54 protein-coding genes and 1 pseudogene (3 of these 55 running past the window's edge) are annotated in these 55,814 nt (G+C 71.2%); 24 read left to right on the forward strand and 31 right to left on the reverse strand.

Translation table 11 applies throughout. From position 1 onward, the window contains the following. Positions 1-5, forward strand: the 3' end of a protein-coding gene (locus AC5YDV_RS07550; RefSeq protein WP_496182601.1) for a non-ribosomal peptide synthetase. 3,196 nt of this gene lie to the left of the window's left edge; only the last 5 of its 3,201 coding nucleotides appear in the window; the start codon falls outside the window, past its left edge; it ends in the stop codon at positions 3-5. Beyond that, positions 1-5,922 carry the 3' portion of a beta-ketoacyl synthase N-terminal-like domain-containing protein gene (locus AC5YDV_RS07555; protein WP_496182602.1) on the forward strand. Its footprint begins 3 nt before the window's first position, so the window shows 5,922 of its 5,925 coding nt (coding positions 4-5,925); its start codon lies off the left edge, out of view; its stop codon occupies positions 5,920-5,922. The genes AC5YDV_RS07550 and AC5YDV_RS07555 overlap by 8 nt, the downstream gene beginning before the upstream one ends. Before the next feature lie 24 nt (positions 5,923-5,946). Next, on the forward strand, positions 5,947-6,885 hold the full coding sequence (locus AC5YDV_RS07560; RefSeq protein WP_496182603.1) for an ABC transporter ATP-binding protein: 939 nt from the start codon (positions 5,947-5,949) through the stop codon (positions 6,883-6,885). Continuing rightward, positions 6,882-7,685, forward strand: a complete 804-nt coding sequence (locus tag AC5YDV_RS07565) for an ABC transporter permease (RefSeq protein ID WP_496182604.1) — start codon at positions 6,882-6,884, stop codon at positions 7,683-7,685. Before AC5YDV_RS07560 ends, AC5YDV_RS07565 begins: the two co-directional genes overlap by 4 nt. A gap of 56 nt (positions 7,686-7,741) precedes the next feature. Then, entirely contained in the window at positions 7,742-7,972 is a 231-nt protein-coding gene (locus AC5YDV_RS07570; protein ID WP_496182605.1) for an acyl carrier protein, read from the forward strand. A gap of 40 nt (positions 7,973-8,012) precedes the next feature. Further along, on the forward strand, positions 8,013-9,260 hold the full coding sequence (fabF, locus tag AC5YDV_RS07575) for a beta-ketoacyl-ACP synthase II (protein WP_496182606.1): 1,248 nt from the start codon (positions 8,013-8,015) through the stop codon (positions 9,258-9,260). Next, positions 9,257-9,742: a hypothetical protein gene (locus AC5YDV_RS07580; protein ID WP_496182607.1), complete on the forward strand. Its 486-nt coding sequence runs from the start codon at positions 9,257-9,259 to the stop codon at positions 9,740-9,742. The genes fabF and AC5YDV_RS07580 overlap by 4 nt, the downstream gene beginning before the upstream one ends. Before the next feature lie 26 nt (positions 9,743-9,768). Then, on the forward strand, positions 9,769-10,047 hold the full coding sequence (locus AC5YDV_RS07585) for a biotin/lipoyl-containing protein (protein ID WP_496182608.1): 279 nt from the start codon (positions 9,769-9,771) through the stop codon (positions 10,045-10,047). Positions 10,048-10,050: 3 nt separating this feature from the next. After that, complete coding sequence (locus tag AC5YDV_RS07590; RefSeq protein ID WP_496182609.1) at positions 10,051-10,917, forward strand: CPBP family glutamic-type intramembrane protease; 867 nt, start codon at positions 10,051-10,053, stop codon at positions 10,915-10,917. Positions 10,918-11,055: 138 nt separating this feature from the next. Beyond that, complete coding sequence (locus AC5YDV_RS07595; protein WP_496182610.1) at positions 11,056-11,457, forward strand: four-helix bundle copper-binding protein; 402 nt, start codon at positions 11,056-11,058, stop codon at positions 11,455-11,457. Between the two features lie 66 nt (positions 11,458-11,523). Here AC5YDV_RS07595 and AC5YDV_RS07600 read toward each other — a convergent pair whose 3' ends face one another. Further along, complete coding sequence (locus tag AC5YDV_RS07600; RefSeq protein ID WP_496192457.1) at positions 11,524-11,772, reverse strand: hypothetical protein; 249 nt, start codon at positions 11,770-11,772, stop codon at positions 11,524-11,526. A 130-nt stretch (positions 11,773-11,902) separates the two neighbouring features. On the opposite strand from AC5YDV_RS07600, the gene AC5YDV_RS07605 reads away from it, so the two are divergent. Beyond that, positions 11,903-12,529 carry a TM7S3/TM198-like domain-containing protein gene (locus tag AC5YDV_RS07605; RefSeq protein WP_496182612.1) on the forward strand — a complete coding sequence of 209 codons (627 nt, stop codon included), beginning with the start codon at positions 11,903-11,905 and terminating at the stop codon, positions 12,527-12,529. A gap of 55 nt (positions 12,530-12,584) precedes the next feature. Here the strand turns inward: AC5YDV_RS07605 and AC5YDV_RS07610 are convergent, their stop codons facing one another. Further along, positions 12,585-14,264: an ABC1 kinase family protein gene (locus tag AC5YDV_RS07610; RefSeq protein WP_496192458.1), complete on the reverse strand. Its 1,680-nt coding sequence runs from the start codon at positions 14,262-14,264 to the stop codon at positions 12,585-12,587. 84 nt (positions 14,265-14,348) lie between these two features. On the opposite strand from AC5YDV_RS07610, the gene AC5YDV_RS07615 reads away from it, so the two are divergent. Then, entirely contained in the window at positions 14,349-15,680 is a 1,332-nt protein-coding gene (locus AC5YDV_RS07615; RefSeq protein ID WP_496192459.1) for an MFS transporter, read from the forward strand. A gap of 47 nt (positions 15,681-15,727) precedes the next feature. Then, a complete protein-coding gene (locus AC5YDV_RS07620; protein WP_496182615.1) occupies positions 15,728-16,924 on the forward strand; it encodes a winged helix DNA-binding domain-containing protein in 1,197 nt (398 codons plus the stop codon). Between the two features lie 21 nt (positions 16,925-16,945). Here AC5YDV_RS07620 and AC5YDV_RS07625 read toward each other — a convergent pair whose 3' ends face one another. Genes AC5YDV_RS07625 through AC5YDV_RS07640 form a run of 4 tightly spaced genes read right to left on the reverse strand, consistent with a single transcriptional unit; the run spans position 16,946 to position 21,982 of the window. Beyond that, positions 16,946-19,264, reverse strand: coding sequence for a 3-hydroxyacyl-CoA dehydrogenase/enoyl-CoA hydratase family protein (locus tag AC5YDV_RS07625; RefSeq protein WP_496182616.1), 2,319 nt, complete (start codon positions 19,262-19,264; stop codon positions 16,946-16,948). Between the two features lie 38 nt (positions 19,265-19,302). Beyond that, the gene (locus AC5YDV_RS07630; protein WP_496182617.1) at positions 19,303-20,055 is read right to left on the reverse strand and encodes an alpha/beta fold hydrolase; all 753 of its coding nucleotides are present in this window, start codon (positions 20,053-20,055) and stop codon (positions 19,303-19,305) included. 23 nt (positions 20,056-20,078) lie between these two features. Continuing rightward, complete coding sequence (locus tag AC5YDV_RS07635) at positions 20,079-20,702, reverse strand: putative ABC transporter permease (protein ID WP_496182618.1); 624 nt, start codon at positions 20,700-20,702, stop codon at positions 20,079-20,081. After that, complete coding sequence (locus tag AC5YDV_RS07640; RefSeq protein ID WP_496182619.1) at positions 20,699-21,982, reverse strand: guanine deaminase; 1,284 nt, start codon at positions 21,980-21,982, stop codon at positions 20,699-20,701. The genes AC5YDV_RS07635 and AC5YDV_RS07640 overlap by 4 nt, the downstream gene beginning before the upstream one ends. Positions 21,983-22,053: 71 nt before the next feature. On the opposite strand from AC5YDV_RS07640, the gene AC5YDV_RS07645 reads away from it, so the two are divergent. Then, positions 22,054-22,845: a nucleotidyltransferase family protein gene (locus AC5YDV_RS07645; RefSeq protein WP_496182620.1), complete on the forward strand. Its 792-nt coding sequence runs from the start codon at positions 22,054-22,056 to the stop codon at positions 22,843-22,845. Here the strand turns inward: AC5YDV_RS07645 and AC5YDV_RS07650 are convergent. The 3 genes from AC5YDV_RS07650 to AC5YDV_RS07660 form a co-directional block, all read right to left on the reverse strand. After that, complete coding sequence (locus AC5YDV_RS07650; RefSeq protein ID WP_496182621.1) at positions 22,821-24,791, reverse strand: alpha-amylase family glycosyl hydrolase; 1,971 nt, start codon at positions 24,789-24,791, stop codon at positions 22,821-22,823. The two genes, AC5YDV_RS07645 and AC5YDV_RS07650, sit on opposite strands and share 25 nt — an antisense overlap. A gap of 151 nt (positions 24,792-24,942) precedes the next feature. Continuing rightward, on the reverse strand, positions 24,943-25,614 hold the full coding sequence (locus AC5YDV_RS07655; protein ID WP_496182622.1) for a class I SAM-dependent methyltransferase: 672 nt from the start codon (positions 25,612-25,614) through the stop codon (positions 24,943-24,945). Positions 25,615-25,939: 325 nt separating this feature from the next. Next, positions 25,940-26,320 carry a hypothetical protein gene (locus AC5YDV_RS07660; protein WP_496182623.1) on the reverse strand — a complete coding sequence of 127 codons (381 nt, stop codon included), beginning with the start codon at positions 26,318-26,320 and terminating at the stop codon, positions 25,940-25,942. A gap of 91 nt (positions 26,321-26,411) precedes the next feature. Between AC5YDV_RS07660 and AC5YDV_RS07665 the strand changes: the two genes are divergently transcribed. The 3 genes and pseudogenes from AC5YDV_RS07665 to AC5YDV_RS07675 all read left to right on the forward strand — a co-directional run bounded on the left by AC5YDV_RS07665 (position 26,412) and on the right by AC5YDV_RS07675 (position 27,481). After that, positions 26,412-26,795: a hypothetical protein gene (locus AC5YDV_RS07665; RefSeq protein WP_496182624.1), complete on the forward strand. Its 384-nt coding sequence runs from the start codon at positions 26,412-26,414 to the stop codon at positions 26,793-26,795. A 94-nt stretch (positions 26,796-26,889) separates the two neighbouring features. Then, positions 26,890-27,165: pseudogene (locus AC5YDV_RS07670) on the forward strand (NAD(P)-binding domain-containing protein); the annotation flags it as partial. A gap of 85 nt (positions 27,166-27,250) precedes the next feature. Beyond that, positions 27,251-27,481 (forward strand): NAD(P)-binding domain-containing protein, encoded by a 231-nt coding sequence (locus tag AC5YDV_RS07675; protein ID WP_496182625.1) that lies wholly within the window; start codon positions 27,251-27,253, stop codon positions 27,479-27,481. A gap of 29 nt (positions 27,482-27,510) precedes the next feature. Here AC5YDV_RS07675 and AC5YDV_RS07680 read toward each other — a convergent pair whose 3' ends face one another. Both AC5YDV_RS07680 and AC5YDV_RS07685 read right to left on the reverse strand, forming a co-directional pair. Next, entirely contained in the window at positions 27,511-28,194 is a 684-nt protein-coding gene (locus tag AC5YDV_RS07680; RefSeq protein WP_496182626.1) for a response regulator, read from the reverse strand. Then, on the reverse strand, positions 28,187-29,809 hold the full coding sequence (locus AC5YDV_RS07685) for a sensor histidine kinase (RefSeq protein ID WP_496192460.1): 1,623 nt from the start codon (positions 29,807-29,809) through the stop codon (positions 28,187-28,189). The genes AC5YDV_RS07680 and AC5YDV_RS07685 overlap by 8 nt, the downstream gene beginning before the upstream one ends. Positions 29,810-29,886: 77 nt before the next feature. Between AC5YDV_RS07685 and AC5YDV_RS07690 the strand changes: the two genes are divergently transcribed. Next, a complete protein-coding gene (locus AC5YDV_RS07690) occupies positions 29,887-31,230 on the forward strand; it encodes a GntP family permease (protein ID WP_496182628.1) in 1,344 nt (447 codons plus the stop codon). Positions 31,231-31,345: 115 nt separating this feature from the next. Here AC5YDV_RS07690 and AC5YDV_RS07695 read toward each other — a convergent pair whose 3' ends face one another. The 8 genes from AC5YDV_RS07695 to AC5YDV_RS07730 form a co-directional block, all read right to left on the reverse strand. Next, positions 31,346-31,534 (reverse strand): hypothetical protein, encoded by a 189-nt coding sequence (locus AC5YDV_RS07695; RefSeq protein ID WP_496182629.1) that lies wholly within the window; start codon positions 31,532-31,534, stop codon positions 31,346-31,348. A gap of 33 nt (positions 31,535-31,567) precedes the next feature. Next, complete coding sequence (locus tag AC5YDV_RS07700) at positions 31,568-31,717, reverse strand: VOC family protein (RefSeq protein ID WP_496182630.1); 150 nt, start codon at positions 31,715-31,717, stop codon at positions 31,568-31,570. A gap of 47 nt (positions 31,718-31,764) precedes the next feature. Next, positions 31,765-32,289, reverse strand: a complete 525-nt coding sequence (locus AC5YDV_RS07705; RefSeq protein ID WP_496182631.1) for a 2'-5' RNA ligase family protein — start codon at positions 32,287-32,289, stop codon at positions 31,765-31,767. 45 nt (positions 32,290-32,334) lie between these two features. After that, positions 32,335-32,964: a hypothetical protein gene (locus AC5YDV_RS07710; protein WP_496182632.1), complete on the reverse strand. Its 630-nt coding sequence runs from the start codon at positions 32,962-32,964 to the stop codon at positions 32,335-32,337. Further along, complete coding sequence (locus AC5YDV_RS07715) at positions 32,957-33,568, reverse strand: TetR/AcrR family transcriptional regulator (RefSeq protein WP_496182633.1); 612 nt, start codon at positions 33,566-33,568, stop codon at positions 32,957-32,959. Before AC5YDV_RS07715 ends, AC5YDV_RS07710 begins: the two co-directional genes overlap by 8 nt. Positions 33,569-33,636: 68 nt before the next feature. After that, positions 33,637-34,035, reverse strand: a complete 399-nt coding sequence (locus tag AC5YDV_RS07720; RefSeq protein WP_496182634.1) for a VOC family protein — start codon at positions 34,033-34,035, stop codon at positions 33,637-33,639. Positions 34,036-34,073: 38 nt separating this feature from the next. Continuing rightward, positions 34,074-34,478, reverse strand: coding sequence for a helix-turn-helix transcriptional regulator (locus AC5YDV_RS07725; protein WP_496182635.1), 405 nt, complete (start codon positions 34,476-34,478; stop codon positions 34,074-34,076). A gap of 6 nt (positions 34,479-34,484) precedes the next feature. Beyond that, positions 34,485-34,958 (reverse strand): CoA-binding protein, encoded by a 474-nt coding sequence (locus AC5YDV_RS07730; protein ID WP_496182636.1) that lies wholly within the window; start codon positions 34,956-34,958, stop codon positions 34,485-34,487. Positions 34,959-35,031: 73 nt separating this feature from the next. Between AC5YDV_RS07730 and AC5YDV_RS07735 the strand changes: the two genes are divergently transcribed. Next, the gene (locus tag AC5YDV_RS07735; RefSeq protein ID WP_496182637.1) at positions 35,032-36,732 is read left to right on the forward strand and encodes a thiamine pyrophosphate-binding protein; all 1,701 of its coding nucleotides are present in this window, start codon (positions 35,032-35,034) and stop codon (positions 36,730-36,732) included. Between the two features lie 33 nt (positions 36,733-36,765). Here the strand turns inward: AC5YDV_RS07735 and AC5YDV_RS07740 are convergent, their stop codons facing one another. From AC5YDV_RS07740 to AC5YDV_RS07750, 3 genes are all read right to left on the reverse strand, one after another. Continuing rightward, positions 36,766-37,602, reverse strand: a complete 837-nt coding sequence (locus AC5YDV_RS07740) for a LacI family DNA-binding transcriptional regulator (protein WP_496182672.1) — start codon at positions 37,600-37,602, stop codon at positions 36,766-36,768. A gap of 427 nt (positions 37,603-38,029) precedes the next feature. Next, the gene (locus tag AC5YDV_RS07745) at positions 38,030-38,473 is read right to left on the reverse strand and encodes a DUF2231 domain-containing protein (RefSeq protein ID WP_496182638.1); all 444 of its coding nucleotides are present in this window, start codon (positions 38,471-38,473) and stop codon (positions 38,030-38,032) included. A gap of 2 nt (positions 38,474-38,475) precedes the next feature. Beyond that, positions 38,476-39,042, reverse strand: coding sequence for a COG4315 family predicted lipoprotein (locus AC5YDV_RS07750; protein ID WP_496182639.1), 567 nt, complete (start codon positions 39,040-39,042; stop codon positions 38,476-38,478). A 144-nt stretch (positions 39,043-39,186) separates the two neighbouring features. On the opposite strand from AC5YDV_RS07750, the gene AC5YDV_RS07755 reads away from it, so the two are divergent. After that, positions 39,187-39,747 carry an RNA polymerase sigma factor gene (locus AC5YDV_RS07755; protein ID WP_496192461.1) on the forward strand — a complete coding sequence of 187 codons (561 nt, stop codon included), beginning with the start codon at positions 39,187-39,189 and terminating at the stop codon, positions 39,745-39,747. After that, positions 39,744-40,496: an anti-sigma factor family protein gene (locus tag AC5YDV_RS07760; RefSeq protein WP_496182641.1), complete on the forward strand. Its 753-nt coding sequence runs from the start codon at positions 39,744-39,746 to the stop codon at positions 40,494-40,496. The genes AC5YDV_RS07755 and AC5YDV_RS07760 overlap by 4 nt, the downstream gene beginning before the upstream one ends. Before the next feature lie 4 nt (positions 40,497-40,500). On the opposite strand, the gene AC5YDV_RS07765 is transcribed toward AC5YDV_RS07760, so the two are convergent. The 7 genes from AC5YDV_RS07765 to AC5YDV_RS07795 all read right to left on the reverse strand — a co-directional run bounded on the left by AC5YDV_RS07765 (position 40,501) and on the right by AC5YDV_RS07795 (position 50,316). Then, complete coding sequence (locus AC5YDV_RS07765) at positions 40,501-41,985, reverse strand: NAD-dependent succinate-semialdehyde dehydrogenase (protein ID WP_496182642.1); 1,485 nt, start codon at positions 41,983-41,985, stop codon at positions 40,501-40,503. Positions 41,986-42,054: 69 nt separating this feature from the next. Then, entirely contained in the window at positions 42,055-43,560 is a 1,506-nt protein-coding gene (locus AC5YDV_RS07770; protein WP_496182643.1) for a molybdopterin-dependent oxidoreductase, read from the reverse strand. A 37-nt stretch (positions 43,561-43,597) separates the two neighbouring features. After that, positions 43,598-44,965, reverse strand: coding sequence for an FAD-binding oxidoreductase (locus tag AC5YDV_RS07775; protein WP_496182644.1), 1,368 nt, complete (start codon positions 44,963-44,965; stop codon positions 43,598-43,600). Between the two features lie 149 nt (positions 44,966-45,114). After that, complete coding sequence (locus tag AC5YDV_RS07780) at positions 45,115-45,609, reverse strand: YciE/YciF ferroxidase family protein (RefSeq protein WP_496182645.1); 495 nt, start codon at positions 45,607-45,609, stop codon at positions 45,115-45,117. Positions 45,610-45,879: 270 nt separating this feature from the next. Further along, positions 45,880-48,669, reverse strand: a complete 2,790-nt coding sequence (locus AC5YDV_RS07785; protein ID WP_496182646.1) for a response regulator — start codon at positions 48,667-48,669, stop codon at positions 45,880-45,882. Positions 48,670-48,836: 167 nt separating this feature from the next. After that, the gene (locus tag AC5YDV_RS07790) at positions 48,837-49,523 is read right to left on the reverse strand and encodes a YceI family protein (protein WP_496182647.1); all 687 of its coding nucleotides are present in this window, start codon (positions 49,521-49,523) and stop codon (positions 48,837-48,839) included. Between the two features lie 184 nt (positions 49,524-49,707). Beyond that, the gene (locus AC5YDV_RS07795; protein WP_496182648.1) at positions 49,708-50,316 is read right to left on the reverse strand and encodes a cytidylate kinase-like family protein; all 609 of its coding nucleotides are present in this window, start codon (positions 50,314-50,316) and stop codon (positions 49,708-49,710) included. A 116-nt stretch (positions 50,317-50,432) separates the two neighbouring features. On the opposite strand from AC5YDV_RS07795, the gene AC5YDV_RS07800 reads away from it, so the two are divergent. From AC5YDV_RS07800 to AC5YDV_RS07810, 3 genes are read left to right on the forward strand one after another with little or no spacing between them, the layout of a single operon-like run. Continuing rightward, positions 50,433-51,725: an MFS transporter gene (locus AC5YDV_RS07800; protein ID WP_496182649.1), complete on the forward strand. Its 1,293-nt coding sequence runs from the start codon at positions 50,433-50,435 to the stop codon at positions 51,723-51,725. Continuing rightward, complete coding sequence (locus tag AC5YDV_RS07805; RefSeq protein ID WP_496182650.1) at positions 51,722-52,750, forward strand: lactonase family protein; 1,029 nt, start codon at positions 51,722-51,724, stop codon at positions 52,748-52,750. The genes AC5YDV_RS07800 and AC5YDV_RS07805 overlap by 4 nt, the downstream gene beginning before the upstream one ends. 21 nt (positions 52,751-52,771) lie before the next feature. Next, on the forward strand, positions 52,772-54,691 hold the full coding sequence (locus tag AC5YDV_RS07810) for a DEAD/DEAH box helicase (RefSeq protein WP_496182651.1): 1,920 nt from the start codon (positions 52,772-52,774) through the stop codon (positions 54,689-54,691). 183 nt (positions 54,692-54,874) lie between these two features. On the opposite strand, the gene AC5YDV_RS07815 is transcribed toward AC5YDV_RS07810, so the two are convergent. Both AC5YDV_RS07815 and AC5YDV_RS07820 read right to left on the reverse strand, forming a co-directional pair. Next, positions 54,875-55,537: an NUDIX hydrolase gene (locus tag AC5YDV_RS07815; protein ID WP_496182652.1), complete on the reverse strand. Its 663-nt coding sequence runs from the start codon at positions 55,535-55,537 to the stop codon at positions 54,875-54,877. Between the two features lie 151 nt (positions 55,538-55,688). After that, positions 55,689-55,814 carry the 3' portion of a TRAP transporter large permease gene (locus AC5YDV_RS07820; RefSeq protein ID WP_496182653.1) on the reverse strand. The gene runs 1,191 nt beyond the window's last position, so the window shows 126 of its 1,317 coding nt (coding positions 1,192-1,317); its start codon lies beyond the right edge, outside the window; its stop codon occupies positions 55,689-55,691.

The raw sequence follows: 55,814 nt of genomic DNA on the forward strand, positions 1-55,814 counted from the left end.
TCTGACCTGCAGCTGGACCACCGCTACACCGGACTCGAGGTCGCCGTCATCGGCATGGCGGGACGCTTCCCGCTGGCCGAGGACACCGAGCAGTTCTGGGCCAACCTCGTCGAGGGGGTGGACGCCATCTCCCGCTTCTCCGACGAGGAGCTCGAGGAGATGGGCGTGCCCGCGGCGCTCCTGGCGGACGAGAACTACGTCCGGGCCAAGGGGATCCTGCCGCACCTGGAGTCGTTCGACGCGTCGTTCTTCCACTACACGCCGGCGGACGCCCGCCTGCTGGACCCGCAGGTGCGCGTGCTCCACGAGGAGGTCTTCCACGCCCTCGAGGACGCGGGGTACTCCTCCGAGGAGCGCACCGAGTCGATCGGCCTGTTCCTGGGGGCGACGAACAACCTCGCTTGGGAGGCCCATACGCTGAGCAAGTACCTCGCGAGCGGGCCGACCTTCGCGGGCATGCAGCTCAACGACAAGGACTTCGCCGCGACGCGCATCGCGTACGCGCTGAACCTGCGCGGCCCGGCGATGACGATGCACACCGCGTGCTCGACCTCGCTGGTGGCGATCGACCTCGCCTGCCGGAACCTGCTCACGGGTGGCTGCCAGATGGCCGTGGCCGGCGGCAGCGGGCTGACCCTGCCCCACAAGAACGGGTACCTGTACCAGGAGAACATGATCCACTCGTCCGACGGCCACTGCCGCGCGTTCGACGAAGAGGCCGAGGGGACCGTCGAGGGGAACGGCGTCGGGGTCGTGGTGCTCAAGCGCCTCGAGGCCGCCCGCCGCGACGGGGACCGCATCCTGGCGGTCATCCGGTCCACGGCGACCAACAACGACGGGAATCGCAAGGTCGGCTACACCGCCCCCAGCGTCGAGGGCCAGGCGGACGTGATCCGCAAGGCGCAGCGCCTCGCCCAGGTGAAGCCCGCGGACATCTCCTACGTCGAGACCCACGGCACCGGGACGCGCCTGGGCGACCCGATCGAGGTCGAGGCGCTCCGCAAGGCCTTCTCGGTGGACGCCCTCGAGCCCGGGAGCTGCGGGATCGGGTCGCTCAAGTCCAACATCGGGCACCTCGACACGGCCGCCGGCGTGGCCTCCTTCATCAAGACGATCCAGGTGCTGCAGAACGCCACGGTGCCGCCGAGCCTGCACTTCAAGACGATCAACTCCAACATCGCCCTCGATGAGACGCCGTTCCGCGTCGTGTCGGAACTGGAGACGCTCCAGCGTCGCCCCGCCGGGGACGACCGGCAGCAGCCCTTGCGCGCGGGCGTCAGCTCGTTCGGGATCGGGGGCACCAACGCCCACATCGTGCTCGAGGAGGCACCCGTCCCACCCCTCTCCTCCGGCGCCGGACGCCGTCACAACACCCTCACCCTCGCCGCCCACTCGCCCGAGGCGCTCGCGGCGGCGAAGAGCCGCCTGGCCGACCACCTCGGTAAGCGCCCCGAGCTCGATCCGTCGGACGTGGCCTGGACCATCCAGAACCGCCAGCGCAAGCTGCGGTACCGCTACGCCACGGACTTCGCCGACGTGGCCGACCTGCGCGGTCGCCTCGAAGCGTCGCTGCGCCGCGGCGAGGCGGCCGTCGACACCGGCCAGAACGACCGCCGGGGCGTGTACTTCCTGTTCAGCGGCCTCGGCGCCCAGCACGTCCGCATGGCGCGCGACCTCCACGCCACCGAGACGCAGTTCCGGCAGCGCCTCGAGGCGTGCTTCGCCGAGGCCGCGGCCGTGGGGCGTGCGGACCTGCTCGACCTGTTCCTGGGTGACGGACCCGAGGTCGAGGCGGAGCTCAACAACATCGAGACGACCCAGCTGATGCTGTTCGTCCTCGAGGTCTGCATGGCCCAGCAGCTCATCGAGTGGGGCCTGCGTCCCACCTCGATGATCGGGCACTCGACCGGCGAGTTCGCGGCCGCCTGTGTGGCCGGCGTCTTCTCGGTGGCCGACGGCATCAAGCTGATCCAAGCGCGCGGCAACCTGATGGACCAGACGCCGCCCGGTGGCATGGTGACGGCCAAGGCGTCCGAGGCGGTGGTGCGGGAATTCCTGGGGGAGCACCTGACCCTGGCTGCCGTGAACAGCCCCGAGGACTGCTCCATCTCGGGCCCGAAGGACGCCCTCGACGCGTTCGAGGCGCGGTGCGTGGAGAGGAACATCCCGGTGACCCGCCTCGCCGCGGCGCACTCCTACCACTCGGCCGACATGGACGTGATCCTGCCGCGCTTCATCGAGGTGCTGGCCGGCATGACGCTGAACCCGCCGCGCATCCGCTACGTCTCCAACGTGACGGGGACCTGGATCACGCCCGAGCAGGCCACCGACCCCGAGTACTACGGCACCCACCTGCGTTCATGCGTCCGCTTCAAGGACGGGATCGACACGATCCTGGCCGACGACGACCCGGTGTTCGTCGAGGTGGGACCTGGCAAGGCGCTGTCCTCCTTCGCGCGACACTGCGGGACGTCGGGTCGCGTCACGGCGGTGAACATGCTCCGGCACCGGATGGAGGAGCTCGAGGACGACGCCCACCTCGCGAAGGCCGTCCGCAAGCTCTGGGAGGCCGGCTTGACCCTGGACTGGCGCGCCTTCCACGCCGGACGCACCCCGGCCAAGGTGGCGCTGCCCCTCTACCCCTTCGACCGCACGCCGTACCCGATCGACATCGAGGAGTTCCAGCGGCACTACGGCCAAGGGGGTGACGGGGCCGCGAGCTCACGCCCGACCCAGCGGCTCGCCGAGCGCCCCACCGTCGTCGCTCCTCCCGTGGCCGGCCCGCAGCACGCCGTGTGGTCCAGTTCCGTGGTGTCGGTCGACCCCGCCCAGGAGACCCCGCGCACGGTGGTGGCCCTGACGAGCGACCCGTCCGCCCTGAGGGGACTCCTCGGCGGCGTGCCCCATTGGCGCTCCCTCGTGGTCCAGATGGGCGATCGCTACACCTTCCGCGGGCACCGTGGCGCGACCGTGCGCAAGGGCCACCCGGAAGACCTCGCGCAGCTGGTCACCGACCTGGGGTCCCGGACCCTGCTGGGTGACACCTTCCTCGTGCACGGGGGCCCGGACTCCGGGTTGGACGCCACGCTGCGCTCCCTCGCCGAGGCGTTGACCCGTGCGCCCGTCGACGTGCCCCCCGCCCTGATCCTGCTCGACGACGGGCCGGCGGATCGCCACGACGAACGCCTGGCACTCCTGCTGGGGCTGAACCTGGAGTTCCCCGAGGCCCGCATCGCCAGCGTGGGCTGCGACGCGCCGCTGGCCAGGCGTGACGGCCAGACCGCTTGGCGGACGGCGCTGCTGGCCGAGCTCGGCCCGAAGGGCACGCACGACGTCGCCGTCCGCTACGAGCGCGGCCGCCGGTTGGTACCCGCCCTCCAGCCCTTGGTGGGGCAGGCGGCCGCGATCACGGTGCCCCAGGGCAGCACGCTCCTGCTGTGCCGGGTGGACCAGCTCCGCGCGGTGGCGGCCACGCTCCGCGGTGGCGCCGAGGGTGGCACCGTGCGGATCCAGCCGTACCACGTCGGCCCCGACGTGACGGTGCCGGAGCTGACGGGACTGCCCCGCAACGCCACCGTGCTGCCCGCCCTGACGAGCCGGAGCGCGGAAGCCCTCGCGAGCCGGCTCCGTGCGCGGGCCGTGACGCTTCCGCTGTTCGACGAGGTCGTGGTCTGGGATCCGGCCCCCACCGATCCCCAGGACGAGGGGGACCTCGCGGCCCGTACGACGCTGCACGCCGCCTTCAGGCGCCTGCGGCCGGAGCCGGTGCCGGTGAACTTCCTGTCGCCCACCGGGGTGGCGCTGGGAGCTCCGTGGCCGGCGTCTGCGACCGCGTGGCTGGTCGGGACCGTGGGCACCGGCAGGCGTGCCGGTGGCTCTCGCCTGTTCGTGCACGGCCGCCCGGAGAACGCCGACGTGTCCTGCCTGGCTTCCCTCCAGCTCATGAGCCGCTTCGGCGTCGCCGTCGGGCACCTGGGGGCCGACCCGCTGCGCATGGTCGGGGCTGGGAAGGTTCCCGTCGTCGCGACGGCGGACGACGGCGACGCCGTGGCCCTCCAGCAGGTGTTGGCCCACGAGTTGGGCTCCCTGCTCGGCTACGACGAGGTCGACCCTGAGGCCGACATCTTCGACCTGGGGCTGGACTCCGTCCGGCTCGTCCAGTTCACCTCGGCCCTGGAGCGCCAGGGCCACCGCCTCCTGGCCGCCGACGTCTACGCCAACCCGACCTTGCGGTCCCTCGCGGAGCACCTCCTGGCCCAGAGCGGCCGGACGCACGCCGAGGGCGGCAGCGTCGAAGAGGTCGCGGCCGAGCTCACCGAGGCCGTCGGCACCGAGTGCAGCGGAGCCGTCATCGAGGTCGACGGGGCGGACGAACCGCTCGTGGTGCTCTTCATCGAAGGGCTGGACGCCGACGTGCGGGCGCGCGTGGTGCGGGCCCTGGCGGACCTGGGCGTCCCGATGGCGCTGCAGCCCCACTACATCCTCCCCCGACGCCACGAGGCGCAGTTCCGCGAGCAGCCCGACTTCGCGGGCCTGCTCGCCGCCTCGAACGCGTCCACACCGGAGACGCCCGAGCTGATCCGGGAGGTCGAGCGCGCACAGGATGAGTTGCGCGCCTCGATCGCCGCCCAGCCCACGAAGTGGACGTATCCCATCAGTGGCATGCAGCGCCAGCACTTCCGTGGGGAGGTGCGTCTGCAGCTCTACCTCATCCAGTTCCGTGAGGTGCTGGACGTCCCCGTCCTCGAGCGGGCGATGTGTGACGTGATCGGTCGCCACGGCCTGATGCGCAGCTTCCTGACCCGCCGCCTCGGGCAGTTCCAGTGGCGCGAGTTCGAGGCCCCGATGGAGATCGTGCTCCCGCAGCTCGACGTCTCCGGCCTCGAGCCCGGCCGGCAGGACGAGGCCGCGGCGGCACTGGTGAAGCACGAGTGGAGCATGGACTTCAAGGTCGTCGACAAGCCGATGTACCAGATGTTCCTCCTCAAGTACAACGAGAAGCGTCACGACCTCGTGTTCCAGTTCGACCACTCGATCTTCGACGTGACGTCCGGACAACTCCTGCGCGGCGACCTCATCCGGCGGTACCGCGAGCTCCTGGGCGGTTCCGTCCGGGCGATGCCCGTGGCCAAGAGCTACCGGCACCTGCAGGACCAGATCAACAAGGGGCCGGTCAACATCACCCCCGACGAGATCATCGAGAAGTTCGAGCTCGACCGCTACGTCCACTACACGAAGCTGCTGCGCCAGCGCGCCGCCCACCACGCGGGGCGTCCCATCGAGCAGACACGCTACTCGGTGCGGTTGGACCACCTCCGGGAGGGCGACGACGGCGAGTTGGAGCTGTTCTCGCTCGTGACGCACCTGTACGCGCGCCTCGTCGCCCGCTTGGTCGGGGTGGACCACGTCCCCTGCGACATCCTGTTCCAGTCGCGGGTCTTCGAGGACAAGGACTACTCCGAGGTGATGGGGATGCTCCTGGGCGGGCTCCCGTTCGTCATCCCGGCCGACCGCGACAAGCGCGGGGGCATGCGGGCTCTCATCCGGGAGAAGGTCGACATGATGAACCGGAACAACGTGAGCTTCCTGAACCTCATCCACGACGCGAGGTCGTTCCTCCGCTACCGCAAGGTGTTCGCCGCGACGAAGGAGGTCATGGGCCGGACGTTCCGCACGTCCTGCCTGCTCAACTTCGTCGGCGTGGTGGAGGACGAGTACGACGCGATCTGGGACATGACCTTGGAGCAGTTGGACGACGAGCAGGCGAAGCTCGACTACGCGGACTGCTACTGCGTCGCCAAGATCAGCGGCGACCAACTGGACCTGTTGGTCCTGACGCGGTGGGGCGACTCGCAGACCGTGTCCGCCCTCTTGGACGACGAGGTCTCCAAGCTCGCCGGCCCCGTGCCCGCGATCTCCTGAGCAACCCCCTGAAAGGACGAAAGCATGGCAGTGATCGAACTGGACCACATCACCAAGACGTACAAGAGCAGGAACCACAAGACCCTGGCCAACGACAACATCAGCCTCCGTGTGGGCGAGGGCGAGGTGTACGGCCTGTTCGGACACAACGGCGCCGGCAAGACCACGATCGTGAACCAGATGCTGGGTCTGCTGAACCCGGACAAGGGCTCGATCGTGATCGCGGGCGAGGACATCGTGAAGAAGCCCGAGCGCGGACGGTACCTGTGCTCGGTCCAGCCGCAGGCCAAGACGCCGCTCGGGGAGTTGACCCCCCGCTCGGTCGTCCGGATCATGGCCGAACTGCGGGGCGCCTCGCCGACCGAGGCGGACCGGTCGATGGACCAGCTCTTCGACAAGCTCGACATCGGCCGCTGGGCCGATGTCCAGGGCAACAAGCTCTCGGGCGGCATCCTGCGCCTGACCGGCTTCTGCATGGCTGCCGTCATGCCCGGCCAGGCGATGGTGCTGGACGAGCCCACCAACGACGTCGACCCGGTGCGTCGTCGTTACCTCTGGGGCGCCATCCGCGACATCGCCCAGACCGGCGTGGCCGTCGTGCTGGTCACCCACAACATCCGCGAGGCCGAGAACATCGTCGACGAGATGGCGATCCTCGACAGCGGACGCGTCCTCCTGCAGGGGAATCGCCGTGAGCTGAAGGACGACTTCGCGGGGAACGGGATCAAGCTCGAGATCACCCTCCTGCCCGGCGTGGACACGCCGTCCACGCCCTCGTGGGCCACCTCCTCGACGGTCAAGGACGGCCAGCTCATCGTGACCCTCGACCGCTCCCACGCCCCGGAGGCCCTGCAGTGGGCCGCCGCGGTCAAGCGGGACGGACGCTCCGGTGAGTACGCGCTCACCGAGATCAGCCTTGAAGACCTGTACATCAACCTCGTTGGAAGGACCGACGAATCGTGAGCAACGACCAGACTGCGACCCAGGTGGTGACCGCGGATCCCGTCCCCGCCGTCACCGAGACCAAGACCCGTGCCGCGAAGAGCCAGCTGGCCCACGTCTTCGAGATGCAGGCACGTCGCCAAGGCGGCTACCTCGTGGTGTTCAGCGTGATCATGATCATCATCGCCCTCGGCGTGGTGATCGGCTTCTCCTACCTCATGGACACCCCGGACCGGACGAGCATGCTGTACCTCGCCACGGGTGCCCCCACCATCGTCCTCGTCATGACGGCCCTGGTGACCGTGCCGATGCAGAACGCGAGCGCGAAGATCGAGGGGTACCTCGACTTCGTCAAGGCCCTGCCGGTCAGCCGTCGGTGGTTCCTCATCGCCGACGTGAGCATCTGGGCCCTGGTCACGGTGCCCGCCATCGTCATTTCGGTCTTCGTCGCGCACCTGCTCTACGAACCCGGATTCGCGGTGTCCTGGGTCATCGTCCCCACCTTCGTGCTCATGGTGCTCGCGTGCTTCGGCATCGGGTACGGCTACTCGTTCGTCATGCCCGCCGAGGCCGCGATGGCCCTCTCCCAGGTGATCGCGTTCACCTCGCTGATGTTCTCGCCCATCAACTTCCCCCTGGAGCGACTGCCCGAGTGGCTCCAGATCGTCCAGCAGGTGCTGCCCATCTACCACATGGCCGAGGTCATGCGGGCCGGCCTCGCGCACACCACGTTCGAGGCCCGACCCATCAGCTACATCGTGCTCGGCATCTGGGCCGTGGTCGGCTTCTTCGGGGCCGCACGCTTCCTCGAGCGCGCCTGACCCACGACCTCCGATCGCGTCCGCCGATCGGGACACAAACCATCCAAAGGAGAGAAATGTACGACCGCGTGTGCCAGTTGCTGGCCGAGAACCTCGACGTCGACGCCGCGTCCATCCAGCCGGAGACCCGTCTCTATGAAGACCTGGGAGTCGATTCGATCGACCTGTTCAACCTGATCGACGTGTTCGAGGAGACGCTGGGTCTCCGCATCGGGGAGAACTCCGACATCAAGACGGTCGGCCAACTGGTCGATGCCGTCGAGGCCGCCCCGGCGAAGGTCGGCTGAACCGGCCGCGGCCGGCCAGCTCGCGAACGCGATGAGACGCATGACCAACGGCGACCGCCGAGTCGTCATCACGGGGATGGGAGCCATCACCCCGTTGGGCCACACCGTAGAGGAGACGTGGAAGGGGTTGCGGGAGGGCCGATCCGGCATCGCCCCGCTGACCCGGTTCGACGCCACCGACTGTCCCGTCAAGGTCGCGGCCGAGGTGAAGGGGTTCAACCCACTGGACCACTTCTCCAAGATGCGGGCCATGAAGCTCGACCGCTTCTCCCAGTACGGCCTCGTTGCCAGCAAGGAGGCCTATGCGGCTTCCGGTCTCGCGGACGCCAGCTTCGATCGGGACCGCTTCTCGGTCACCTTCGGTTCGGGCGTGGGAGGTGGGACGATCGGGCCTGAGCACGCCCGCTACGAGGCCGGGGGCGTCTCGGCCGTCTCCAGCATGACGATCCCCACCAACCTCGTGAACATGGCGGCGGCGAACGTCGCGATGAGCGTGCAGGCGAATGGGTCGTGCATCCCGATCGTCACCGCGTGCGCGACGGGAAGCGACTGCATCGGCCAGGGGTTCCAGGAAATTCGCGACGGCTACGCGGAGGTGGTGCTGGCCGGAGCGGCGGAGGCCAGCATCACGCCGGTCATCATCGGCGGCTTCGCGGCCATCAAGGCCCTCTCCGAGACCGAGGACCCCACGCGGGCGTCCATCCCCTTCGATCGTGAGCGGAACGGCTACGTGATGGGCGAGGGGGCGGGTGCCGTCATCCTGGAGGAACTCGAACACGCGCGGGCGCGCGGCGCCGAGATCCTCGGCGAGGTCGTCGCCTACGGGTCGACGTGTGATGCCTACAACCTGACGGCCCCGGACCCGCAGTTGACCCAAGGCGTCCGTGCACTGCGGGAAGCCCTCGAGGAGGCGCAGATCGGACCGAGCGATGTCGGCTACGTGAACGCCCACGGCACGAGCACCAAGCTGAACGACGCTTACGAGACGCGCATCATGCGTGAGGTGTTCGGCGAGGACAACCCGCAGGTGCCGATCAGCTCGACCAAGTCGATGACCGGCCACCTCATGGGCGCTGCCGGAGCCGTGGAGGGCATCATCGCGGCTCTGGCCGTCAAGGAGGGCTTCATCCCCCCGACGATCGGCTACCGCGTGCCCGACGAGAACTGCGACCTCAACTACACGGTCAACGTCGGGGTCGAGCGCGAGTTGACCCACGCCATGTCGAACTCGCTGGGTTTCGGCGGCCACAACTCCGTCCTCGTCTTCCGGCGGTGGTCGGGCGCATGAGCGCTGACGGCGCCCGAGGGGAACAGGCATGGCGACGCCTCCGGGTGGTCGCGGTGGTCCTGCTCCTGGCCCTGGTCGTCTTCGAGGCCGCCCTGGCGTTCGGCGCCCCGTGGGGGCGCGGCGCCTGGGGTGGCCAGTTCCCGGGCAAGCTCCCGGTCGGTCTCCGCTGGGCGAGCGCGGCGACTGCCTGCTTCTACCTCGCACTCGCCCTCACGGCAGCCGGACCGCCCCGACGATGGCGCACGGTGGTCCTGACGGTGTCGGCTGTGCTCACGGGGTTCAGCACCGTGGCGAACATGCTGTCCGAGTCCCGGTGGGAGAACTTGGTCTGGACCCCGATCGCGGCCGTGCTCACCGTGCTGTTGCTCGGCCTCGCGGCCCAGCGCAGGACACGTGCGGGAACCCCCTCGTCACCCGTCACTCCTCACACTCCTCACCCACCCCAGCGGAGTGCCCACGCGGCAGACCGCCTCGACAGCTGACCAAGCTGAGTTCGAAGGAGCCCCGAATGTCCACCCTGTGCCCACCCTGCCCCTTCCTGGGCAGCTCCGGCGAGGTGGCGTCGCCCGACGACGTCACCACTGTCACCACCGAGATCGCGGGCGTGGTGATCGACCTGCTCGTCGCCCAGGGCGACCGCGTCCGGGCGGGCGACGCCGTCGCCGTGCTGGAGTCCATGAAGATGGAGATTCCCGTCATCAGCGAGTCGGGGGGCATCGTCCAGTGCATGCCCGCCAACCTCGGTGAGTTCCTCCAGGTGGGGGGGTGTGTGGCAGTTCTTGCCTGAGCCATGACATCCATCGAACAAGTGGTTGGAGAAGAGACCCTCGGACACGTCGAACCCAGGCTTCCCTGGTGGGCGCGCTCCTTCCTGGTCCTGGTCGGCACCCTCGCGGCGGTGGCCTCTGGCTTCCTCTGGGGTGCCCTGGTCGACGCGATCGTCCCCCATTCCCCCCACACCCTCCCGTCGCGCGGCTTCCCCGGAAGCCTGGTGGTCAGTGCCCTGGTCGGCGCGACCGGCCTGGCCGTCGCATGGGCGCTGGTGCGGGTCGTCGACGGCCGACCCATCCGCAGCCTCGGCCTGGTGCTCACCCCGGCCAGCCTGCCCCTGTGGCTGGTCGGCCTCGTGGCCTCACTGGCGATCGTCCTCGGCGGCGGACTGCTCGCGGCGGCGTCCGGTGAACTGCCACCGCCCGCGCTGCCCCTCGATCCGTCCTGGGGTGGCCTCCTGCTGCTCCTGGGGGCCGGCGTGGTGGCTCAGGCATTCCCCCAGGAGCTGCTGTGGCGGGGGTACCTGCTGCAGACACTGCGTGATCGGCCGCTCCTGGGCCTGCTGATCTCGGCGAACTTCTTCGGCCTGGTGCACTTCGTGACGAACTGGGCCGAGCCCGACCTCCTGGCACGCATGCTGCGCGCCGACGTCGCGGGCGCGCTCGGTGCCCTGGCCGTCGTCCTGGTGGTGGCCCTGCGTTCGTGGTGGCCGGCCTTCGGCGTCCACGTCGGCCTGGTGGTCGGGAGCCATGTGCTGGCCAGCCTCGGGATCGGCGTCGGTACGGTGCTGTGGGGACTGCAGACGCTGTTGTTCCTGGTTGCGGCCGGCGTGGTGTACGCCCTCAACCGGAAGGCCTTCACCCGTTCGGTCACGCTGGAGCGGTGAACCGGGTCGCTCCGCCGCCGGTCGCGATGGAGCGGGCCGAGGAGGCCTCGATCGGTCCGGAATCGGGGGGTTGAACTCGGCGGGGCTGGGTAGTGGAACGTGGCGCCCCGGCCGAGGCGCACCCACGGAAGGATCTCCATGACCAGCCGAATGTTGCGGAGTCACCCGCTCGAGACCGAGTCGGTGGATTCCGCCCTTGAGGCCGCCCTGTCCGCGCTGGCCGAGTGCGCCCAGGTCTGCACGATCTGTGCGGACGCCTGCCTCGCCGAGGATGCGGTGGCTGATCTGCGCCAGTGCATCCGGGAGAACCTGCACTGCGTCGACGTGTGCATCGCCACGGCGAGCATGCTGGCCCGTCAGGTCGGCCGTCCCTCACCGGTCGTCATCGCCCAACTGGAGGTGTGCGTCGTGGCCTGCCGCGCGTGTGCGGAAGAGTGCGAGCAGCACGGGGAGATGCACGAGCACTGCCGCGTGTGCGCCGAATGCTGCCGTCGTTGTGAGCGCGCCTGCCAGGAGCTCCTCAGCTCGTGGGCCGCGTGACGCGGGACACCTGACCGGACGGGAACCGGGGCCGTCCTCGTGGGATGGCCCCGGTTCACGTGTCTGTCAGAAGCGACTCGTCTGTTGCCCCTGATCGTCCTCAGCGTGCTCCTGGTCGGCTTCGTCGAGGGGCGCGTCGAACATGCCTGGGTCGGTCGACGAGGGCGGACGGTCGTACGCCGTCTGTCCGGCGGCCGCCTGCTGGGACGCCGTCTCGAGGGCGGGCCCTCCGTACTCGGGATGGCGCGGGGCCGGTTCGGCAGGGACAACCGGGTCACCTGGCCCCGTCTGGTCGGGACGGTTCTGTTCGTTCATGGGACTCTCGTTCATGGGACTGCCTTCCGGATGTGAGGAGGTGCAACTTGCCGCACCCGTCACCTACCCCTTGTGCGGGCCGTCAACCCTCGTCAGGCTTGGCGGGGCGAGCAACAGTGGGGAGCGCAGCATGTCGAACGTCATCCTGGGGGTCATCGCCATCATCGCGGGAGCGGTGTTCTGCTTCCGGGGGTATCTGGCGCTGCGCGTCGTCATCGGCATCTGGGGGGCCTTCGTCGGCTTCAGCCTGGGAGCCGCCCTCGTCTCCGCCTACACCGGCCAACCCCCGTTGGCCGGCGTTGAGGGCTGGGTGGGCGCCGTCGTGGGCGCCCTGCTGGTGAGCTGGCTGGCCTACGCCTTCTACGTGGTCGGCGTCGTGGTCGCGATGGGCTCGGTCGGGTACGCGCTGGGCAGCGCCATTGCCACGGGGTTCACGGCGACGCCCCCGATGGTGGTCGTGGGCGGCCTCGTGGGAGCCGCCGCGCTGGTGGTCATCGCCCTGGTGACCAACATGCCGGCGCTGCTGCTGATCCTGGTTTCGGCGGCCGGTGGGGCGGCGGCCATCGTGACGGGGGCGGTCCTGCTCCTGAGGCCGGCGCTCGTGACGGGCGTCAAGCCGGACGCCTTCGCCGCGGTGCTGGCCTCTGACTGGTGGCTCACCATCGCCTACCTCGTCCTCCTGGTCGCGGGCATCGCGAGCCAGCTGCGGCGCCGCTCCACGGCCGACCTGCGCGCGGGGTACCGCCGTCGGGCGTGAGTGCCGGACGGTGGCAACCCCCGAGTGGAGAAGGTCAGCTCGCCGGGCTGCACCCTCAAGGACGCCGACGTCCGACCACCATGGCCCAAGCCAACGGGAGGACCGAGGCCACCATCAGCCACCGCCCCAGCACGGGGTCGGACGCCGTCAGGACGGCCCCGGCGACCAGCAGCGCCCCGAAGGCCACGGCCCCGGACGCGCGGTTGAGCGCCCCCTCAAGGCGGCGCACCTGCAGGGTGAGCCGGGGTGTCTGGACGGTGAGCTCGTCCCGTTCGACCCGGTTGAGGACGCGATCGGCCCGGCCCGGCAGCGTGAGCGCCAAGCGGGCCATCTTTCCTGCCTCGGCCAGGGCCGTCCGGCTCGGGGAGGTGTCCTCGCCGCCCATGAGCTTCGTCGCATGGGGCATGAGGGTGCCCCAGATGTTGAACTCGGGGTCGAGCGCGGTGCACAGGCCCGAGAGCATCCCGATGCAGCGACCGAGCATGAGCAGGTTGTCCGGCAACTGGAACGGCAGGTCCAGCAACAGCTCCCGGAACTGGAGCGCGAAGCGCCTCATCTCGGCGGGGTCGACACTCCGGAGTTCGTCCATGCTCATGCCGCCGAAGCGCTCGAAGGCCTGCAGGGCCGCCCGCTCGATGAGCTTGAGGTCGGCGCCGGGGAGCAGGACATCGAGGGTCTTCATGCTGTCGACCATCCGGGCGCCGTCCTGCGTCGCGACGGCGATGAGGGCCTCGCGCAACCCGGCCCGCAGCCTCTCGGGCACGTGGCCGACCATCCCGAAGTCGACGAACGTCAGGGCCCAGCTCGGGGCGCCGGGTGCGGCGTCCGGTCTCGGTGTGACGAAGAGGTTGCCGGGGTGCGGGTCGGCGTGGAAGAAGGCGTCGGTGAAGATCTGCTGCAGGTAGGTGTCGGCGAGGACCTTCGCGACGTCGGCGCGGTCGATGCCCGCGGCGGTGATGCCGGCGTGGTCGCCCACCTTGATCGCGCTGACGTCCTCCAGCGTCAGCACGCGGCGGGTGGTCAGGTTCCCCACCACGCGCGGCACGTGCACCCGGGGGTCGTCGGCGAAGTTGGCGGCGAACGTCTGGGCGTTGCGGGCCTCGGCGATGTAGTCGACCTCGGCCAGGCTCGTGCGGGCGAACTCCTCGACGAGGGCGCGCGTGTCGGTCCGATCGGCGATGGGACGGTAGTGCGACAGCCAGCCGGCCACCCGCCGCAGGGCGCTCAGGTCCACCTCGATGACCTGCTGGATGTGCGGTCGCTGGATCTTGACCACGACGTCGGAGAACCCGACGCGGGCGGCGTCCGCGTCACGGAGGCGTGCCCGGTGCACCTGGCCGAGGGACGCCGCCGCCAGCGGTTCGGTGTCGAAGGAGGCGAAGTGCTCCGACAGGGGTGGGGGAAGCTCGGCGTCCGCCACCGCGCGGAGAGCGGCGAACTCCTCGGCGGGCACCTCGTCCTGGAGGCCGGACAGCTCGGCGGTGATCTCCGGGGGCAGCACGTCCAGCCGCGCGGAGAGGAACTGGCCGACCTTGATCATCAAGCCGCCCATGGAGATCGCCAGGGCCCGGAAGCGCACCGCCGTCCGCCGGAGCCGGCGGGCTCGCGTCCGCTCAGCCAGCCTCCGCAGGCCGATTCGTGGCCCCACGACCTCCCAGCCGATGAAGCTCGCGATCACGCCCGCGAAGAAGAACACGATCCGCCGGTACCGGCCGCGCAGCATCGACTCGTCCATGCCCACCCCCTGCCCGACGAGACCAGGGACGACCGCGCCGTCCCTGTGGGTTACGGTACCCATGACATGGATCAGGATGCGCGGATGGCACCACTCACCCTCCGCAACTACATCGGCTACGCCAGCGGGGACGCGGCGGGCTCCTTCATGTTCGCCCTGCAGGCGATGTTCCTGCTCATCTTCTACACCGACGTGGTCGGCCTCGACCCGGCCCCGATCGCAGCGGTGCTGTTCGGCGTCCGGTTGTGGACGGCGGTCACCGACTTGGTGGCCGGACGCCTCGTCGACCTGACCCGGACCCGCTGGGGCCGGTTCCACCCGTGGCTGGTGGTGGCGTCCATCCCGATGCTCGCCTCGGGAGTGGCCCTGTTCGCGGTGCCCGACGTGGAGCCGGGGTTGCAGTACCTCTACGTCGCCGTGGTCTACGCCCTGCACGGCACGTTCTTCTCGCTGGTGGTGATCCCGTACAGCTCGCTCGCGACCGCGATGACGGTGGTCCCCCGCGAGCGCGCGACCCTCGGCGTGTGGCGCAACATCGCCCCGGTGGTCGTGATGGTGGTCGTCACGGCGTTGGTCGCGCCGTTGTTCTCCGCGCTGGCCGGACGCCCCGGCGAGATCACCCGCTTCATCCTCACCGTCACGGTCGTCGGGGCGTTCGTCTCGTACGGGCTGTACATCCTGTGCGTGCAAACCTCCCCGGAGCGCTACCGTCCGGAGACCCGACCGCCGACGCTCCGGGAGTCGTTCCGGGCGCTCGCATCCAACCGTGAGCTGGCGGTGCTGTGTGCCTCGCAGCTGTGCCTGCAGACCGGCCTGTTCACCCTGGCGGGCGTCCAGGCCCACTACGCCACCTACGTGCTGGGCGACTCCGCCAGCCTGGTGTGGATCATCGGGGCGATGGCGGTCTCCAACCTGGCCGCCATGCCGTTCCTGCCGCGGCTGACCGCCACGTGGGGCAAGAAGTGGACGTTCCTGGTGAGCACGGGCGCCGTCGCCGCCGTCGCGGTCTGGTTGAGCTTCATGCCGTCGGTGCTCCCGATCGCCACGGTGAGCTTCTTCGTCCTCGGCATCGCCCAGAACGTGATCAACTCTCTGATGTGGCCCTTCGTCGCGGACGTCGCCGACTACGGCGAATGGCGGTCCGGCCACCGCAACGACGGCGGCACGATGTCGGTGTTCTTCTTCTTCCGACGGGTGGCGCAGGCGACGGCCGGCGGGTTGGCGGGCCGGGGACTGGCCCTCGGTGGCTTCGCCGTCGGTGGGGCGACCCAGCCCGAGTCTGCGCTCATCGCGATCCGAGCGATGGTGGGCGTCGTCCCCGCGGTGCTGGCCCTGGCCGGCGCGGCGATCTTCCTGTTCTACCGGCTGGACGACCGACGCCACGCCGAGATCATCCGGGAGCTCGGCCGGGTCTGAGGAGCCGGGATGCGCCAGGACGTCCACCTCGCCGCTAGCCTGCGTGCGTGACGAGCACGACACAGCGGTTGGTCCCCGATGCCGAACGAAGGGCCAGGATGGGCTGCCGCCACGCGCTCGCGCCCGGCCACCGCGTCCGGACGCCGGAGCAGGCGACGGTCGCCATGACCGTCCTGCACGCCACGGAGTCGTCCACCGTCCACCTCTCCATCGCCGCGCGCACCGAGGGCGTCACGGTCGCCGACATCGATCGGGCCCTCTACACCGACCGCACGCTGGTCAAGCAGCTGGCCATGCGGCGGACGCTGTTCGTCTTCCCCCGAGACCTTCTGCCTGCCGCGTGGGGGAGCGCGTCCGCTCGCGTGGCGGACGCCGAACGCCGACGTCTCGTGGGCCACGTGGAGAGCACCGGCCTCGCCGCGGACGGCGGTGCCTGGCTCACCCGGGCGGAGGAGGCGGTGCTCGATCTCCTCGCCGACCGCGGTGCCCTGTCCGCCCAGCAGGTGCGGGAAGCCATCCCCGCGATCGACGTCAAGGTGGTGGTCGCCGCCGGCAAGTGGGGACAGGCGACGCCCGTGGCCCCACGAGTCCTGGCCGTGCTGGGGGCGGCGGCCCAGATCGTCCGTGCCACGAACCAGGGCCATTGGCGCACCAACCGCCCAACATGGGCGCGCATGTCCGACTGGCTGGGCGCCACGGTCGAGCCCCTGCCGGCGCGCGAGGGTTACGTCGAGATCGTCCGGCGCTGGCTGCGCACCTTCGGTCCGGGCACCGAGGCCGACCTCGTCTGGTGGCTGGGCTCGACCAAGACCGCCGTCCGTCACGCCCTGGCCGATGTCGGCGCCGTACCCGTCGAGCTCGAGGGTGGGGGGACCGGCTGGCTGCTGCCCGACGACCTCGAACCCGAACCGGAACTCGCGCCCTGGGCGGCGCTGCTCCCGACCCTCGACCCGACCACGATGGGCTGGCGCGAGCGGGACTTCCACCTCGACGCGGCGCACACGCCGCACCTCTTCGACACCAACGGCAACGCGGGCACCACCGCGTGGTGGGACGGCCGCATCGTCGGCTGCTGGGTGCAGGACCCGGACGGCGTGGTCGTCCCGATCCTGCTCGAGGACATCGGTGCGGACGGCGAAGCAGCGCTGGACGCCGAGGCCGAACGCCTCACGCGCTGGCTGGACGGCCAGGTGCTGACGTCCGTGTACGCCTCGCAGCAGATGAAGCGGGCGCGCCTGCCCTGAGCCGGGAGCGCGGGCCCCGCCCTAGTTGCGCAGCGGCTTGTTGGTCTCCAGCAGGTGCCGCACGCGAGCCTGGTTGTTCGGTAGTGCCAGCAGGTCCACGGCGGCGTCGACCTCGCGGGGAAGCAGTTCGTCCTCCGTCGCCGTGGCCCCCGAGCGGTCTCCGGTGAGCACGCCCGCGATGCGGGCGACGATCACGCGATCGGTCTCGGACGCGTCCTCCCACTCCCCGTCCAACGGCTCGGCCGCGGGGTCGTGGAGCGGTAGCGCCACCGGGACGGGCGGCATCCACCCGGCCTCGACCATCTCGAGCGCGACCGCCTTCGCCTCGGCCAGCACCCGGCGCGCCGACGCGGCCACTTCGTCGGTGCCCCGCAGCAGGTGCCAGGACGCCGCCTGCCAGGCGGACGTGCTGACCTCGCTGCCCGCCGTCACCGCGAAGGCGGACGCCGCGGGCTCGGCCTCGCCGGCCTCCACCGCCCGGACGAGGCTCTGGACGACACCGCCCCACGCGGGCAGCAGGCCCACGGTCCGCTCGGGGAACCCGGCGTAGAGCTCGGCGTGCGTGACGACGCGGTTGGCCGTGAACATCAGTTCGCACCCACCACCCAGCGCGAAGCCCTTCGCCGCCGCCACCACGGGGAACGGCGCGTTCCTCAGGTCGTGGAACGCCAGCTGGCCCCGACGGACGAGCGCGCGCAGGCCCTCGGGGTCGGACACGTCGATGAAGTGGGTGAAGGTGGCCAGGTTCGCCCCGGCGGAGAACGCGCGCGGGTGGTCGGACCCGATGACCAACGCGCGGAAGCCTCCTTCGGTGCCCAGCTCCCGCGCCCGCTCGACCATCTCGATCACGCCCGCATCGCAGGTGTTCATCTTGGTCCGCAGCTCCAGGCAGGCGACGCCGTCACCCAGGTCGACGATGCGGGCCGACCCGTTCTCGGCGAGGACGCCGCCGGTGCGCACGGCGTCCGCCACGGTGAGGACGCCCTCGACGCGCTGCCGCTCGCCGACGGTCCCGTCCGTCCGCAGCACCTTGTCGTGGTCCGGGTGGAAGCCACCCGCCCCGGCCGCGGCGCGCAGCAGCGCGGGGACCGGGCGGCCCTCGGCCTCGTAGCGGTCCACGATCGCGGGGACGCCCACGGCGTCCGCCAGCTTGAAGGGACCCTTGCTCCACGCGAAGCCGAGCTCCATCCCCACATCGACGGCCTCCACGTCGTCCGCGACCTCGGGGGCGATGTGGCAGGCGTAGTCGAGGACCTCGGCGAACACGGTCCACGCGAAGCGCGCACCGGGGGAGTCACCGGCCAGCAGCGTAGCGAGGTCGGGGGCGGACGCCGCGGGGTCGGTCGGCTTGCGCGCGGGGCGGTAGGTCAAAGTCTCGAGGTCGAGCACCTCGTCCACCTTCTCGCCGCGCTCGTTCCTGCGCCGGGTGAAGCCGCCGCGCCCGCGGCGTCCGATGAGGCCGTTGTCGAGGAGGTGGCGGAAGATCGGGTCGGACATCAGGTCATGGCGCTGCGCTGCGTCCGTGGCGGGCAGGGCGTTCTTGAGGACCGGCCACAACAGGGGGACCAGGTTGATGCCGACGAGGTCGAACAGCCCGAACACGCCCGTGCGGGGGATGCCGAACGGCCGGCCCATGATCGCGTCGGTGGTCTCGACGTCGAGCCCGGCGCCGAACGCCTCCTTCGCGGCGACGGCCATCCAGTGGCTGCCGAGGCGGTTCGCGATGAACCCCGGGGTGTCGCGGCACTCGAGCACGGTCTTGCCGAGCTGGCGGTCGGCAACTTGCCCGACGCGCTCGTGGATCGCGGGGTCGGTGGCCTCGCCGGCCACGATCTCGAGCAGTTCCATCGTGCGCGGCGGGTTGAAGAAGTGGGTGATGGTGAAGTCGCGGGCGAACGCCTCGGACTGGCCGCGGACCAGCTCGGACGCCGGGATGCCGGACGTGTTGGACGACACCATCGACCCCGGCCGGCGCAGCGGCTCGAGGCGTGCGTACAGCTCGTGCTTCACCGCGGGATCCTCGAAGACGGCCTCGATCACCCAATCGGCGTCGGCGACGGCGGTGAGGTCGTCCTCGATGTTGCCCGGGGTGACGCGGTCGGCGAACTCCGGGACCATGAAACCACTCACCTGCACCTGGCGCTCGATGCCCGTCCGGGCCAGCGCGGAGCGGTCGTCGCCATCGGAGGCCCGGTCCAGCAGAGTCACGTCGATGCCGCAGTTGGCCAGGTGGGCGGCGATGCCCGCCCCCATGGTTCCGGCGCCGATCACCACGGCGCGGCGGACGGGGTCGAACCCGTCGGTCATCGGGATGCGGGGCTGGCGGTCGGCGATGGTCATGGAGTCCTCCCGGGCGGCTCGACGATGAGCGGGTCCTCCTATGGTGTCAGCTCGGTCAACCCCTCGGTGTGAGAGTGTCCTGTCCGGCGAACCCCGCTGAGGGACGCGTCGCGGATCACCGCTGCGAGCTGCCGCGGGTGCGTGAACGGCAGGAGGTGCGTGGCCCGGGGGACGACCACCACGCGCGGGTCGCGGCACGCCCGTGCGTAGCGTCGCGTGTCGATGCCGAGTTGGTCGAAGTGGCCGGTGACCAGCCAGACGGGGCACGTCACCTCGCGAAGTTGGTGGGAACCCGACTCGGAGACGACGGTCCGCCAGGCGTCCGGCGCGACCGCGTACCCGGCCGCGTCCGGGAGCGCGTCCCCCCGGAGGCCCATGACGCGCAGGACGGCGTTCGCCAAGGACGCCATGCGCTCGGCCCCGACGACCGGCAGCACGCCCGCGAAGCCGGTGTAGGCGCGGGTGAGGACCGGGTGCCGGCGAGGGTCCGCCATGGCTCCCACGAGGACCAGGCCGGCGAGGGCGTCCGGGTGGCGCTCGGCCCAAGCGCTCGCGACATAACCGCCCAGGCTGTGGCCCACGAGGACGACCGGTGTGCCGGGCTCGACGGACGCGACCTCCTCGTCGACGACCGCCAGGGCGGCGTCCGTGCTCCACGGTTGGCCGGCCCGGGTGCCGTGGCCGGGCAGGTCGACGGGGCGCAGGTCGCCGTCCAGCAGGTCGGCGTAGGCGGCCCACGACGTCGCGTCGAACCGCGTCCCGTGGAGGAGGACGACCAGGGGCGATGGCATGCCCCCAGACTACGTGCGCTCCGTCACCAGAGGCCGACGCCGACGGACCGCAGCTTCACCAGGAGGGCCAGCAGGTAGGAGGCCAGCGTCAGCGCGACCAGCCACGTCATCTGCCCCTGCTTCATGCGGCGCAGCAGGGGCTGCGTGCCCGGGTACACCGTGAACACGAACGGCGTGGCGAACAGGCCGAACACGAGCATCGACGTGAGCGACGTCATGCCCTTGAGGTCGCCGGGGTAGGAGGAGAAGTCCCAGAACGGATTGCTGCCGAACACCGCGATCACCCCGACCGCGCTGATCAGTTCGACGACGCCCGACAGGAGGGCGCAGGCGACGAAGACCGCGGGCGTCCCCCAGTTGCGTCGCCGCTGGAGCGGGATCACCACGAGGACGATCACCGCAGCTCCGAGCCCGTACGGCTCGGCGAAGTGCAGGATCGTGCCCGGTCCGATCGGCCGCCACCACATCGGGTCCTGGGTCAGCCAGGTCATGACCACGCTCAGCAGCAGCTCCCACCAGGTCCCGACGAGGGCGGCCGCCCACATGTAGACCCAGAGTTCCTCCCAGAACCTGGGCGTGCGCCACCGGGGCTCGGGCGGCGCGCCCTGCTGGGGCGCCTTTCCCCACGGCGCGGTCGCGGGCGTCACCGCGCCACCTCCTCCCCCTCGACCCACACGCGACGGACGTCCGTCGGGCCGGCCTGGGCGAAGAGCTTGGCCAGGGCGTCCTCGGCGGACGCCGCGTGGCGCAGGGTGATCGCCAACGTCGAGCCCGGATCCGGTCGGATCCACTGGGCGTCGAAGCGGCGTCCGACACCGAGGTCGCCGACGAGGTGGCCGAGGCCCAGCGCGTCCGCCCCCGCACGGGTGGCCAGCCACAGCAGGTGCGTCGGGCCGAGCCGGACGCCGTGCGCTCCCACCACCTGCTGGACGAGGCCGGCCAGCAGCCCCTCCTTGAACAGCGAGAAGCCGAGGCCGGCTCCGACGTCCGAGCCGAGCGCCACCCGGACGCCGTGGGCCATGTGCTGCGCGAAGGGGAACAACCCGCTGCCGAGCGCGAGGTTGCTGGACGGGCAGTGGGCGACGGACGCCCCGTGCGCGGCCAGGCGCTCCACCTCGGACGCCGTGGGGTGCACGTTGTGCGCGAAGACCGAGCGGGGTCCGACAAGGCCGTGCCGCTCGTAGGTCGCGAGGTAGTCGGGCGCGCCGGCGAGTGACGCGACCTCCGCCATCTCCGCCCGGTTCTCGTTGAGGTGGGAGGTGAACAGGGCACCGGGCACGGCGTCCATCAGGGCGGAGCACGAGTCGAGCATGGCCGAGCCGCACGAGAGGCTGAAGCGCGGCGTGACCGCGTAACGCAGGCGTCCGACCCCGTGCCAGGCCTCGGCGAGTGCCCGCCCCTCGGCGAGCGCGCGCTCGGGCGTGGTGAGCAGGGATTCGGGCAGGCCGCGGTCGCTGACGACCAGGCCGGCCGTGACCCGGAGGCCGACCCGGGCGGCCTCGGCGAACAGGGTCGCCACGGCCGGGGCGAAGTGGGCGCCGAACACCAGCGCCGTCGTGGTGCCGGCGCGGGCGAGTCCGGAGACGAAGTCGGCGGCGACCCCGGCCGCGTACCCCACGTCGGCGAGCCGCTGCTCCTCCGGCAGCGCGCACTGGTCGAGCCAGTCCAGCAGCGGCAGGCCCAGTTGCCCGATCACCCGGACCTGCGGGTAGTGGACGTGCGTGTCGACGAAACCCGGCAGCAGGAGCCCGTCCGCGAGGTGGACGACCTCGGCGTCGGGGTGGCGGGCGCGAACCTCCGCGAAGTCGCCCCGTTCGACGACCCCGCCGCCCACGACGAGCAGCCCGGCGTCCGGGGTCGCGCGCAGGCGACCGCCGTGGAACGGATCGTCCGGCGTGTCCAGGATCGTCGCGCGATAGATGGTCATTGGGCGCACCCCCTCCCACCAGCGTGGCACGGCTGGCTCCCGCGTGGCCGCCGGTCGGGCAGGATGTCGCCGTGGAGAACCGGGAACGGGTGGGCGTCGTGCTGGCCGCGGGCGAGGGACGCCGGCTGCGTCCCCTCACCGACCTGCGGCCCAAGCCCCTGTGCCCCGTGGGGAACCGCCCGCTGCTGGACTGGGCCCTCGACCGCGTCCGTCCTCACGTCTCGCGCATCGCCGTCAACGCGTGCCACCTCGCCGACCAGGTGGACGCCCACGTCGCCGGCACCGGGATCCACGTGTCGCACGAGGAGCAGTTGCTCGGGAGCGCCGGCGCCCTCGGCCGCCTCGCCCCCTGGATCGGTGACGCGGACGTCCTGCTGCACAACTCCGACTCCTGGCTGGCGGACGACCTCACCGACCTCGTCGCGGGGTGGACGGGTGAGTTCCCGCGCCTGCTCGTGACGGAGGCCGGCGACGGTCCCGCCGACTTCGGTCCGTGGCGGTTCGTCGGGGTGAGCCTGCTGCCGAACCACTTCGTCGCCGGCCTCCCGAACCGCTTCGGCGGCCTGTACCCCCTGGTCTGGAAGCCCGCGTTCGAGCGCGGGGAGCTCGAGTTCGTGGCGGTGCGCGGCCCGGTCGTCGACTGCGGGACCCCGGCGGACTACCTGCGGGCGAACCTGCTGGCCAACGGCGGGCACAGCGTCGTCGGGGAGGGGGCCGTCGTGGAGGGGGAGCTCATCGACAGCGTCGTCTGGCCCGGCTGCACGGTCGCCGCCGGCGAGGTCCTGCGCGAGTCCGTCCGCGCGGACGGCGGCCTGACCGTCGACTGCAGCACCGCGGCTCAGGCGGACGGGAACACCCGGTAGAGGCGGGACTCGTACGGTTCGAGCGTCCCCCGCACCTCCGCCGCGTGGCTCCCCACGAGCAGCGCCGCACCGGGGACGGGCTCGGGGATCGCGAGCGGCTTGTCGGTCAGGTTCAGTTGGACGAGGAACCGCTTGGCCTCGTCCTTACGGAACCAGGCGAAGTAGCCGGAGCGTTCCGGCTCACTGAACTCGATGTCGCCCAGGCGCAGGGCCCGGTGACGGCGGCGCAGGGTGGTCAGCCGCCGGTAGTGGTTGAGCACCGAATCGGGGTCGTCCGCCTGCTCCGCGACGCTGAAGCCGGGGTCGGCGCCGCCGATCAGCCACGGCGTCCCGGTCGAGAAGCCGCCGCCGGGGGTGGGGTCCCAGCGCAGGGGGACGCGGCCGTGGTCCCGCGTGCTGGTGAGGACCTTGGCCCAGGCCTCGTCCTCGGTGGCGCCCTCCTCGACGAGCGTCCGGAACCGGCGCAGCGCCTCGACGTCCCGCAGGTCGTCGATGCTCGCGAACGGCTCGTTCACGGCGGCCAGCTCCTGACCCTGGAAGAGGAAGGGTGTCCCGCGCATCGTCAGCAGGAGGGTGCCCAGCAACTTGCCGAGCGCGACGCGGTGCTGGGGTTCGGGGTTGACCTTGCTGATCATCCGCGGGTTGTCGTGGTTCTCGAAGAAGAGGGTCAGCCAGTCGTTGCTGCCGATCCGTGACTGGTAGTCGATCAGGTAACGCTTGTACCACTCGAGGTCGTAGCGGTAGTCGTCGAAGCGGGAGTGGCCGCCGGACTCCAAGTGGTCGAAGCTGAACACCAGGTCCAACTCGCCGCGGTCGGCGCCGGTGAGGAGGCGTCCGGTCTCGACCCCGATGCCGGGCGTCTCCCCGACCATCACCTTGGGCACCTGGCCCGGGACCTCGAACGCCCGGTCCCGCAGTTCGCGCAGGTGGTCGTGGAGCCGGGGGCCGTAGAAGTAGTGCTCCACGCCGGCGACCTGCAGCAGGTCGCCGATGAGCTCGTGGCCGTCGGGCAGGTCCGGGGGTTTGGAGATGAAGTTGATGACGTCCATGCGGAAGCCGTCGATGCCCCGGTCGAACCACCAGTGGCAGATGTCCACGACCTCGTCGCGGACCGCCGGGTTCTCCCAGTTGAGGTCGGGCTGCCCCGGGGCGAACAGGTGCAGCACCCACCGCTGGATCTCGGGCAGCCACCGCCACGCCGGGCCCGTGAAGGTCGACTGCCAGTTGTTCGGCGGACGCTCCGGGTCCTCCGGGTCGGGCGGCAGCAGGAAGTAGTAGGCGCCGTACGGGCCGTCCGGGTCGGCGAGGGCCTTCTGGAACCACTCGTGCTGGTCGGACGTGTGGTTGACGACCAGGTCGAGGATGATCCGCATCCCCCGGGCATGGCAGGCCGCGATCAGCGCATCCACCTGCTCGAGCGTGCCCATCTCGTCCATGATCGCCCGGTAGTCGCGGATGTCGTACCCGCCGTCCTCGTTGGGGGAGTCGAAAATGGGACTCAGCCACAGGCAGTCCACGCCGAGGTCGACGAGGTGGTCCAGGTGCTCCAGGACGCCGCCCAGGTCGCCGATCCCGTCGCCGTCGGAGTCGGCGAAGCTGCGGGGGTACACCTGGTAGAAGACGGCCGCCTTCCACCACGTCGGCTCGGGTTCGCCCTCGCCCGGCTCGGGCGCGTGCGGCTCGGCGTTGGCCAGGGAGACGAGCAGCGGGATCAGCGCGTGCCCAGTGAACAGGCGCAGCACGCGATCCACGGTCCTCAGCTGCAGGCCGCCGATGATCGGGTTGTCGATCCACCGGTTGGAGCGGCCCTGCAGGTGGAAGAACTTGTCGATGACGTCGCGCCCGACCGGGTGGGCGTAGAAGTCGCGCATGCGCGCGTTCTCGTCCAGCGTCGGGTTCACCGGCCGGGGACGCCGCAGCCGGCGTCCGTGCCGCAGCCTCGGCACATGGGGCTTCCGCTCGCGCGTGGACACCTCAGGCGTCCGCTCGGGACGTCACGACCGCCACACGGTCCGCCAGTTGCCCAACGCGGCTCTCCATGATCACGTGATACCGGACAAGGCGAGGTTCGGCAAGAGGTGGCGAACGCGCGGTGGGTCACCGGGGCCGGACGATCCTCGCCACCAGGTCGACGGTGTGGTGCGCGCCCGCCCCGCCGCTGATGTCGCGGTCGCGAGCTTCGTCGACGGCGACGCTCCACCCCTGGGGAGCCCCGGCCACGACGTCGGACGGGGAGAGCAGTCCGGACGGGGCGAAGCCGTGCTCGCGCACCTTCTCGGGGTCGATGTCGTGGTGGACGAACAGCAGCGAGCCGCCGGGTGCGACCAGACGCGTGAGTGTCGGAAGCGGCGCGGTGTCGAGGAACAGCGTCGGGTAGAAGGCGCACACGAGGTCGAAGGCGCCGTCCGGCAGCCCCAGCGCGACCCCGGCCAATTCGCCCTGCACCCAGTCGACCTGGACCCCTGCGTCCTCGGCGGCCCGCTGCGCTCGGGCGAGGGCGACCCCGGAGGGGTCGAGGGCCGTGACGGTCCACCCCTGCGCGGCGAGCCACACGGCGTCCGCCCCCTCACCGCACCCGACGTCGAGGGCCCGGCCCGGGGTCAGCGCGCCGGCATCGGCGACCAGGGTGGAGTTGGGCCTGCCGCTCCAGTTGCCGTCCGCGGTCGCGGAGTAGCGGGCGTCCCACTCGGCCTGTCCGGGTCGGACGCCGTGCTGGTGGGCGTGCCTGCCGGCGTCATCGTGGACGTGTCCGTGGTGGTGGTGGCTCATGCAGGAAGTCTGCCAGCGGAGAGGTGGAGTCGCGGCTGCTGCCCGTCGGGCACCCGGCCGAGGGTGAGCCCGTGAGGGGGCGAGGGTTGGTCCGGTTCCGAAACGGACCCGATCCTTCACCGCTGCCGCTGCGCAGCCATGGGGAGTTGTTGAGGTGTTGCTGGTGGAGCCTGCGCGACCGTCAACGAATCGGCTCAGATTTGACGACTGTGAGGCCTCCACCAGCAAACCCTGGGAACAACACCACGCCGACCGTCGCGATACCCCGGAAGGGGGCGACGGCCTGCCAGTGTTGTTGGCCAGCGACCCATTCACCAAGGCGCGGCTATTCGACGATGACCCGCTTCTCGCCGAGCTTGATCTGCTTGGTGAGGAGCGCCCGGGAGATTTGGTACCGCCCGCACGCGCACCCGGACTGCAGCTCGTCCGAGACCAGCGGGTCGTCGTCGGCATCGAGCATGTCGAACCAGTCCCGGCCCTCGTCGGAGCCCTGGTGCCGGTCATCGGGACGGTCCTTGCGCCCGCGCCCCCGGGAGTTCAGGACGGAGTGGAAGATCCGACCGGCGTCCGTGTCGTACACCGAACCGAGGTGGTGGCTCTTGCTGCAGTGCACGGTCACCAGTGCCTTCTCACTGGGGCTCGGCCCCAGCGCCTCGAAGGCCTCACGTGCGGCCCGCTCACGAATCTCATGGTTGGTGGCACTCATCCTGTGACAATACGGCTCCGGCGGCGGATCCGACAGGGGGGATGGGCATGGCCATCCAGAGCGCCCACAGCATGGATGCCACACTGGACGCATGGACCTGCCCCGCTTGCCGCACCCCCACCTCATCGTGCTCCGTAGCGCCGCGACGGTGGTCCTCAGCTGCCTCATCGCCCAGGCCGGCTGGGCGGCCGCCTTCGTCGGCGGCGAGCCCGGTTACCGGGTCCACCACCAGGTGGGGGCGTGGGTGACGCTGGCCGTCTGCCTGGTGTCGGCCGTGATCTACCTGGTGCTCCGCCGTTCCGCGGGACCGGTCAACGTGGTGCTGGCGGTGCTGGTCGCCGTCCTGTCCACCGTCCAGTACGCGCTCGGTGAGGCGGGTGTCACCGGCGTCCACATCTTCCTGGGCGTCCTGCTCACCATGACGGGGACCGCCCTCACCTCTTGGACGTACCGGCACGAGATGCCCGACGCTTGACGGTGGACGGCCCCGCCGCTCAGGTGGTGTGCTGGGACCTGTGTGAGTGATGCAGGTCTGCATCACTCACACAGTCCGGAGCAAGGAGGGGATCATGCTGGTTGCGGTTCTCGGGACGGGCATGGTGGGCCGGGCGCTTGCCGTCGGACTGAGTGGAAAGGGCCACACGGTCATCATGGGTACGCGCGATCCTGACGTGTCCCGAGATCGGCTGGCTGACTGGCTCGCGGCCCATCGGCAGGTCACGCTGGCCGGATTCGCGTCGGCTGCCGCCCCCGCCGACCTGGTGATCAACGCGCTCAACGGCGCGGGCACGCTCGAGGGGTTGGAGGAGGCCGGCGCGGACAACCTGTCGGGAAAGGTCCTCCTCGACGTGGCCAACGCGCTGGACCAGGACGGTGGTTTCCCGCCGGCGCTGTCGGTGTCGAACATCGACTCGCCTCAACTGCAAACTGATGGTCGACCCGGGCCGGTTGGCCGATGGTGCCCACACCGTCTTCGTCAGCGGCAACGACGCCGCGGCCAAGGCCACCGTGACCACGCTGCTGCACGAGTTGGGGCACACCGACGTGATCGACCTGGGCGACATCACCACCGCCCGCGGACCCGAAATGTACGTGCCGCTGTGGCTACGCCTGATGCAGTCGCTCGGAACCGCGGAGTTCTCCATCCGCGTCATCCGCTGACCCTCGCTGCAGGTGCGCCGCGGCGGCGCTCACCGGCGCCACGCGAACGTGACCTCGGGGCGTCCGGACCCACCCAGGCGCTGGGAGCGGCCGGCGCGACCCTCGTCGGCCAGGTAGGTCAGGTAACGGCGGGCGGTGACGCGGGAGGTGCCCACGGCGTCCGCCACCTCGGACGCCGACAGGGCGGCCGGGTGGGCCTCGGTGAGGACGCCGATCACGGCGTCCAGGACGTCGCGGGCCAGGCCCTTCGGCGGAGCACCCGCCGAGGGCGGACGCCGCAACTCGCCGACCATCGCGTCGATGGCGGTCTGGCTGGCCGACGTGGTCGCGGCGAACCCCTCGCGGTAGCGCCGGTACGCCTCCAAGCGGTCGCGCAGGTCGGCGAACGTGAATGGCTTGAGCAGGTAGCCGACCACCCCCAGCGACAGCGCGGACCGGACGAGGTCGACCTCCCGGGCCGCCGTGATGGTCAGGATGTCGATCGGACGCGCGCTCGCCCGGATGCCCCGGACCACGTCGAGCCCGTGCCCGTCGGGCAGGTTCAGGTCGAGCAGGACGAGGTCGACCGGCGTCCGGGCGAGGACCGCGACGGCCGCCTGGACCGTGCCGGCCGTGCCGACCAGTTCGAAGCCCGGGACGCGCCGGACGTACTCCGCGTGGCCCGCGGCCACGGTGGGCTCGTCGTCCACGACGAGGACGCGCAGGTCAGGCATCGCCGCCTCCTCGTCGCAGGGGAAGCACGACGGTCACCGTCGCGCCCGGCGGGTCGGTGACGTCGATGCTCCCGTGCAACAGGTCGACGGTCTGCCTCACCAGCGCGAGGCCGATCCCGCGACCCGCGGGTCCGGCCGAGGGCTTGGTCGTCCAGCCGCGTTCGAAGGCGTGCTGCCAGTCGGACGCAGCCATCCCCGGGCCGGTGTCGCTGACGGTGAGCACCACCTGGCCGTCGGCGACCTGGACGTCGACGACCACCGACCGCTCGGCCCCGCCGGGCAGGCCCCCCACGGCGTCCAGGGCGTTGTCGACGAGGTTGCCCAGGATCGTGACCAGCTCGCGGGCGGGCAGGAGGCCCACGGGGAGGTGGGCTTCGGGGTCGAGTTCCAGCTCGAGGCCGCGCTCGTGGGCCTGCGACATCTTGCCGAGCAGCAGGGAGGCGACCACCGGCTCCTCGATGGCGCGCAGGATGGCGTCGGCCTGGCGCTGGCTGGCACGGAGTTCGTCGGTGGCGAAGGTGACCGCCTCGTCCGTACGCCCCATCTCGATGAGCGTCACGACGGTGTGCAGGCGGTTGGCGGCCTCATGGGCCTGGGCGTGCAGGGCGTCCGCAAGGGACCGGGTCGCGGTGAGCTGGCCCGTGACAGCCTCGAGTTCGGTGCGGTCGCGGAGCGTGGACACCGTCCCCGCGCTGCGTCCGCGTCGGACGACCTCGTCGGAGGACACCAGCAGCACCCGCCCACCCGAGGCGTGCGGGACGTCCACCTGCTTCCGCCCGCCCCCGAGCAGCGCGGCCAGGTCGGGGGAGAGGCCGAGGTCCGCGATGGGGCGGCCCACGGCGTCCGGCCCGAGGCCGAGGAGGCGGCACGCCTCGTCGTTGACGACCTGGACGCGACCCTCTGCGTCCGTGATGACCAACCCCTCGCGCACCGCGTGGAGGACCGCCTCGTGGTGGTCGTGGAGCCGCCGCAACTCCTGGGCGTTGAGGCCCAGCGTCTGCGACCGGACGCGGTGCGCCACGAGCCACGCGCCGGCCCCGGAGAGGACCGCCGCGCCCAGGCCGGGCACCAGGATCTGGGGGAGTTCCGCGGCCAACTGCTGGCTGACCTGCGTGCGCAGGATGCCCACCGACACCAGCGCCCGCACCTCACCGTCGATGATGACCGGGACCACCGCGCGTGTCGAGGGTCCCAACGTGCCCGTGTACTGCTCGACGATCGTGCCGCCGGCCTGGGCGTCCGCGATGGTGCCGACGAACTGCCCGCCCACCTGGTCGGGGTTCGGGTGGGTGTAGCGGACCCCGTCGCGCGACATCACCGTGATGAAGTCGGTCCCCGTGGCCTGCCGTTCCCGCTCGATGAACTCACGCAGGGCGGCGGGTGGGTCGTCCGAGACGACGCCCTCGCGGACGTCGTCCGTGCTCGCCAGGGTGGTCGCGATGTCGGTGACGCGATCGGCGGCCGCGTCCTCGACGTGGCGGACGGCCTGCCACCACGCCAGGGCCAGCGACAGCCCGACGACGAGCAGCACGACGCCGCCCAGGACGGCGAGCACGTGTGAGGCGACGCTGCGGCTGGGAGTTCTGGTGGATGAGCCGGTGAACACTATGAACACAAGGATGCCCTTGCCGGGAGGGGTGCCGCAGTCTGATCCCGCCACACGGGTGTGGCCAGCGAGCGGAGAGAGTCCCCATGATTGCACTGCACACAGCGATCGCGATCGTCGCGATCATCTTCCTGATCATCAAGGTGAAGGTCGACCCGATCGTCTCCCTGATGCTCGGCGCCCTGTACCTGGGCATCGCGACCGGCGTCGGCCTGAACGAGACCGTGGTCGCGATCGCCGCCGGCTTCGGCGAGATCATGCAGAAGATCGGCCTGCTCATCGGCTTCGGCGTCCTGATGGGCGCGCTGCTGCACGCCATGGGCGCGTTCAAGGCGATGGTGGAGGCGCTCGTGCGGGCGGTGCCGGCCAACCGGCTCCCCTACGCGCTGGCACTGGCGCTGACCACGATCGCCCCGTCGATCTACGTGGACGTCCAGGTCGTGCTGGCCGCGCCGGTCGCCCGCTCGTCGGCGAAGTTCATCAAGAAGGACGGCCTCGCATGGCTGGCCGGCGCGCTGGGCACGGGCATCTTCGTCGGGTACGTGTTCGTGGTCCCCGGCCTCGCGGCCATCTCGGCGGCCGGCCTGCTCTCGGTGCCGCTCGGGCTCTACATGATCTACGGCATTGCCATCGGCATCGTCACCGCGGTCGCCACCGTGTGGCTCTTCCGGCTCATGCTGAACGCCGGCTGGTGGAAGAAGGAGAAGGACGAGGACACCTCGGAGGCCCTCGAGGAGGTCGAGGCGAACGAGGACCTCGCCGTCGAGCAGAAGCGTCCGCCGCTCCTGCTGGCGATGACCCCCATCCTTCTGCCGCTGGTGATGATCGCGACCGGCGCGTTCGTGAAGCTCGCGGGCATCGAGAACCCCTTCATCCAGTTCATCGGCAACGCCACCTTCGCGCTGTTCGTCGGCCTGGTCATCGCCTACCTGATGGCGCGGAAGTACGTGGGGACCGACGTCACCGCCAACGCCTTCGGCGACGGCCTCAAGACCACCGGTGAGATCCTGCTGGTCACGGGCGTGGGCGGTTCGCTGGGCGCCGTCATCGAGGCCACCGGCCTGGCCGAGGTGCTCGGCGGGCTCTTCAGCGCGGACACCGGTGCCCCGATCATCCTGTCCATCCTGCTCGCGTGGTTCATCGCGGCCCTGATGCACCTGGCCATCGGCTCGGTGTCCGTCGCCGCCATCACCGCCGCGGGCATCATCGCCCCCATCGCCCCGCAGTTGGGCGTGCCGCCGGTGATCCTGGCCCTGGCCATCGCGTCCGGCGCGCTGTTCGCCCTGCAGGTGAACTCGAACTTCTTCTGGATGTTCAAGTCCCTGCTGGGTCTGACCACCTCGGGTGCGCTGAAGACGATGACGACGGTGACCTCCATCGCGTCCCTGGTGTCCTTGCCGCTGGTGATGGTGGCGGCGCTGATCGCCTGACCCGACCCGGCTCCGCCGGGAACGCACAACCGGACGGTCCCCGCAGTCACGACTGCGGGGACCGTCCGGTTGTGTGGTCAGGGGAGACCGGGCGACGGGGGCTGACGCCCCACGATCACGGGACTGCCACGGCCAGCAGGCGGTTGGCTGCTCGGGCGGCGGCGTCCTGGGGTGAGATGTCCTCGTGGAGCGTGTGGTGCGCAGCGAGGTGCTCGGCCTCGGCCCTGGACCCGTCTCGCTGCTCGCGCGCTTCCTCGCGCTGGGACGGTTGGCGCCTGCCCAGGATTCGGTGAAGGATGTCCATACCTGCCTCTCGGTTTTTTGTATGAACAACTAATTATAGCTGGCGACGATCGGCCCGGTCGACGTACACCATGTGCCAGCCATCGTCCTCGCGGACGGTGCCGCCCAGCACCCCCGCCCAGAACGCGCTCTCGGTGGCGATGTCGGCGGCGTCGAACACCACGACCTGCTGGTTGATCTGCATGGGTCGATCGTGGCGTTCGCCACCGCGGCGCACAAGGTCTTCGTGGATCACACCAGGGTCGGCAACGGCCAGGTCCGTCCGTTGCTGCTGTCGATCACGGCCGCCGAGGTGGCGCGCAGGGCGATGGGCAGCGCGTCGTTCACCAGGGTCCTGATCGTGGCGAGCTGGTCAGGGGCGCTCCCCGTGGCGAGCGAGACGTGCGGTATCCACCGGCCCGACCCGTAGTGGCGGTGGAGGTCCGCACCGGACTCCAGCAGGGTCCGCGTCACGGCGTCCTGACGACGGGCGAGGTCAAGGCTGGTGCCGGCGGCCAGGGACACACGCCCGCGGGTGAACGTGACGGCCCCCTGGAACCACAGCGTGGACGGTGCAGCGACCGGGAGTGCCTCCACCCGCTGCAGGACCTCGTCGAGGGTCCAGCTGCGCAGGACGGCCAGTGACAGGTGGGGGCGGTGGTGGCGGTGGGTGTGCGTCGCCAGGGTCGGGACGCCGTGGTCCTCCAGGCGCGCCCACAGCTGCCGCACCAGCCGGTCACCGGCGGGGTCGAACAGGAGGCACACGGCCAACGACATGCTCGCATCTTGCCCCACCAGACGGGGACGCGTGGCAGCCGGCGCTCAGCCGCGCGAGTGACGCCGCTTCTCGGCGCGCCGGTACCCGAACCAGACGAGGGCCGTGCAGGCGAGGAGGCCGCCGATGGCCGGGGCGAAGATGGCGAACCCTGCGTCGCCGGCCTCCAGGACGCTCCAGGTCATCTTGAGCACCGCGATCAGGACGAGCACGCTCAGCCCCACGAACAGGTTCCGTCGCCACAGGGCCGCGGCCAGCGCTCCGAGGGTGACGGGGACGAGTGCCGTCCCGACGATCTTGGCCGGTGTCCAGGGACTCGCGATGTAGTCCATCTCCATCTGGAGGAAGTCCTCCACAGCGGGGTCAGGGGAGGCGGGCGCCGGGAACCAGAACATGCTGGTGGCCAGCAGGAACAGGGTGATCGAGATGCCGGCCATGCTGCGCCGGTAGGCGAAGAGGCACAGGGGGACCAGGAACAGCGGCCGGATGTACCAGCTCAGCACGTTGTGGTGCCGGGCGAAGGTCCACTCGAAGAACGTCGGACTGACCGCCATCGCGACGATGAAGGCGATCGTCAACGCCGCGAAGGCGAGGGCAACCACGGTGTCGGCGGTGCTCCGGGGGTGGCGGCTGCTGCGGTGAGGGGCGGGGGTGGGGGTGAGTGTGGTGTCAGCCATCGGAACTCCTGGGTGAGGGACGACGGAGCAGCCCTTGCGTGGACAGCTCGTGGACGGCGCGGCCGAGTCGGGCGTAGGCGTCCGGGTCGTTCAGGTCGGCGGCGCCGAAGTGGCGGGCGATCTGGGGGGCGAACACGAGCGTGGCCAGCGACTGGGCGACGAGGACGACGGCGCGCGCGTGGGGGTCCGTCGTCTGGTTGACCGCCCCGGACGCCGTCCCGGCGGCGAGGGTGGCCAAGGTGTGGTCCACGAGGGCGTCGAACCAGCGGTCGCGGAGTTCGCCGCCGTCGGTGAGCGCCCGGGTGAGGTAGGCGAGTTGGGTGGCGACCTCGGGGTGGTCGGTGAGGTAGGTGTTCAGGTCCGGCCCGAACCCGTGCGCGAGCATCTCCTGCTTCTCGGACGCCGACGTGGCCAGGACGTGCTGGTCGCAGGCGGCCCGCAGGCGCTCCTTGCTGCCGTAGTGGTGGATCACCAGCCCGGGGGAAACGCCGGCCTCGGTGGCGATGGCCCGGACGGTCGCGCGGTGGAACCCGTCGCGCGCGAAGACGACCAGCGCGGCGTCCCTGATCCGGGCCGCCGCGGTCAGATCGTCTGCTGAACGCATGTTCACTCCATTAAACACTTGTTCAGTGTGGGCAAGTGGCTGTTGCGTCGAGTGCGAGGGTGGCCCGCTCAGGCCTGGTCGACCCGGATGAGGTTGCCGGACGGGTCGCGGAAGGCACAGTCGCGGACGCCCCACGGCTGGTCGGCGGGCTCGGAGACCAGGTCGGCGCCGGCCTCCCGGGCCCGGGCGTACAGCGCGTCGAGGTCACTGCTCGCGAAGTGCGCTCCGTTCAGGCCGCCCTTGGCCACGAGTTCACGGACGAAGGTGACGTCGTCGGGGGAACCGTCGATGTAGTTCGACAGCACCAGGGCGACGTCCGGCTGCCCGGGGGCGCCGACGGTGATCCAGCGGTACTCGCCCTGCGGGACGTCCATGAGCACGGTGAGGCCGAGCACGTCGCGGTAGAACGCCAGTGCAGCCTCGGGGTCGGTGACGGTGATGAAGGCACGGGATAGTTTGATGTCCATGACGAGGACGCTAGCGAGGGCGTCCGACTTCGTGCTTCTCAGAACCTGCTCGGTCGGGTGAACTGGCGCGCCAAGCAGGCGGGGAGCCCGTCGAGCCCGGAGTGGTCGGCCGCCTTGTAGGCGGTGGGGGTCTGTCCCATCAACTCGGTGAACCGCGCGCTGAACGACCCCAGCGAGGTGCAGCCGACCGCCATGCAGACCTCCGTGACGGTGAGGTCGCCCTGGCGCAGCAGCGCCGCGGCCCGTTCGATGCGCCGCGTCATCAGGTACGCGTACGGCGCCTCTCCGTACGCGGCCCGATAGCGCCGTGAGAAGTGCGCCGGGGACATGAAGGCCTCGCGGGCGATGTCGGCGACCGACAGCGGCTCGGCGAACTCACGGTCCATGAGGTCGCGTGCGCGGCGCAACAGGGCGAGTTCCCCGAGCCGGTCGGTCGTCGACAAGAGGCCCTACACTTTCCGGGGCACGCTGCCCGTCAGCTTCAGGAACCAGCACATGGCCCGGTGCGCACCACCGGAGACGTCGCCGAACATCAGCGGGCAGCCGCCCTCGATGACCGTGATGCCGTGCTCCCTCCCGAAGGCGGCGGCCTCAGGTGACACGCTGCCCTTGTCGATGGAGCGGTGCATCCACACCTGCTTGATGCCCAGGTCGGCCGCTTCCCGCATGGTCCCCGCCGCGTGCTCGGGGCGGGTGCCGATGACGACGGCCTCCACGCCGCCGGGAATCGAGGAGAGGGTGGGGTAGGCGGTGTCCCCCTCGACGGACGCCGCGTTGGGGTTGACCGGGAACACGTCGTAGCCGCGATCCTTCAGGCGCTGGTACACGGTGTCGCTGCCGTGTCCCGTGGGGGCGTGCGACACGCCCGTCAGAGCGATCCGCCGGCAGGACAGGAAGTCCGCCGCGGCCTGCTCGATCTTCATGCCTCCACGTTACGCCGGTCGCACCACTCCGGGCCCTGCTGACAGGCGTCCGTGGGCCGCGTAGCGTCGGCGCATGAGCGAGCGCAACGAGAAGCTGTACACGACGACCGAGGGGCACGACGTGCCGACGTCGCAGCTCACGTCGGAGGGACGCAACGGTGGGGACATCCTGGTCGAGGTGATGCGCGCTGCAGGCGTCGAGGTGGCCTTCGGCGTGGTCAGCATCCACAACCAGCCGCTCGTCGAGGCCGTCGACCGCGACCTGCGGTTCGTGCCGGTGCGGCACGAGGCCGCGGCGGTGAACGCGGCGGACGGGTACGCGCGCGCCACCGGGGGCCTCGGCGTGGCGATCACCTCGACCGGCACCGGCGCCGGCAACGCGGCCGGGTCGATGCTGGAGGCCCTGACGGCGCAGAGCCGGGTGCTGCACGTCACGGGCAACGTGAACGTCGACCTGATCGGGGAGGGCACGGGCGCCTACCACGAGGTGCCGCGCCAGTTGGCGATGCTGAAGGCGGTCTCCCGGCACGCGATGCGTGTGGAGACGGCCCGGCAGGCGCGCGCCGTGCTGACGGAGGCGGTCCGGCTCATCGAGACCGCCCCCCACGGGCCGGTGAGCGTCGACTGGCCCATCGACCTGCAGTACACGGCCGACCCGGACGCGCAGAACAAGGCCGACGACCGTCAGCCCGGGTTCCGGAGGGCTGCCAAGCGTGACGTCGAACGGGCGGCGTCCCTCCTGCGTGAGGCGCGGCGTCCGCTCATCTGGGCCGGCGGGGGAGCCCGGCGCGTGGGCGAGCCGCTCGTAGCGCTGGCGGAGGCGTGGGGTGCGGGCGTCCTGACGGGCACCAACGGACGCGGTTCCATCGCCGAGGACCACCCGCTGTGCATCGGCAACTTTGCCTCCGACCAGGCCGTGGCCGAGCTCATCGGCGAGGCCGACTGCCTGCTCACGATCGGGAGCCACCTCCGGCCGAGCGAGACGCGCAACGGCGAACTGCCGATCCCGGCCACGCACGTCCAGGTCGACCTCGAGGAGGACGCGCTGGGCCGCAACCACCCCATGACCGTCGGCCTCCTCGCCGACGCGCGGGACGCCGTCCCGGTCCTGCTGGACGCCCTCGGCGACGTGGCCACCGAGAACGGCTGGGGCCAGCGCGTGGCGGACGCCGCGGCGTCCGCCCGCTCGGGCCTGCGGGACACCATCGGCGCCTACGCCGACATCTGCGACGCCCTGCGCGCCCGCCTCCCCCGGCGCGCGCCGATCGTGCGTGACGTCACGATCCCCGGCAGTTCCTGGGGGAACCGCCTGCTGGCCGTCCACGACCCGAGGGACAACGTGTTCGCAGCCGGGGGCGGCATCGGCCAGGGTCTGGCGATGGCGATCGGCGCGGCGACCGCGCGGCCCGATGACCCGGTACTTGCGATGGTGGGGGACGGCGGCTTGGCCGTGCACCTGGGTGAACTGGCGGTGCTGGCCGCCGAGCGGCCCCACCTGGTGCTGGTCGTCTTCAACGACGGCGGCTACGGCGTGCTGCGCAACCTCCAGGCGGCCGCGGGCCACCCACCGCGCGCGGTCGACCTCGCCACCCCCGACTTCGGACGGCTCGCCGCGGCGTTCGAGCTGCCCCACGTGGGCGTCACGGACGCCCCGGCGTTCGACGCGGCGCTCAGCGCGGCCCTGCAGCGCTCGGGGCCGACCCTCATCGAGGTCGACGTCGCCGCGCTACGGCCCGCTCCCACGGCACTCGTGCCGCCGGTGCGGGTGCCGTGATCGGACGCCCGCCCAAGGCTTGAGCGTCCCCAGTCAGGCGGACGCGCGGACGATCAACTCGGGGGTGATGACGACCGGGGCGGTGGCGGGGCGTCCGGCCAGTTGGTCCAGCACCATGCCGGTGGCGAGGCGGGCCAGGTCGCCGGCCGGGTTGGTCACGGTCGTCAACTGCGGGTGCGTCGACAGGCTGAGCTGGGTGGCGTCGTACCCCACCACCCGGACGTCCTGGGGGATGCGTCGTCCGGCCGCCCGGGCGGCGTGGATCACCCCCGCCGCGGTGAGGTCGTTCGCCGCGAACACGCCGTCGACCTCGGGGTGCTCGGCGAACAGTCGCTCGCCGAGGGCCTGTCCGGTCGCGAGCGTGAAGTCCCCCTGGTAGCGGACCAGTGGCTCCAGGCCGGCTTCGGCCAGGGCGTCCTCACAGCCGGCGAGGCGGTCCACCGCGGCCACCATGTCGAGGGGGCCCGTCACGATGGCGATCCGCCGCGCTCCCGACTCGATCAGGCGCTCCGCCGCGAGGCGTCCGCCCGTCACGTTGTCGACGTCGGCGTACGGCAGGTGGACGCCGGACTCCAGGGGGCGTCCGATGAACGCGGCCGGGAGGCCGATCTGGACGATGTCGTGGGCGAGGTGGTCGTCGCGGTGGTGCGAGAGGACGACCACGCCGTCCACGTGGCCGCCGCGCAGGTAGCGCAGCAGGCGATCGCTGGTCCCCGTCCGCGACCGCATGAGCAGCACCAACTGCTTGGGCGTCCGCGCGAGGGCGTCGGCCACGCCCGTGATGGACAGGGCGATGAAGGGGTCGGAGAACACGCGCGAGTCGGTCTCCGGGACGACCACCGCGATGGTGTCCGTCTGCCGGGTGACCAGGCTGCGCGCGGCCGGGTTGGGCTGACGAGCTCATTCGCCAAGCGGGGTGGTGGCCGACCCATGGGGCTGGGAACTCGCGTGGGATGTCCCCGGCCTCGGGGCTCACCTGCGAGCGGCCTTCGCGGCGTCCCCGGGTGGGCGCCGATTCTGAGGACGCCGTTGGTGAGGCCGCCGGCCTTGAGCACTCGGAGTTTCGATGGCGTCCTGACTGGCCCTCCGGCTGAGCACATCTGCGCCGGTTCTATCCGCGGCGCGTTTTCGCAAACGGCGCGTTCCCGGGCGCAGGTGTTCCTTCCCGGCGCGGATGTTGCTTTTGGCTGTCGGCTCGGAACCGGCGAGGGTGTTCCTTCCACGGGCAAGGGTTCCTTTCCCGGTGCAAGCGCTCCGAACCGGCGCGGCTCACCTACGCGAGGCGAACAGACCAGCCCTAACCCCAGACCGCCGCTGCTCCGGCGTGCCCGGTGAGGCCGATCAGGACCAACGCCACGAGAGCCCCACCGACGGCGACCGCGCCGGCAAGCCATCCGAAGGGTCCCAGTCTCTCCGCAGCAGCGCCCCGCACCCGCAGGAACAGCGGCAGCGCGATGGTCATCGCCAGCACGGGCCAGGGCGTCCACGTCCCCAACATCTGGTGCCGAGAAATGCGCGGCGAACCACTCATCCCGAGGTCCTCGGCAAGCATCGGACCGGTGACCATCGCCGCGAACGCCGACAACGTGGCGACGACCGCGACGATGACGACCAGGCTGCCGTAGCGCGTCCGCAGCCGGGGGAGGAACACCACCAGCAGGGCACCCAGTGCGGCCAGGGGCACGAAGATCACCGCGGCGTGAACGATGAGGGGGTGCAGGGGAAGTCCGATGATGGTCATGGTCAGCCCTTGATCGGCTCGCCGTCGCGGTCCAGCACGTACCAGACGTTCTGGACGTTCTGACCCGTGGTGTCACCGGGCTTGCTGTCGCCCTGCCAGTAGTAGAGCGGCCACCCGTTGTAGGTGGCCTGCGTCCGGCCGTCCGCGCGCTTGAACGACCCGAGTTTGGAGTCGTCCACGCCCGCGCCCTCGGTCGGTTCGCCGATGAGCGGCGGCCAGGCCACGAGGCACTGCCCCTCGCAGGCGCTCGTGTTGGGGCTGTCCTTGGTGAACATGTAGAGGGTCATGCCCTGGCCGTCCACGAGGAGCTCACCGAGCGACGAGTCGGCCATCCTCAGGGCGAGCGTGGCGGCGTCAGCGGCTTTGGCGGACGCCCCAGCGGACGAAGCCGAAGCCGGTGACGAAGCAGCGGACGCCGAAGGTGCCGAAGCGGACGCCGGACCGTAACCCGGCATGGGTGCCTGCGAGGGACCGGGCTGCGCGGTGCCACCGGAGCAACCGGCGAGCAGGCCCACCGTCAGCAGGGTTCCGATGGCGAGGGTGATGCGGGAAGCTGGGGAGATGGACATGGGTCCTCCTGGTGGTCCCGGACGCCGCGGTCGGCGGCGTCCGTCCCCGTCATGGGGACAACCGTGATACGACCCGGCGGCCGGAAGGGATTGCGCGGCGGCGCAATCCCGGACGGGCGGACGTCCGTATCCAAGGGTGTGACGTTGTTCTCGCTGGCCGACCGCGCCCCGGACGCCGCCCTGGTCGCCGGGCTCGCGGTCGGGGACGAAGCGGCTGCCGTCGCGTTCGTGCGCCGGTTCGAGCGTCGCGTGTTCGGCCTGGCGTTGTCGGTGACCCGCGACCGCGGACTCGCCGAGGATGTCAGCCAGGAGGCGTTCCTGCGTGCTTGGAGGGCAGCGAGCACCTACGACGTGCGGCGCGGTTCGGTGTTGACCTGGGTGCTGACGATCACGCGCAACCTCGCGATCGATGCCGTGCGTGCGCGGCGGTCGACCCCGACGGATGACGCTGTCCTGGACCACCTGGTCACCACGACCCTCCGCGATCCCGCCGAGGACGTCGACAACCAACTCGAGGCCATGAAGGCAGCCGAGCACCTCCGGGATCTTCCGCCCGAGCAAGCGCGGGCCGTCGTGCTCGCCGTGGTCGGGGGCAACACCGCCCAGGAGGTCGCCGACCACGAAGGAATCCCGTTGGGCACCGCCAAGACACGCATCCGAACCGGCCTGCGCCGCATGCGGCAGGCCCTGGAGGTCGAACCATGAGCACCCACCTCACCGACGACCTGCTCGTCGCGCTCGCCCTCGAGGAGGTGGGCTCGCACGAGCGGGAACAGCTGAGTGCCCACCTCGCCGGTTGCGCCGCCTGCCGGGCCGAGTACGACGCCGTGGCGGACGCCGTGCGCCACACACTCGCCGCGGCCCCCGCCATCGCGCCGCCCGCGGGCTTCTCGGGCCGGGTGGTGTCGGCGATGGGGCTGGCTCCCGACCAGGACCGCTCGGCGAGCCAGACGTCCGACCCCGACCGCTCGTCGAGCCGGACGCCCTCCCGGGACCCCAACCGTCGGTGGACGCCGTGGCTCGCCGCCGCCGCGTCCCTGCTCGTCGGCGTCGGAATCGGTGCCGGAGCCACACTGGGATTCCTGGGCACTGGCGTGCCCGCGTCACCCGTCCCCGCTCGCACGGCGACAACCCCGGCCCCCACCCCGGTCGCGCCCGCGGCGTCCAGCCTGGTCACGCGCACGGGCGAGACGGTGGGGACCGCCGGGCTGGCCGAGCTCGACGGACGCCGCGTGCTCGTCCTCACCGTGACGCGGGGCAGGCCGGGGATGACGTACGACTGCCAGGTGGTCGCCGCCGACGGCACCCGGACCAGCGGGGGCACGTGGACGTTGGACGCCTCCTACGGGGCGGGCGAGGCGACCGGCTCGTGGGTCGTCCCGGTGGACGAGGTCCCCGTCCGCGTCGAGTTGGTCACGCCCAACGGGACGCTCTGGGCGTCCGCCCTGTTCTGACGGCTCAGGCGAACGGGTCGGCGATGCCCAGGTACACCGTCTCCAGGTAGGCCTCGATGCCTTCGGGGCCGCCCTCGCGGCCGAGTCCGGAGTGCTTGACGCCCCCGAACGGTGCGGCGGCGTTGGAGATCGTGCCGGAGTTCACGCCGAGCATCCCGACCTCGAGGCGCTCGGCGAGGCGCAGCACGCGGGCCAGGTCGCCGGTGTGCAGGTAGCCCGACAGCCCGTAGGGGCTGGCGTTGACGCGAGCCACGACCTCGTCCTCGGTGGTGAAGGTGGTGATCGGGGCCACCGGACCGAAGATCTCCGAGGTCGCGATGGCGGCGTCCGGGGCGACGCCGGTGAGGACGGTGGGTTCGTAGAAGAACCCCGGCCCGTCGACGGCCCGTCCGCCGGTCACGACGCGCGCCCCTCCGGCGACCGCGGCGTCCACCAGGTCGGCGACGCCCTGCCGGGCCGATTCCGAGATCAGCGGACCCACCTCGGTCCCGGCCGCCAGACCGTCCCCGACGCTCAGCGCCCCGAGCCGTCCGGCGAGGCGCTCGGCGAAGTCGTCCGCGACCGACTCGTGCACGAGGAAGGTGTTGGCCGCGTTGCAGGCCTCGCCCATGTTGCGCATCTTCGTCTGGTGGGCGGCCACCACGGCGCGGTCCAGGTCGGCGTCGTCGAACACGATGAAGGGGGCGCAGCCGCCGAGCTCCATGGACGTCCGGACGATGTTGCCCGCCGCCTCGGCGAGCAGGGCCTTGCCGGTGGCGGTTGACCCCGTGAAGGACAGCTTGCGCAGGCGGCGGTCCTGGATCATCGGGCCCGTCACCGCCCCGGCGTGCTCGGTCGGGATGACGTTCACCACGCCCGCCGGGACGCCGACCTCCTCGAGCAGCGTCACGAAGGCCAGCGAGGTCAGCGGTGTGAGCGCCGCCGGCTTCAGGATCGTCGTGCACCCCGCCGCCAGCGCCGGGGCGATCTTGCGGGTGGCCATGGCGAGCGGGAAGTTCCACGGCGTGATGAACAGGGACGGCCCCACGGGACGCCGCACGGTCAGGATGCGCAGGTTGCCCTCGGGGGTGGCGGTGTAGCGGCCGTTCACCCGGACCGCCTCCTCGGCGTACCAGCGCAGGAACTCACCCCCGTAGGTCACCTCGCCGAGCGATTCGGCGAGCGGCTTGCCCATCTCCAGGGTCATGAGGGTCGCCATCCCCTCCGCGCGCTCGTGGAGCAGTTCGAAGGCCGCGCGCAGCAGGTCGGAGCGCTTCCGCGCCGGCGTCCGCGCCCAGGACTCCGAGGCCTCGGACGCCGCGGCCAGCGCCGCCATGCCGTCCTCGGGGGTGGCGGACGCGACCCGCGTGAGGACCTCGCCGGTGGCCGGATTGTGCACGGCGAAGGTCTCTCCGGACGGCGCCGGGCGCCACTGCCCCCCGATGAACAGGTGGGTGGGCGCGAGAGCGAGTGCGCCTGGGACGCGAGCGGTGGTGGTGGTGTCGGTCATGAGTCCCTCCTGACGTCGTCACCTGATTCTCGCCCGTGGTGGCCGCCGGGGCGAGGGAACGAGCGCGCGCTAGAGGACTTCGACGTCAATGACGTGGTAACCCTCGGCGCCGTCGGGAAGCACGTCCCGCACCTGCGCGGACTGGGTGACGCCCGCGGCGTCCGTCACGCGGGCCGCGAGCCGGTGGCGTCCGGGCGTGGCCTGCCACGGCAGCACCCATTGGCGCCAGTAGTCGACGCCGACGTCGGGGCCAAGCCGAGCTTCGAGCCAAGGCCCGTCGTCGACCTGCACCTCGACCTTGTCGACGCCGCGGTGCGTCGCCCACGCCACGCCGGCGATCGGGACCTCGCCGGCCCGGGCCTGCGCGCGGGGCGTGTCGATGCGGCAGGCGGTCTTCACCGGTCCGAGCGGTGACCAGCCCCGCTTCGTCCAGTAGGCCGCGGTGGCCGCGAACGTGGTCACCTCGAGCGTCCGGACCCACTTGGTGGCACCGACGTAGCCGTACAACCCCGGCGTCAGCAGCCGCGCCGGGGCGCCGTGGGTGGCGGTGAGGGGCTTCCCGTCCATGGCCACGGCGATCATGGCGTCGCGTCCGTCGAGCAGCACCGCGAGCGGGGTGCCGGCGCTGAAACCGTCCTGCGCCGAGCTCAGCACCATGTCGGCCTCGGCCCGGGGCGCCGCACGCCGCAAGAGGTCGGCCACTGGTACGCCGAGCCAGCGCGTCGAACCGCACAGGTCCCCGCCGATGGGGTTGGAGACGCACGTCAGGGTGATGTCGCGCTCGATCATGGGCAGGGCGACGAGGTCATCCCAGGAGATCGAGTAGGGGTGGTCGACCAGGCCCTGGATGCTGAGCGACCAACTGCGGTGGTCGATCCGTGGGACCACCAGGGCGATGTCGATCCGGTAGAAGGTGGCGGTCGGTGTCCGGAGGGGGGCGAGGTCGGGGGAGACGGCGTCCAGCCCCGGCGGGAGCGGACCGAGTGGCGCCTCGGGCGGGGGCAGCACCGGCGGCGTCGGGGCCGGGGAGCCGACGCCCGGCAGTGCGCGGCCGCCGAGCAGCGCGAGGACGCCCCCAGCTCCGACCAGCCCCGCGCCCCCGATGAGCAACCGCCGCCGGGCTTCAGGGTGGGACGCCCGGGTCAGGTCCGCGGCGTCCGGCCCGCCCGAGGTGACCCAGCGCGGGAACGCCACCAGCACCCAACCCCCCACCAGGGCGGCGACGAGCGCCGGCGCGACGTCGAGGGGGCCGGCGTCCGGCCGCGACAACGCCGCGGCCGCCGAGACCACGCCCAAGGTCGCCACCAGGCCCAACGCGATCGGACGCCGACGCTCGACCAGCAGCCCTGCCACGGCCCCGAAGAGGGCGACGAACAGGACGACCCCGGCGATGAGGACGACCTTGTCCGCGGTGCCGAACGTGGCGGCCGCCCACTCCTTGACGGGCGTCGGGGTCAGGTCGATGGCGACCGAGCCCACGGCGACAACGGGCGACGACGTCGGGTTCACCAAGCGCGCGACCGCGTGCCCCGCGGCCGCACCGACCAACGCCGCGAGCACCCCGAGGGGGGCCATCACCCCGACCTTGACCACGCGTCCACCGGCTCTCGCGCTACCGGGCGAGCCGGGAGCGGAAGAGGTTGTCCGGGTCGTACCGCCGCTTGATGGCGGCCAGTCTCTCGTAGTTGGCGCCGTGGGCGTGGCGGACGGCGTCCGGGTCGGTGAGGTCGTCGAAGTTGAGGTAGGTGCCCGGCCGCGCGAACGGGGCGAGGGCGTCCGCGGTTCCGCGCGCCCAGGACCGGTTGGCCTCGTCGTCGGACGGGTCGTCCCAGTTGGCCTCGATCCCGATCATGAAGTGGGCCGACCGGTTGGTGATCGGCGTCGCGTCGTCGGCGATGTGCGCGATGGCGCCACCGTTGATCCAGATGTCCAACGAGGTCAGGGGGGAGGGGCGGGAGGCGGCCCGGTCGACGAGCACCGCCGCCGAGTCCTCGTCGAGGTCGGTGAGGTGGGCCGACTTCCAGTGGTAGCGGCGACCCCGCGGGTAGTCCTCGTCGAAGAAGCGCTGGGCGTCGACCCAGGGCACCGTCGCGCTCAGGTCGGTCAGCACCGTCCCGAGGTCGCGCAGCGGGGCGCACGCGCGCTCGCCCTCGGCGGGGTCGCCGATCCAGGGCCCGGCGATACCGACGAACGGCCTGCCCCAGAGCGCCGCGTCGAAGGGCTCGGCGTGCGGGAACGTCCAGCACACCGCGATCGCGCCGAACTCGTGCGGCGCGCCCTGCGCGAAGTCGCGCAGGTTGAGCAGCACGTCGACCCCCTCCTCCAGCGGGAAGGTCAGGAAGGGCAGGTGGACGTCCGGCCCGACCGGGTGGGCGTCGAACTCCAGCGCGGTGACGACCCCCAGGTCCCAGCCGCCGCCGCGGAGCGCCCAGAACAGGGCGGGATGCTCGTGGGCGTCCACGTGCAGGAGTTGGCCGTCGGCCAGCACGATGTCTGCGCTGACGACGTTGTCGCAGCTCAGCCCGTGCTTGCGGCGCATCCAGCCGTAGCCGCCCGCCAGCGTGAGACCGGCCACGCCCGTCTCGGAGACCACCCCCAGCGGGACCGCGAGCCCGTGCGGCTGCGTCGCGGCGTCCACGTCCCCGAGCGTTGCCCCGCCGGCAACGCGGACGCGCCGGGCGTCGGCGTCCACCTCGACGGCGTTCATGCGGGCCACGTCGATGACCATCCCGCCGTCGAGCACCGAGGACCCGGCGACGTGGTGCCCGCCGCTGCGCACCGAGACACCGAGGTCGTTCTGCCGGGCGTAGGAGAGGGCCGCGGTCACGTCGTCGGTTCCCTCGCAGTGCACGACGACCGCGGGTCGCTTGTCGATCGTGCCGTTCCAGACTCGTCTCGCAGCCTCGTAGGCGTCATCGTCCGGGCTCGTCACAGTGCCCCGGAGGGTGGCGGCCAGCTGCAGCAGGCTCGCTCCGCTCATGGCCCATGATCACACGCGCGTCGGCCGTCCAACAGGGGCAGGCCGGGCCCGCTCACCCCGTTCCTGACCCGGGACGTGAAACGCGGGGCTGGGGCGTGCTGCCCCAACCCCGCGTCGCCGTCACGCCCGGTGACTCAACGCCGGTCCGCTCAGGCCCGGGCAGCCCGAGCGTTGGCCTCGGCGTCCGCGATCTTGGTGAGCAGTTCGTCGGTGCGGGACTCCTCCTCCAGGCTCTCGGTGAGCAGGTCGTACCCGTCCGACAGGCCGAGCATCTTCGCCCACCGGCGCAGGGTGCCGTAGCGGGTGATCTCGTAGTGCTCGACGGCCTGCGCGGACGAGATGAGGCCCGCGTCGGCAGCCGACGTGCCCTCGTACTCGGCCAGGACGCTGTCACCCTCCTTGAGGATGCCGTCGATCGCCTCGCACCGCTTGGACGTCGGCTTGCGGTCGATCAACGCGAAGACCTTCTCGAGGCGCTGGATCTGTCCCTCGGTCTCGGTGAGGTGCTGCTCGAACGCCGCCTTGAGCTCGTCGGAGGACGCCGACTGGGCGAGCTTCGGCAACGTCTTGAGGATGTGGTTCTCGGCGTAGTGGATGTCCCGCAGGGTGTCGAAGAACAGGTTGTCCAGTCCCTTGTCAGCCATGACTCTCCTTCTCCGGGCCCCGGCTGCGCCGGCGACCCTGGTCCGTCGTGTGCCCGAGCAGTACCCACCCCGGCCGCACCCATGCGTCCGGCCACTCCAGAGGGACGCCCGGGCGCTCCGCAAGCGGTCGGGGCGCGCCTCCCGGCACGCCCCGACCCTCGCCCACTGTTGGACGCCTGGTGACCCGGGCTTCACGGGTCGGCTCGGGGAGTCGGCAGGAAAAGGCTCTCCCCTCCCTACCCGTTCTGGGCCATTCGATTCGCGGCGAGGTCAGGCCTCTTGCGGATCCGTTCCGGTCTCCAGGACCCGGGTGGCCAGCTCCCGCAACTTGATGTTGCGATTCTGGGACGCCGCGCTGAGCCGGTTGAAGGCTTCCGCGGGGGTGATCCGGTGCCGTTCGACGAGGACCCCGACCGCCTGGCCGACGAACCGGTGGCTCTCGATGGCCCGCTGGAGGTTCTCCTCCCGGCGCGCGAAGTCCTCGGCGGCCAGCAGCCTGTCCACGGCGATGTCCAGAGCACGGGCCAGCAGGTCCCCCACGATGAGTTCGTCGGGCGGCACCACGCGCGTGACCGGGAACTGCACCCACGTGCGGCACCGGACGTGCGTGGTGGCCTCGTGCTCGATGACGAGGCCGGCCATGGGCGTGCCGGTGGTCGGCTGGTCGGCCTCGCCCGCCAGCGCGCGCAGGGCCGTGGGGTCGAGTTCGGCCAGGGGCAGGGCGCCCTCGTCGGTGAACACCGTCTCGGCGAGTTCCCGGCGGCCCTTCGACCCGGGAGCGGGCAGCACCCGCAGCTGGGCACGTCCGTCGAACAGGATGCCGAAGCCGCGCACGGCGTCCGCGAGCAGCCGGTCGAGGTCGTCGGCGTCGGTGAAGCTGGCGACGATCCGGCTCGCAGCCTCTCGACGCTCGCGGGAGTCGTGCTCGCGCGTGACGTCGGTCAAGGACTTGATGAAGGCGGTGCGGCCCAGTTCCGGGCTGGTCACGAACACGCCCCAGAAGGACGCCCAGACGGTGCGGCCGTCCCGTCGGTGCAGCTTGTACTCGCCGGTCATGGGGCGACCCTCGGCGAGGCCGTCGTGGGCGGCGGCGATGCGTTCGTACGCCTCGGGATCCACCAGCGGGTCGGGCCACCACGGGTAGGGCGGCCGCAGCGGGCCGTCGGCGAGCGACCAGCCCAGGAACGCCGTGAACCGCTCGTTGACCTCGGTCACCAGGCCGTCGGGGTCCGAGATGAGCAGGGCGGTGTGCAGTGAACCCATGACCGCGCGCCGCCACGAGGCGTCCGAGGACCGTGCCAGCGCCAGTGCGGCCGTGGAGTTGACGCGCGAGCGCAGCTCGCTGACCGAGAACGGCTTCTGGATGTAGTCGTCGGCGCCGCCGTCAATGGCGTCGGTGACGACACCCTGACCCGCGCGGGCACTCAGCAGCAGCACCGGCACGAGCCTGAGCTCGGGGTCCTGGCGGATGGCGCGGGTCAGCTCCAGGCCGTCCATCGCGGGCATCATGACGTCGGAGAGGATGACGTGCGGACGCCAGGCGCGGGCGGCCGACAGTGCCTCCTCGCCGTCCGCCGCCGCCCGGATGTCGAAGTCGTCGGCCAGCACCTCGGTGAGGTAGGCGCGGAGGTCGGCGTTGTCCTCGACCACCAGCAGCTTGAGGCGGCGTCCGGCCTGCTGGGGCGGCGCGCCGCCGTCGGTGGCCGGGTCGGTTGCTGAGACGTCGTCCAAGCCCCGCCAGGAGCTCATCTCCGTCAGGAACGAGTCCGCGTCACGCCGGGTGACCGAGCGGACGCCGGTGCCCAGGTCCGTCACCGTGGTGGGGGAGTCGTAGGGGAGGTCGAGGGTGAACGTGCTGCCCTTGCCGACTCGCGAGTCCACGCTCACGCGCCCCCCGAGCAGGTCGGCGAGCTGGGACACCATCGCCAGGCCGATCCCGGCGCCCTCCTTGCTGCGCGCCAGCGGGTGCGGCGGCAACTGCACGAAGCGGGCGAAGATGAGCTGCTGGTCGGCGGCGCGGATGCCGACCCCCGTGTCGGTGATCGCGAGCCGGAACCGGTCCCCGGCGTCCACCAGCCGCAGGGTGATCCCTCCCTCGGGGGTGTACTTCACGGCGTTGGCGAGCAGGTTGAGCACCATGCGCTCGTACATGTCCCGGTCGATGCGCGCGGTGCGGGGCAGGGCCGGGACGTCCGAGACGAACGTCAGCTCCGCCTGCTCGATGACCGGGGCGAACGAGTCGGCCAGCGCTCGGGTCAGGGCGCTGACGTCCACGTCGGCCAGTTGCGGGCCGATCCGGCCGGCCTCCATGCGGCTGAAGTCGAGCATGGCGTCCACCATGCGGGTGAGCCGGGCCACGTTGTGCTGCGCGAGCCGAAGACGCTGCCCGACTCGCTCCGGCAGGTCGGGCTCGAGCAGGGCGTCGTGGACGGGTGCGGAGATGAGTGACAGCGGCGTCCGCAACTCATGGCTGATGTTGGCGAGGAACGCCGACTTGGCGGCGTCCAGCTGCGAGAGCAGCCGACTGCGCAGCCGCTCGCCGGCCAACTCCTGCAGGCCGGTCAGGACGGCGGACAGCTGGGCGACCAGCACCGTGACGTAGCCCCGCCACGCGCGGTCGGAGGCCGGCTCGACCGGCCCCTGGACGACGAGCACCGTCGACGGCTGGTCCGGCGCCACCTCCGCGAGCGGGAAGGCGAGCAGCAACTCGGAGCCCGCGTCACCCGGCGCGGCGAACAGGCGCTCCTGCCGCTGGCCACAGCCCGCCACCTCGCGGGCCAGCGCCAGGGCCCCCGCCGCCGAGTCGGCCTCGAACGTCCCGGCGACCGCGGTGACGCGGACTTCGCCGGTGCCGGCTCCGGCGACGAGGTAGAAGCCCAGGGCGGGCAGGTCCGCGGTGTTGCCGGACAGGATCTCCACAGCCTGACGCATGACGTCATCGGGGGAGTCCAGGGAGCGCAGTTCGTCGATCAGCCGGATCAAGGTGTCGAGTCGCCGCTCGGCGTCCACGACCGCCCCGCCGTCGTTGCTGGGTGCAGCACCCACGCCAACCTCGCTCATGTGCTTCCTTCCGGCCGCTCCGCCGCCATGAGACTACGCCACGCTCACGGCGTGGCGGGCAGCATTTTCAGCGTCACGAGGGGCACCTCGCGCGGGGCCCGGAATGCACAAGGGCCAGACTCCGTCGGGGGTGACACCCCCGCGGAATCTGGCCCTGATGAGTCAGGTCAGCGGTTGCTGCCGGCGAAGAGGTTCTTGAACCAGCCGACGACACCCTTCGACTCGGACGCCGCGGGCGCGGCCGGGGCGACGGGCTCGGCGACCGGGGCGTCGGTGGACTCGGCGACCGGCTCAGCGACGACCTCGGCGTCCGCCTGCTTGATGGCGGACACCTCGAAGACGAGGGTCACGTTCTCGGAGACGAGCACGCCGCCGGTCTCCAGGGCGGCGTTCCAGACCAGTCCGAAGTCCTTGCGGTTGACGTCCACCTTGCCGGTCAGCCCGACGCGCTGGTTGCCGAAGGGGTCGAGGGCGGCGCCCTCGTACTCGAAGTCGATGACGACCGGCAAGGTGGCGTCCTTGATGGTCAGGTCGCCGGCGACGCGCAGGGTCTCGGCGTCGGGCGCGGTGACCTCGGTGGAGGTGAAGCGGATCGTCGGGTAGGTCTCGACGTCGAAGAAGTCGCCGGAGCGCAGGTGGCCGTCGCGGTCGGCGCTCTTGGTGTCGACCGAGGCGGCCTGGATGGTCACGTCGATGCGAGCGCCGGCGAGGTTCGCGCCGGTGGTGGCGGTGCCCTCGAACTCCTTGAAGGCGCCGCGGACCTTGGTCACCATCGCGTGGCGGGCCGTGAAGCCGATCTCGGTGTGCGAGGGGTCGATGGTGTAGGTGCCGTTCAGCTCGTTGAGCGTGCTCATGGGGGTCTCCTTGTGAATGGGGCGAACCCTGCCGGGCCCACCAATTGCTTGATGCGTCAACTAAGTTACGGCACTCCTGTTGAACTGTCAACTACGCGTGCGAGGGATTGCGCCCGGAATGCACGAAGTCCCGCCCGGCGTGACGGACGTTCGGTGTGGGGGTGTGAGTCCACCGATCAAGGAGTCAGTGGCCACGGCCCGTCTTGAGGCGGTAAGCGTCCAGGATCAGCCGGACGGCCATGTCCAGCGGCAGGCGGCCAGTGTTCACCACGAGGTCGAAGTGGTCGTTGTGGCGCGGATCCCAGTTGAACAGGCGCTGGCTCATCGCGGCGCGGGCGGAATCCTCGCGCCCCTGGCGGGCGCGCGCGTGCGCCAGGTCGATGCCCGCCTCCGCCGCGCCCCGCGCGATGCGCTGCTCCAGCGGGCCGTCCAACTTCACGTGCAGGGCCTGGGGCTCGTCGGCGAGGATCACCGTCGCGTTGCGCCCCAGCACCACACCGCCGTCCGTCACCTGGGCCCGCAGCTCGCGGACCGCGTCCTCGGCGTCCAGCATGTCGAGTTGGCCGGAGAAGACGCCCACGTCCGAGGACGCCGCGGTGCGGCCCAGCGTCGTGAGGACGCGGGAGAGGAAGGAGTCCTCCTGGGGGCCGCGGCCCTCGGCGATCTCGAGGTCCTCCGACGAGTAGACCTGCGAGATCCACGGCACACCCAGCTCGGCCGCGAGCGCCGGACCGACCACGCCGGCTCCCGAGCCGTACGTCTCGAAAATTGTCACCACGGGCTTGCTCGACATGACTACCTCCCCACCGGACCTGTCGTCAGGCTAAGGCCTCGCCGACCCGCTGCAACAGGAATGGCAACAAATGCCACGGTGGGGTGTGGTGAGCACGCATGGCTTAGAACAGGGGCATGGACCAACCGACCCCGCCCGAACGGCTCAGCCCCCGGCACGGGATGATCGTGGCGGGCGGTGCGTGCATGATGACGGCCGGCACGTTCGTGTTCCTGAGCGCGTCCATCCTCAATCCGCCCCTGGCGCGCCACTTGGGCGTCGGCCTGTCCGAGGTGATGATCTACAACTCGATGATGGGCATCGCCGGCGTGTTGGCGATGTCGTTCCTCGCCCCGTGGCTCTACCGGGCGATCGGGGTCCGGTCCGCGATCGTCGGGGGTGGGGTCGCGACGGCCCTGAGCGTCGCGGCCGTGGTGCTGGTGCCCAACACGGCCGTCCTGGCCGCCTTGGGCTTCCTGTCCGGCCTCGTCTTCGGCCTGTGCACCACCATGGGGGCCTCCATCCTCATCAACACCTGGTTCGAGGCTCGGCGCGGGACGATGATGGGCGCGGTCTTCGCCAGCGGTGGTCTGGGCGGGATCGCGGCCGGGTTGGTGCTCCCGCCGCTGGTCGAGAGGTCGGGCTGGCAAGCCGGGTTCCTGCTGTTGGCCGTGGTGCTGGTGGCGCTGGTGGTGGTCCCGGGCCTCGTCCTCATCCGCTCGCATCCCGACCGGGTGGGACTCCGCGCGCTCGGTGCGGCGGAGCGCCCGCCGGGCGCGGCCGCCGTGGTCCTGCCGGGCGTCCCGGCCGCGCGCGCGTTCCGGACGCCCCAGTTCGTGGTGCTGGCGTCCGCCATCGTGTTGGTGGGTGTCGTCCAGGCTGTCCAGTCGCACTTCGCCCCGGTCATGGTGGAACGCGGCGTCGACCTCACCGTCGGCGGCGCGCTGCTGTCGCTGATGGCGGCGACCAGCGTGGTCAGCAACATCGCGGTCGGCACCCTGAACGACCGCCGGGGCACCCTGAGCGCGGTGCTGTTCACCCTCGCCTGCCAGGCACTGGCCATGGCCGGGTACGCCGTCGCCCAGGGGTTCGTGCCCCTCGCGGGCGCCACCGTGGTCTTCGCCTTCTCGGTCGCGTTCGGGGGTGTGCTGGTCCCGATCCTGGTGTCGCTGGTGTTCGGGATGCGCGACTACGCGGCGCTGCTGGGCCCGACGATGGCCATGCTGAGCGGCGGTGTCGCCATCGGCACCCCCCTGTGGGGCGTCGTGGTCGACCTGACGGGCAGCTACACGCTCGCGCTGGTCAGCGCGATCGTCCTGTCGATCGCCGCGGCGGGGTTGATCACCTGGGCGTTGAGGAGCGCGCCGGCCCTGCGCTCGCGGATCGAGAGGGAGCTCGGCGAAACCGGGGCCCCTACGATGACCGTATGACTGAGACGACGTTGGTCCTTGTCGGCAACGCCAAGGCGGGCACGGTGTCCGTCCTGCGCCGGACCGGTGGCTCGCTCGAACCGCTGGCTGACACCGTCATCGGGGTCGGCGCCGGCACCTTCGCCGTGGACGCCACCCGCTCGCTGGTCCACTGCGCCACCAAGGAGCCGGAACCCGCGGTGGTCACGCTCCGTCTCGACCGTGCCTCCGGCACGCTCACCGAGGTCGGACGCCGAGCCGCGGCCGACCCGTTGGCCTACCTGTCCCTGACCCGCGACGGCTCCGTCCTGCTCGGCGCCTCCTACCACGGCGGCTGGGGAGCCACCTGGCGGGTGACGGACGGTGTGGTCGGCGACGAGGTGTCGCGCATCGAGTACGCCAACCTGCACTGCGTCGTGCCCGACTCGGCCGGGCGCCACGCCTACTGGGTGTCCCTGGGTGAGGACCTCGTCGCGCAGACCGCCGTCGACGACCACGCCGTCCTGACCCCCCTGGACCCGCCCACCGTCGCCGCGCCCGAGGGATCCGGACCGCGACACCTGGTCCTGTCGGCCAGCGAGGAGTCGGCCTACCTGATCACCGAATTCAGCGGCGAGGTCGTCCGCCTCGAGCGTGACCCCGCGTCCGGAACGCTGGCCATGGCGGAGTCCGTCTCCATCGTCGACCCGGACGCCGGCCTTCGGCACAGCCGGTTCGGGGCGGAGCCCTTGGCGGAGCACCTCATCTGGGGAGCGGACGTGCACCTGGCCGGGTTCGGGGCGTACCTGCTCGCCACCGAGCGGTCGGCCAGCACGATCGCCGTCGTGAAGCTGGAGCCCGAGGGCCTGCTGGGAGGCGTCGTCGGGCTCGTTCCGACCGAGCAACAGCCGCGCGGGTTCGCCGTCGCACCCGATGGACGCCACGTCGTCGTCGCGGGCGAGGGCTCCGGTGCGGTCACGTTGTACGAGGTGTCGGAGGACGGTGACCTCACCGAACGTGACCGTCACCAGACCGGTGCTGGGGCCAACTGGGTGCGTTTCGTCTGACAGGGGCACTAACGTGGGGGCGTGAGTGAAGAAGAAGTGGGCGCCCCGGACGTGACCGACGCCGACGGTGGGGTCACCGAGTCGAGCACAGTTGAGGTCCGAGGCGCTGAGCAGGAGGCCCCAGCGGTGGAGACCTCCGCGGAGGAGGCCCCTGAGCAGGAGGCCCCTGAGCAAGAGGCGGGGCCCGAGACGCCCGCCGGCCCCACGTTCGCCGACCTCGGGTTGGACGACCGCATCCTGAAGGCCCTCCGCGAGTTGGGCTATGAGCGTCCGAGCCCCATTCAGGCCGAGACGATCCCGGCGCTGCTGGCCGGCCACGACGTCGTCGGCCTGGCCCAGACCGGCACCGGCAAGACGGCAGCGTTCGCGCTGCCGATCCTCGAGCGGCTCGCGCCGCGCGCGAAGCACGTCCAGGCGCTGGTGCTCGCTCCCACCCGTGAGTTGGCGCTGCAGGTGGCCGAGGCGTTCGAGACCTACGCGGCCCACCTGCGCGTGAGCCTGCTGCCCGTGTACGGCGGCCAGGGCTACGGCGTCCAGTTGTCGGCGTTGGCGCGCGGGGTGGACGTCGTCGTGGGCACGCCCGGCCGCATCATGGACCACCTCGACCGCGGCACGCTCGACCTCTCCCAGCTCAGGTTCCTGGTGCTCGACGAGGCCGACGAGATGCTCAACATGGGCTTCGCCGAGGACGTCGAGAAGATCCTCGCCGACACCCCCGACGACAAGCAGGTCGCGCTGTTCTCGGCGACCATGCCGCACTCGATCCGCAAGCTGGCCCAGACGTACCTCAAGGATGCCGTCGAGGTGCAGGTGAAGGGCCGGACGTCGACCGCCGCCAACGTCAAGCACCGCTACATGATCGCGTCCTACCAGCAGAAGCTGGACGCCCTCACCCGCGTGCTCGAGGTGGAGAACTTCGACGGCATGATCGTCTTCGTCCGGACGAAGAACGAGACCGAGACCGTCGCCGAGAAGCTCCGCGCCCGCGGCTTCAGCGCCGCCGCCATCAACGGCGACCTCCCGCAGGCGGCCCGCGAGCGGACGATCAACCAGCTCAAGAGCGGAAAGCTCGACATCCTCGTGGCCACGGACGTCGCGGCGCGTGGCCTCGATGTGGAGCGGCTCTCCCACGTCGTCAACTACGACATCCCGACCGACACCGAGAGCTATGTCCACCGCATCGGCCGCACCGGCCGAGCCGGACGCTCGGGCGACGCCATCTCCTTCGTCACCCCGCGTGAGCGACACCTGCTGCGTTCCATCGAGCGCGCCACGGGCCAGGAACTCGCGCACATGCCACTCCCGACAGCCGATGACATCAACGCGACCCGCCTGTCGCGCTTCGACGAGGGCATCACCGCGGCGCTGGCCGAGCCCGAGAAGATCGACTTCTTCCGCGACGTGGTGGCGCACTACGTCCAGGAGTACGACGTCCCGGAGGTCGACGTGGCCGCGGCGCTGGCCGCAGTCCTGCAGGGCGACGAGCCGATGCTGCTCGAGCCCGAGAAGGAGCCCCGCGGGGAGAGGTTCCGCGAGGAGCGTCCGTCCCGCCGTCGTGACGACGAGGGCCCGCGCGACGGATCCTCCCGCGACCGGCGTCCGCGCCCCAGCGGCGGCCTCGTGCCCTGGCGCGTCGCTGTCGGACGCCGGCAGCGCATCACCCCGCGCCAGATCGTCGGTGCCCTCGCCAACGAGGGTGGCCTGTCCAGCGACCAGATGGGTCGCATCAACATCCGTCCGGACCACTCGATCATCGAGCTGCCCGCCGACCTGCCCCGCGACGTGCTGGACCGCCTGTCCCGCACGCGGATCTCGGGTCAGCTCGTCAACCTGCGTCCGGACGAGGGTTCCCAGTTCCAGCGTGAGCGTCCGCGTCGCGACGACAGGGGGAGCCGCGACTACGACGAGAAGAAGTTCAAGAAGCCGCGCAACAAGGGCTGACACTGGGAAGGGCCTGCGACGTAGCGCCATCTGGACCACATCAGGTTCGTGTCGGCGAGTAAGCCCGAGGCATCACCCCTGGTGGCAGCGATTCGGGATGTCCGCGAGGCAACGCGATGTGGTCCAGATGGCGCTACGTCGAAAGGCTCCCGGGGTGACCTGCCCGCCCGGCCGTCAGGAGCGTCACAGGTGGGCACCCACCCCGTCCATCTCGGCGTGCGTGGCCTGCCACTCCCAGAGGGTGCCGGGGCGTCCTCGTCCGGTGACGAGGCGCTTCTGGCTGATGCCGAGCCCTCGCACCGACGCCAGGCGGCGGTTCAGGTTGCCGCGGTCGGGGGCGGTGCCGGTCAGGGACCGCGTGATGGCCACGGCCGCCGCCACCGGGAACGCGGGACCGGTCAGTGCCCGGGTGAACCCCAGGTCGCGCCAGAGGTGGTCGACCAGCAGCGGGCGGCACTCCTCGACCATCTCGTTGTGGTCGAACGCCAAGGGCGGAACCTCGTCGGGGGCGAACCACTTGACGTAGTCGGGGGCCTTCCCCGGATCCTCCGCCACCGCCCACATGACGACCGACAGGGTCTGGCCGCGCGGGTCGCGGTGGGGCTCGTCGAAGACGGTGAGCTGGCCGAGGGCGCGGACGCCGAGGTCCAGCTTGGTGCGGACGGCGCGTTCGGCTGCCCCCGCGAGGCGTTCGCCCTCCCAGAGCGTCACACCGGGCAGGGCCAGTTGGTTGATGAAGGGCTCGATGATGCGTTCCGACACGCCGAGTTCCACCTGGCGAGCGTCGTGGTTGTAACGGAGCGTGATCACGTCGACCGAGACGTTCGAGGTTGGTTTCCGATCCATGTGCTGTGTTCCTTGTGAGACGTCTTTGTCCTGATTTCCTCACACCCTACCCCCGTTTTTTGTCTCGGGGACAAGATTCGGTGGACGTCGCAGCATGCACAGCGGGGGCGTCCTGGTGGACGCCCCCGCTGCCGTCGGGTGATGGTCGGGGTCAGCCGCGCATGAGCCCCATGGTGGTGGGGAGCCACGTGGACAGGACGGGGACGAACACCACGATGAACAGGCCGGCCATCAGGGCCCAGAAGAAGGGCCACAGCTTGCCGATGAGGGCCTCGAT

The sequence above is a fragment of the Propioniciclava sp. LT432 genome (assembly GCF_059515965.1).

Coding starts and splice junctions, on each gene's coding strand:
- AC5YDV_RS07630 (WP_496182617.1), bottom strand. CDS start 20,055: ATGCCATCGCCCCTGGTCGTCCTCCTCCACGGGACGCGGTTCGACGCG.
- AC5YDV_RS07785 (WP_496182646.1), bottom strand. CDS start 48,669: ATGAGCGAGGTTGGCGTGGGTGCTGCACCCAGCAACGACGGCGGGGCG.
- AC5YDV_RS07600 (WP_496192457.1), bottom strand. CDS start 11,772: ATGAACGAACAGAACCGTCCCGACCAGACGGGGCCAGGTGACCCGGTT.
- AC5YDV_RS07570 (WP_496182605.1), top strand. CDS start 7,742: ATGTACGACCGCGTGTGCCAGTTGCTGGCCGAGAACCTCGACGTCGAC.
- AC5YDV_RS07805 (WP_496182650.1), top strand. CDS start 51,722: ATGACTGAGACGACGTTGGTCCTTGTCGGCAACGCCAAGGCGGGCACG.
- AC5YDV_RS07790 (WP_496182647.1), bottom strand. CDS start 49,523: ATGAGCACGCTCAACGAGCTGAACGGCACCTACACCATCGACCCCTCG.
- AC5YDV_RS07675 (WP_496182625.1), top strand. CDS start 27,251: ATGGTCGACCCGGGCCGGTTGGCCGATGGTGCCCACACCGTCTTCGTC.
- AC5YDV_RS07660 (WP_496182623.1), bottom strand. CDS start 26,320: ATGAGTGCCACCAACCATGAGATTCGTGAGCGGGCCGCACGTGAGGCC.
- AC5YDV_RS07595 (WP_496182610.1), top strand. CDS start 11,056: ATGACCAGCCGAATGTTGCGGAGTCACCCGCTCGAGACCGAGTCGGTG.
- AC5YDV_RS07610 (WP_496192458.1), bottom strand. CDS start 14,264: ATGGACGAGTCGATGCTGCGCGGCCGGTACCGGCGGATCGTGTTCTTC.
- AC5YDV_RS07730 (WP_496182636.1), bottom strand. CDS start 34,958: ATGAAGATCGAGCAGGCCGCGGCGGACTTCCTGTCCTGCCGGCGGATC.
- AC5YDV_RS07735 (WP_496182637.1), top strand. CDS start 35,032: ATGAGCGAGCGCAACGAGAAGCTGTACACGACGACCGAGGGGCACGAC.
- AC5YDV_RS07710 (WP_496182632.1), bottom strand. CDS start 32,964: ATGGCTGACACCACACTCACCCCCACCCCCGCCCCTCACCGCAGCAGC.
- AC5YDV_RS07815 (WP_496182652.1), bottom strand. CDS start 55,537: ATGGATCGGAAACCAACCTCGAACGTCTCGGTCGACGTGATCACGCTC.
- AC5YDV_RS07745 (WP_496182638.1), bottom strand. CDS start 38,473: ATGACCATCATCGGACTTCCCCTGCACCCCCTCATCGTTCACGCCGCG.
- AC5YDV_RS07770 (WP_496182643.1), bottom strand. CDS start 43,560: ATGGCCCCCCTCGGGGTGCTCGCGGCGTTGGTCGGTGCGGCCGCGGGG.
- AC5YDV_RS07690 (WP_496182628.1), top strand. CDS start 29,887: ATGATTGCACTGCACACAGCGATCGCGATCGTCGCGATCATCTTCCTG.
- AC5YDV_RS07775 (WP_496182644.1), bottom strand. CDS start 44,965: ATGAGCGGAGCGAGCCTGCTGCAGCTGGCCGCCACCCTCCGGGGCACT.
- AC5YDV_RS07615 (WP_496192459.1), top strand. CDS start 14,349: ATGGCACCACTCACCCTCCGCAACTACATCGGCTACGCCAGCGGGGAC.
- AC5YDV_RS07580 (WP_496182607.1), top strand. CDS start 9,257: ATGAGCGCTGACGGCGCCCGAGGGGAACAGGCATGGCGACGCCTCCGG.
- AC5YDV_RS07655 (WP_496182622.1), bottom strand. CDS start 25,614: ATGAGCCACCACCACCACGGACACGTCCACGATGACGCCGGCAGGCAC.
- AC5YDV_RS07795 (WP_496182648.1), bottom strand. CDS start 50,316: ATGTCGAGCAAGCCCGTGGTGACAATTTTCGAGACGTACGGCTCGGGA.
- AC5YDV_RS07585 (WP_496182608.1), top strand. CDS start 9,769: ATGTCCACCCTGTGCCCACCCTGCCCCTTCCTGGGCAGCTCCGGCGAG.
- AC5YDV_RS07720 (WP_496182634.1), bottom strand. CDS start 34,035: ATGGACATCAAACTATCCCGTGCCTTCATCACCGTCACCGACCCCGAG.
- AC5YDV_RS07705 (WP_496182631.1), bottom strand. CDS start 32,289: ATGTCGTTGGCCGTGTGCCTCCTGTTCGACCCCGCCGGTGACCGGCTG.
- AC5YDV_RS07695 (WP_496182629.1), bottom strand. CDS start 31,534: ATGGACATCCTTCACCGAATCCTGGGCAGGCGCCAACCGTCCCAGCGC.
- AC5YDV_RS07715 (WP_496182633.1), bottom strand. CDS start 33,568: ATGCGTTCAGCAGACGATCTGACCGCGGCGGCCCGGATCAGGGACGCC.
- AC5YDV_RS07590 (WP_496182609.1), top strand. CDS start 10,051: ATGACATCCATCGAACAAGTGGTTGGAGAAGAGACCCTCGGACACGTC.
- AC5YDV_RS07605 (WP_496182612.1), top strand. CDS start 11,903: ATGTCGAACGTCATCCTGGGGGTCATCGCCATCATCGCGGGAGCGGTG.
- AC5YDV_RS07560 (WP_496182603.1), top strand. CDS start 5,947: ATGGCAGTGATCGAACTGGACCACATCACCAAGACGTACAAGAGCAGG.
- AC5YDV_RS07640 (WP_496182619.1), bottom strand. CDS start 21,982: ATGACCATCTATCGCGCGACGATCCTGGACACGCCGGACGATCCGTTC.
- AC5YDV_RS07625 (WP_496182616.1), bottom strand. CDS start 19,264: ATGACCATCGCCGACCGCCAGCCCCGCATCCCGATGACCGACGGGTTC.
- AC5YDV_RS07800 (WP_496182649.1), top strand. CDS start 50,433: ATGGACCAACCGACCCCGCCCGAACGGCTCAGCCCCCGGCACGGGATG.
- AC5YDV_RS07680 (WP_496182626.1), bottom strand. CDS start 28,194: ATGCCTGACCTGCGCGTCCTCGTCGTGGACGACGAGCCCACCGTGGCC.
- AC5YDV_RS07700 (WP_496182630.1), bottom strand. CDS start 31,717: ATGCAGATCAACCAGCAGGTCGTGGTGTTCGACGCCGCCGACATCGCC.
- AC5YDV_RS07665 (WP_496182624.1), top strand. CDS start 26,412: ATGGACCTGCCCCGCTTGCCGCACCCCCACCTCATCGTGCTCCGTAGC.
- AC5YDV_RS07760 (WP_496182641.1), top strand. CDS start 39,744: ATGAGCACCCACCTCACCGACGACCTGCTCGTCGCGCTCGCCCTCGAG.
- fabF (WP_496182606.1), top strand. CDS start 8,013: ATGACCAACGGCGACCGCCGAGTCGTCATCACGGGGATGGGAGCCATC.
- AC5YDV_RS07765 (WP_496182642.1), bottom strand. CDS start 41,985: ATGACCGACACCACCACCACCGCTCGCGTCCCAGGCGCACTCGCTCTC.
- AC5YDV_RS07750 (WP_496182639.1), bottom strand. CDS start 39,042: ATGTCCATCTCCCCAGCTTCCCGCATCACCCTCGCCATCGGAACCCTG.
- AC5YDV_RS07780 (WP_496182645.1), bottom strand. CDS start 45,609: ATGGCTGACAAGGGACTGGACAACCTGTTCTTCGACACCCTGCGGGAC.